General features: G+C 44.7%; 43 protein-coding genes and 3 pseudogenes. 37 read left to right on the top strand and 9 right to left on the bottom strand.

Features of this window, described 5'->3' with window-relative positions; translation table 11 throughout:
- Positions 1-1,351: pseudogene (locus GWD08_RS08910) on the bottom strand (fibrinogen-binding adhesin SdrG C-terminal domain-containing protein); the annotation flags it as partial.
- A gap of 102 nt (positions 1,352-1,453) precedes the next feature.
- Positions 1,454-2,428, bottom strand: a pseudogene (locus GWD08_RS08905) (accessory Sec-dependent serine-rich glycoprotein adhesin); the annotation flags it as partial.
- Between the two features lie 413 nt (positions 2,429-2,841).
- Between GWD08_RS08905 and GWD08_RS04420 the strand changes: the two are divergent.
- The 3 genes from GWD08_RS04420 (at position 2,842) to GWD08_RS04410 (ending at position 5,943) form a co-directional block, all read left to right on the top strand.
- Positions 2,842-4,377 carry a M protein trans-acting positive regulator PRD domain-containing protein gene (locus GWD08_RS04420; protein WP_159564436.1) on the top strand — a complete coding sequence of 512 codons (1,536 nt, stop codon included), beginning with the start codon at positions 2,842-2,844 and terminating at the stop codon, positions 4,375-4,377.
- Between the two features lie 370 nt (positions 4,378-4,747).
- The gene (locus GWD08_RS04415) at positions 4,748-5,275 is read left to right on the top strand and encodes a 5-formyltetrahydrofolate cyclo-ligase (RefSeq protein ID WP_159564434.1); all 528 of its coding nucleotides are present in this window, start codon (positions 4,748-4,750) and stop codon (positions 5,273-5,275) included.
- A complete protein-coding gene (locus tag GWD08_RS04410; RefSeq protein WP_159564432.1) occupies positions 5,272-5,943 on the top strand; it encodes a rhomboid family intramembrane serine protease in 672 nt (223 codons plus the stop codon). The genes GWD08_RS04415 and GWD08_RS04410 overlap by 4 nt, the downstream gene beginning before the upstream one ends.
- 131 nt (positions 5,944-6,074) lie before the next feature.
- On the opposite strand, the gene galU is transcribed toward GWD08_RS04410, so the two are convergent.
- Positions 6,075-6,980: a UTP--glucose-1-phosphate uridylyltransferase GalU gene (galU, locus tag GWD08_RS04405; RefSeq protein WP_159548476.1), complete on the bottom strand. Its 906-nt coding sequence runs from the start codon at positions 6,978-6,980 to the stop codon at positions 6,075-6,077.
- Positions 6,981-7,003: 23 nt separating this feature from the next.
- A complete protein-coding gene (locus GWD08_RS04400) occupies positions 7,004-8,020 on the bottom strand; it encodes an NAD(P)H-dependent glycerol-3-phosphate dehydrogenase (RefSeq protein ID WP_159564430.1) in 1,017 nt (338 codons plus the stop codon).
- A gap of 195 nt (positions 8,021-8,215) precedes the next feature.
- Here GWD08_RS04400 and GWD08_RS04395 point away from each other — a divergent pair, with 195 nt between their 5' ends.
- The 16 genes and pseudogenes from GWD08_RS04395 to jag all read left to right on the top strand — a co-directional run bounded on the left by GWD08_RS04395 (position 8,216) and on the right by jag (position 25,920).
- A complete protein-coding gene (locus tag GWD08_RS04395) occupies positions 8,216-8,665 on the top strand; it encodes a MarR family winged helix-turn-helix transcriptional regulator (protein ID WP_159564428.1) in 450 nt (149 codons plus the stop codon).
- Positions 8,658-10,370, top strand: a complete 1,713-nt coding sequence (locus GWD08_RS04390; protein ID WP_159564426.1) for an ABC transporter ATP-binding protein — start codon at positions 8,658-8,660, stop codon at positions 10,368-10,370. The genes GWD08_RS04395 and GWD08_RS04390 overlap by 8 nt, the downstream gene beginning before the upstream one ends.
- Positions 10,370-12,154 carry an ABC transporter ATP-binding protein gene (locus GWD08_RS04385; RefSeq protein WP_159564424.1) on the top strand — a complete coding sequence of 595 codons (1,785 nt, stop codon included), beginning with the start codon at positions 10,370-10,372 and terminating at the stop codon, positions 12,152-12,154. Before GWD08_RS04390 ends, GWD08_RS04385 begins: the two co-directional genes overlap by 1 nt.
- A gap of 272 nt (positions 12,155-12,426) precedes the next feature.
- Entirely contained in the window at positions 12,427-13,197 is a 771-nt protein-coding gene (locus tag GWD08_RS04380; RefSeq protein ID WP_159543312.1) for an epoxyqueuosine reductase QueH, read from the top strand.
- Between the two features lie 73 nt (positions 13,198-13,270).
- Positions 13,271-13,652 (top strand): annotated as a pseudogene (locus tag GWD08_RS04375) (YbaN family protein).
- A 316-nt stretch (positions 13,653-13,968) separates the two neighbouring features.
- The gene (locus GWD08_RS04370) at positions 13,969-14,415 is read left to right on the top strand and encodes a dUTP diphosphatase (RefSeq protein WP_159543308.1); all 447 of its coding nucleotides are present in this window, start codon (positions 13,969-13,971) and stop codon (positions 14,413-14,415) included.
- Positions 14,416-14,490: 75 nt separating this feature from the next.
- The gene (gene radA / locus GWD08_RS04365; RefSeq protein WP_159564422.1) at positions 14,491-15,852 is read left to right on the top strand and encodes a DNA repair protein RadA; all 1,362 of its coding nucleotides are present in this window, start codon (positions 14,491-14,493) and stop codon (positions 15,850-15,852) included.
- 207 nt (positions 15,853-16,059) lie between these two features.
- Complete coding sequence (locus tag GWD08_RS04360) at positions 16,060-16,554, top strand: beta-class carbonic anhydrase (RefSeq protein ID WP_159548491.1); 495 nt, start codon at positions 16,060-16,062, stop codon at positions 16,552-16,554.
- Between the two features lie 130 nt (positions 16,555-16,684).
- Positions 16,685-17,176, top strand: a complete 492-nt coding sequence (locus tag GWD08_RS04355) for an LURP-one-related/scramblase family protein (protein WP_159564420.1) — start codon at positions 16,685-16,687, stop codon at positions 17,174-17,176.
- Between the two features lie 479 nt (positions 17,177-17,655).
- On the top strand, positions 17,656-19,101 hold the full coding sequence (gltX, locus tag GWD08_RS04350; RefSeq protein ID WP_159564418.1) for a glutamate--tRNA ligase: 1,446 nt from the start codon (positions 17,656-17,658) through the stop codon (positions 19,099-19,101).
- Between the two features lie 983 nt (positions 19,102-20,084).
- The gene (locus tag GWD08_RS04345; protein ID WP_159564416.1) at positions 20,085-21,434 is read left to right on the top strand and encodes a GHKL domain-containing protein; all 1,350 of its coding nucleotides are present in this window, start codon (positions 20,085-20,087) and stop codon (positions 21,432-21,434) included.
- Entirely contained in the window at positions 21,421-22,725 is a 1,305-nt protein-coding gene (locus tag GWD08_RS04340; RefSeq protein WP_159564414.1) for a GHKL domain-containing protein, read from the top strand. Before GWD08_RS04345 ends, GWD08_RS04340 begins: the two co-directional genes overlap by 14 nt.
- Positions 22,726-22,728: 3 nt before the next feature.
- Positions 22,729-23,466 carry a response regulator transcription factor gene (locus tag GWD08_RS04335; RefSeq protein WP_159548506.1) on the top strand — a complete coding sequence of 246 codons (738 nt, stop codon included), beginning with the start codon at positions 22,729-22,731 and terminating at the stop codon, positions 23,464-23,466.
- Positions 23,467-23,866: 400 nt separating this feature from the next.
- Positions 23,867-24,205, top strand: coding sequence for a ribonuclease P protein component (gene rnpA, locus GWD08_RS04330; protein WP_159543500.1), 339 nt, complete (start codon positions 23,867-23,869; stop codon positions 24,203-24,205).
- Positions 24,192-25,025: a YidC/Oxa1 family membrane protein insertase gene (locus GWD08_RS04325; RefSeq protein WP_159564412.1), complete on the top strand. Its 834-nt coding sequence runs from the start codon at positions 24,192-24,194 to the stop codon at positions 25,023-25,025. Before rnpA ends, GWD08_RS04325 begins: the two co-directional genes overlap by 14 nt.
- A 10-nt stretch (positions 25,026-25,035) precedes the next feature.
- Positions 25,036-25,920 carry an RNA-binding cell elongation regulator Jag/EloR gene (gene jag, locus GWD08_RS04320; protein WP_159564410.1) on the top strand — a complete coding sequence of 295 codons (885 nt, stop codon included), beginning with the start codon at positions 25,036-25,038 and terminating at the stop codon, positions 25,918-25,920.
- A gap of 212 nt (positions 25,921-26,132) precedes the next feature.
- Here jag and GWD08_RS04315 read toward each other — a convergent pair whose 3' ends face one another.
- Positions 26,133-27,464, bottom strand: a complete 1,332-nt coding sequence (locus tag GWD08_RS04315) for an Nramp family divalent metal transporter (RefSeq protein WP_159543288.1) — start codon at positions 27,462-27,464, stop codon at positions 26,133-26,135.
- A gap of 418 nt (positions 27,465-27,882) precedes the next feature.
- Here GWD08_RS04315 and rpmH point away from each other — a divergent pair, with 418 nt between their 5' ends.
- Complete coding sequence (gene rpmH / locus GWD08_RS04310; RefSeq protein WP_000831903.1) at positions 27,883-28,017, top strand: 50S ribosomal protein L34; 135 nt, start codon at positions 27,883-27,885, stop codon at positions 28,015-28,017.
- A 567-nt stretch (positions 28,018-28,584) separates the two neighbouring features.
- Here rpmH and GWD08_RS04305 read toward each other — a convergent pair.
- Positions 28,585-29,028, bottom strand: a complete 444-nt coding sequence (locus GWD08_RS04305; protein ID WP_159543286.1) for a MarR family winged helix-turn-helix transcriptional regulator — start codon at positions 29,026-29,028, stop codon at positions 28,585-28,587.
- A 144-nt stretch (positions 29,029-29,172) separates the two neighbouring features.
- Between GWD08_RS04305 and GWD08_RS04300 the strand changes: the two genes are divergently transcribed.
- A complete protein-coding gene (locus tag GWD08_RS04300; RefSeq protein ID WP_159564408.1) occupies positions 29,173-30,816 on the top strand; it encodes an alpha-keto acid decarboxylase family protein in 1,644 nt (547 codons plus the stop codon).
- Between the two features lie 356 nt (positions 30,817-31,172).
- Here the strand turns inward: GWD08_RS04300 and GWD08_RS08770 are convergent, their stop codons facing one another.
- Complete coding sequence (locus tag GWD08_RS08770; protein WP_244295480.1) at positions 31,173-32,825, bottom strand: helix-turn-helix domain-containing protein; 1,653 nt, start codon at positions 32,823-32,825, stop codon at positions 31,173-31,175.
- A 119-nt stretch (positions 32,826-32,944) separates the two neighbouring features.
- Between GWD08_RS08770 and argF the strand changes: the two genes are divergently transcribed.
- The 8 genes from argF (at position 32,945) to GWD08_RS08840 (ending at position 41,844) form a co-directional block, all read left to right on the top strand.
- Positions 32,945-33,883, top strand: coding sequence for an ornithine carbamoyltransferase (gene argF / locus GWD08_RS04285; protein WP_159543282.1), 939 nt, complete (start codon positions 32,945-32,947; stop codon positions 33,881-33,883).
- Between the two features lie 43 nt (positions 33,884-33,926).
- Positions 33,927-35,432: a YfcC family protein gene (locus GWD08_RS04280; RefSeq protein WP_159543280.1), complete on the top strand. Its 1,506-nt coding sequence runs from the start codon at positions 33,927-33,929 to the stop codon at positions 35,430-35,432.
- A gap of 12 nt (positions 35,433-35,444) precedes the next feature.
- Entirely contained in the window at positions 35,445-36,305 is an 861-nt protein-coding gene (locus GWD08_RS04275) for a dimethylarginine dimethylaminohydrolase family protein (protein WP_159543496.1), read from the top strand.
- 17 nt (positions 36,306-36,322) lie between these two features.
- Positions 36,323-37,303, top strand: coding sequence for an NAD(P)-dependent oxidoreductase (locus GWD08_RS04270; protein WP_159564406.1), 981 nt, complete (start codon positions 36,323-36,325; stop codon positions 37,301-37,303).
- A 241-nt stretch (positions 37,304-37,544) separates the two neighbouring features.
- Entirely contained in the window at positions 37,545-38,318 is a 774-nt protein-coding gene (locus GWD08_RS04265; RefSeq protein WP_159548592.1) for a TatD family hydrolase, read from the top strand.
- Positions 38,311-38,880, top strand: a complete 570-nt coding sequence (gene rnmV, locus GWD08_RS04260) for a ribonuclease M5 (protein ID WP_159564404.1) — start codon at positions 38,311-38,313, stop codon at positions 38,878-38,880. The genes GWD08_RS04265 and rnmV overlap by 8 nt, the downstream gene beginning before the upstream one ends.
- 280 nt (positions 38,881-39,160) lie before the next feature.
- Positions 39,161-40,033: a 16S rRNA (adenine(1518)-N(6)/adenine(1519)-N(6))-dimethyltransferase RsmA gene (rsmA, locus tag GWD08_RS04255; RefSeq protein WP_159564402.1), complete on the top strand. Its 873-nt coding sequence runs from the start codon at positions 39,161-39,163 to the stop codon at positions 40,031-40,033.
- 404 nt (positions 40,034-40,437) lie between these two features.
- Positions 40,438-41,844, top strand: coding sequence for an LPXTG cell wall anchor domain-containing protein (locus GWD08_RS08840; protein ID WP_280114350.1), 1,407 nt, complete (start codon positions 40,438-40,440; stop codon positions 41,842-41,844).
- Positions 41,845-41,966: 122 nt separating this feature from the next.
- Here GWD08_RS08840 and GWD08_RS04245 read toward each other — a convergent pair whose 3' ends face one another.
- Together GWD08_RS04245 and GWD08_RS04240 are read right to left on the bottom strand one after the other, a co-directional pair.
- Positions 41,967-42,686: a DUF4811 domain-containing protein gene (locus tag GWD08_RS04245; protein WP_159564400.1), complete on the bottom strand. Its 720-nt coding sequence runs from the start codon at positions 42,684-42,686 to the stop codon at positions 41,967-41,969.
- A gap of 1 nt (position 42,687) precedes the next feature.
- On the bottom strand, positions 42,688-44,187 hold the full coding sequence (locus GWD08_RS04240) for an MDR family MFS transporter (RefSeq protein ID WP_159564398.1): 1,500 nt from the start codon (positions 44,185-44,187) through the stop codon (positions 42,688-42,690).
- Positions 44,188-44,392: 205 nt separating this feature from the next.
- Between GWD08_RS04240 and GWD08_RS04235 the strand changes: the two genes are divergently transcribed.
- The 8 genes from GWD08_RS04235 (at position 44,393) to GWD08_RS04200 (ending at position 52,975) form a co-directional block, all read left to right on the top strand.
- Positions 44,393-44,788, top strand: a complete 396-nt coding sequence (locus GWD08_RS04235; protein ID WP_159564396.1) for a hypothetical protein — start codon at positions 44,393-44,395, stop codon at positions 44,786-44,788.
- Positions 44,789-45,004: 216 nt separating this feature from the next.
- Positions 45,005-45,877, top strand: coding sequence for a ribosome small subunit-dependent GTPase A (gene rsgA / locus GWD08_RS04230; protein WP_159564394.1), 873 nt, complete (start codon positions 45,005-45,007; stop codon positions 45,875-45,877).
- A gap of 8 nt (positions 45,878-45,885) precedes the next feature.
- A complete protein-coding gene (gene rpe / locus GWD08_RS04225; RefSeq protein ID WP_159564392.1) occupies positions 45,886-46,548 on the top strand; it encodes a ribulose-phosphate 3-epimerase in 663 nt (220 codons plus the stop codon).
- Complete coding sequence (locus GWD08_RS04220; protein WP_159564390.1) at positions 46,541-47,173, top strand: thiamine diphosphokinase; 633 nt, start codon at positions 46,541-46,543, stop codon at positions 47,171-47,173. Before rpe ends, GWD08_RS04220 begins: the two co-directional genes overlap by 8 nt.
- A 1-nt stretch (position 47,174) precedes the next feature.
- Complete coding sequence (locus GWD08_RS04215) at positions 47,175-48,446, top strand: DNA recombination protein RmuC (protein WP_159564388.1); 1,272 nt, start codon at positions 47,175-47,177, stop codon at positions 48,444-48,446.
- Positions 48,436-49,374, top strand: coding sequence for a 3'-5' exoribonuclease YhaM family protein (locus tag GWD08_RS04210; protein WP_159564386.1), 939 nt, complete (start codon positions 48,436-48,438; stop codon positions 49,372-49,374). Before GWD08_RS04215 ends, GWD08_RS04210 begins: the two co-directional genes overlap by 11 nt.
- Positions 49,375-49,484: 110 nt before the next feature.
- Positions 49,485-50,297, top strand: coding sequence for a pur operon repressor (purR, locus tag GWD08_RS04205; RefSeq protein ID WP_159564384.1), 813 nt, complete (start codon positions 49,485-49,487; stop codon positions 50,295-50,297).
- Positions 50,298-50,320: 23 nt separating this feature from the next.
- Complete coding sequence (locus GWD08_RS04200) at positions 50,321-52,975, top strand: SEC10/PgrA surface exclusion domain-containing protein (protein ID WP_159564382.1); 2,655 nt, start codon at positions 50,321-50,323, stop codon at positions 52,973-52,975.
- The last annotated feature ends 179 nt before the right edge of the window (positions 52,976-53,154 follow it).

The raw sequence follows: 53,154 nt of genomic DNA, 5'->3' as shown, positions 1-53,154 counted from the left end.
CAGAAGCCGATAGGCTAGCGCTAGTAGAAGCGCTCAAACTGCTTGATGTTGAAGCGGATTCGGAAGCTGATAGGCTGGCACTAGTAGACGCACTTAGGCTGCTTGATGTCGAAGCGGATTCGGAAGCAGACGTGCTAGCGCTGGTAGACGCACTTAGACTGCTTGATGTCGAAGCGGATTCGGAAGCTGATAGGCTAGCGCTAGTAGACGCACTTAAACTGCTAGACGTAGACGCCGACTCGGAAGCCGATAGGCTGGCACTAGTAGACGCACTTAGGCTGCTAGACGTAGACGCCGACTCAGAAGCCGATAGGCTAGCGCTAGTAGAAGCGCTCAAACTGCTTGATGTTGAAGCGGATTCGGAAGCTGATAGGCTGGCACTAGTAGACGCACTTAGGCTGCTTGATGTCGAAGCGGATTCGGAAGCGGATGTGCTAGCACTGGTAGAAGCACTTAAACTGCTAGAAGCCGATGCCGACTCAGAAGCAGAAGTGCTAGCGCTGGTAGACGCGCTTAAACTGCTAGATGTCGAAGCGGATTCGGAAGCCGATAGGCTAGCGCTGGTAGACGCACTTAAACTGCTAGACGTAGACGCCGACTCAGAAGCGGACGTGCTAGCACTTGTTGACGCACTCAAGCTGCTAGACGTAGACGCCGACTCAGAAGCGGATGTGCTAGCGCTAGTAGACGCACTTAAACTGCTAGATGTCGAAGCTGACTCAGAAGCTGATAGGCTGGCACTAGTAGACGCGCTTAGGCTGCTAGAAGTAGACGCAGACTCAGACATCCGGGTACTAGTTGAAGCGCTCAAACTGCTAGATGTTGATGCCGATTGAGAAGCCGACGTGCTTTGTGATACCGACGTTGCATCAGCCTCACCATGACCGGAATTACCATGTAGAGCAACTCCTGCAGTATAGGTCACGCCTTGAAAAGAACCTCCCAAAGGTTTTAAGCTAGTTGATAGTTTAAGGTTCTCACTCGTTTTTTCACCTTGACCGTCTACAACAATTACGTACGTATTGAACATATTATGTGTAGCCCAATCGATACGTATTTCTTGACTATTTTTTGAAACATTAAAGGAGCTTGTGACGTCTTCAAATTTGCTTGGATTAGTATAATCATCATCCATACTCTCCCAAGGGGATTGTCGATCTTGGACTTTATAAATCTTGTGATTTGTGTTAGAAAGGTTTACACGACTACTTGTATCAGCGTTCTGAATCACACTAATTAATTGATGCGTTGGATTATAGGTTGAAATAGTATTCCCTAGAGGATTAACTTGGGAGACATACTTAAAGTTAAGATTATCAAAATCAAGTTTGACAACACGTGACTTAATATTGTATTGACCCAATTGGTAAGGAGGCCCATAAACTACATTAACATTCTTATCATCTTTATTATTACCTAAACTAACAGATATAGCAATAGCTTTCTTGGTATTCGGAGTTACCTTATCATCAATGAATAGACTTAGGCTCACTGACGCTGTAACCGTTGAACCCGGGTCAATATTAGTAAACTTATAGGTAATACGATGTGTGTCTTTATCATAAGTCCCTGTTGCTATAGGTTTATGCTGGTCATTATATATAGGAAAGTCAAATTCATTGGAGGTTATACCGTTGGGATCCATGGTCTCTGACAGTTGCAGTGTAAAGGTATCGCCAGGGGATACACCGGGAGCTTTAAATGATATGCTTGCACCAAGACTCTCTCCTGCATCCATATTGACAGTTCCAGGTGTTGCACTTCTCTCTTGAAGCGTAATATGAACGTTCTCTAACTGATTAGTCACATCTCTCCCAGTTTCCGCCACCAAAGCCTCAGGTTTTGCCGGCTCTGCCATTTCTGCCACTGGTATCGGCTCCATGCCCGAATTCTCACTAACCGACCGCACGGCTCTGGGCCGGGCAACGGCCTTGTCATTTGCTGCGCTTTCTGAGGCCAGGGCAGCCTGAGAGGCCGAGGTGCTCTCGCTACTTGATAGGGATTGGGACTGGCTTAGTGAGCTTGACTCAGACAGTTCGCTGCTGACCTGGGTGGTGGGCTCAGCAGTTTTTGCTGCAAGTGTGCTTTGATCAGCCCCTGTCTCCATCGTCAGGGTATCTGTTGTTGCTAAAGGCTGCACGGACTCTTGTGTGACCTCTTCGGCCAGGACCTGATCGCTCATGACCAGCGCCCCGCCAAGCATGGCGCCACTTGCGGCTATTCCCTTTAGCAGGCTAATCGCTGGTGAGTGGGAGGCTAACTCAGTTTCCACTTCTTGGATGCGAACGTCTGTTGGTGAAGCACCCTTGAAAAAACGTAAGAGCCCGATATTTGAGATGACCGTCCGGACCCAGTGCTTACCAGACTTGTGCATCTTGACCCGCGTTTTGCGCGAGGCTTCTTGGTAGTGATAGTTTTTCTTTAACATGATCTCTCTCCATAACATGTAACGCATCAATCGTAGTAATGTCTTATTTTACTACTAGCTTTTAGTAAAATTAAAAGACTCTGCCTTTTATATCCTGCTGTGCTTCATGGGATATAAAAAATGGGAGTCAAGCTGGTTTTCAGGCCTTTTGGTACCTTCTGGTGTTGACAAAACAATTAATCGGCTGAAATGAGCATACGTATCACAATTTAGCATAGTAATGCTGAGATTGCTATAGTCAAAACAGCATCTTTTTCTCAATTTTTTCTCCTTTTGAATCAATTGGTGAGAAAAATTTTTGGAATAATTAAAATCAACAGAATATTACCCATTGTTAGAGGTGAAGTTGTTTGTTTTTTGCATTTTTACTGCTATACTAAGGTAATACATTATCTATAAGGAAGGAGAGACCCTTGTTAGAAAATCGTTATATTGAACAAACCATTCGTGATAAAGCCCATCTAGTGATGCTCTTTTTTAATAGACCAAGCATTTCCCTGCAGGAGGTCAAAGAGATTGTCGGCTTAACTTCCTTGCAGGTAAGGCAATATTGTAAAGAGTTAGATTTGCTTTATAGCGGCAGGCTAAACATCACCCTTACAAAAGGTCATATCCAAGCGGACCTTACCGAGCCAGCTGCCTTAGAAACGTTTTTATACCCCTTGTACCGCCAGTCGGGGATCTTGCAGTTGCTTCGTTTTTTTATCATTAATCCAATCAAAAACGGTAAGTCTCTGGCGCACTTTGCCAAGGAGCAGTTTATCTCGACAGCTTCTGCTTATCGGCTAAGAGAAGCGATAGTGCCCTATATTGAGGAGATCGGCCTAAGGCTTGTGAAAAACAGCATTGTCGGTGAGGAGTATCGGATTCGCTACCTCATTGCCTTTTTACAGACCAAGTTTGGAATTGACATTTACGAGTTAACCCCAAAAGACCAGCTTATTACGCGCCATTTTCTCTTTGATAGTGCCAGCCATCTCAGACCTTCTCATCTATTGTCAGAGTCGTTTATTTTTTACAATGTTCTTTTGTCCCTATCATGGAAGCGCCATGATAAAAGCGTCCGGCTTCCTGAATCAGCGATTTTTAACAAATTGACTCGGATCTTTATCTATGAGAAACTGGCCAAGAGCATTGAAGAGATCCTCCAGCCGCAGACCGGCCTGACATTTCAAAAAGATGACTTGGATTACCTTTTTTTAATCTATCTGACTGCTAGTAATTCCTTTGCTAGCCAAAAGTGGTCCAAAGAGCATATCCAGCAAGTCAGAGCCATCTTTGAGGCTGATCCTGCTTTTTCACAATTACTCCGGGCCATCCAGCAGCTCTCGCCCTTGTTTTTGGATAAGAACGATGATTTAGTGCACATCCTGATTTACTTTTACTTGTATTTCCTTTTTGACTTGCAAGACCTCATTCCTGAGCAAGTGCGCTGTTCCTCTAGGACCTATCAGGGACATGCTGGCTTTTTCCAAGCGGTTAATCAGGTCGTTAACCAATGGCTACGTGCGATTGGGGCCAAGGGCCCTCACTGCCAGCATCTCTTTTTACTGTGCAATCACTTGGAGCAGTTGCTCAGAAATTGCCAGCCTCCAATCAAGCTGGTGTGTATCGCGGCTAATGCTGTCAATGCACGCTTGCTCAAGGATGCTATTTCTGCTTTGTTTTCCCCAAAAAGCGTTGCTGTTCATTCCTTTTACCTCTTGATTGATGATATTTACAACATCAGTGATTTAGAGCCTGACCTAGTAATCACGCATCAAAAGCTCATCCCTTTTGTCAAGAAGGAATTAACGCCAAATGTGGCTACCCTAGACTTTTCTTCTCCTGATTTCAATGGTCGGGTCTCGCAGCTGCAAAAACGCATCTTGGACCTCAAGGAAGAAAAGTACGAGAAAATCATGACTGAGCAGTTTGCCACTTCTGCCACTCAGGAGCCTGATGTTTAGGCTAACACAAAGAGGATGCTTTTTGGCACCCTCTTTTGGAGATTTATGAAAAGGGAAAATAGCAATTGACTACCTTCCATGGTTCTTAGGAACCATCATTTAGGATAGTTTTAGTATAGCTGAGTTACCTTAAAGGATTCTTAAGTTTGTTTTTGGAAAAAGTATAAAAAAGTGAGCCGCTAGTTTTGGCAGGTGTGCGGCGGCGTGTGCGCTGTGGGCTGTGCCTCTGGTCCTTGGCCGTGAACTCATCGTTATGGTTTTTTAGGAAGCGTGCTTGGAGCAAGTCTCGTTGAGTCTTCGCTGGATTGGTACTTGCCCTGCTGGGCTTTACCTTGGGACAAATGCAGAAACTTCGTGTTATGATAGAAGCATGACAAAAAAAGCACTGAGACAACAAACACTAGCGGGCCTACGGGCTATGCAGCCGACTGAGAAAAAGGCGCTTGATCTTGAGCTCTTGGCTGCTTTGCTTGCCAGTACGGCCTATCAAAAAGCACAGGTCATTGCCACCTATCTAGCGATGCCGCATGAGTTTAACACGCATCTCGTCATTGAGCAGGCCTTGTTAGATGGCAAAGAAATCCTGGTTCCTAAGGTTGTGGGCAAAGGACAAATGGTCTTTTTGCCCTACCAGCCTAATGCCTTAGAGGTTTCTGGCTATGGCCTTTTGGAGCCTAAGGGAAAGCAAGCTGTTGCTAAAGGAGCGATTGATCTGATCCATGTGCCGGGGGTAGTTTTTAATGCTGCTGGTTATCGGATTGGCTATGGTGGCGGCTATTATGACCGCTACCTAGCTGATTTTAAGGGCCAGACGATTAGTACGATTTACGCGCAGCAATTGGCAGAGTTCTCTGCTGAAGCCCATGATATTGCTGTTTTGGAGGTATTGAGCAGATGAATTATACGCTTAGACGCCATCGCGTGACCTTGTTGCTGCTAGCGGTAACACTGGTCGTTTTTGTTGCGATGCAGATCTTATATGGACCCCAGGCGACACGACCCCAGGTCATTTATCAGTTTGGCGGGATGTTTGGCTTGGCCGTTCGCGCCATGCCTAGCCAACTGTGGCGCTTAGTGACCCCCATCTTTGTTCATATCGGCTGGGAGCACCTGCTGGTGAATGGGTTGACCCTCTATTTTGTCGGGCAATTGGCCGAACGCATCTGGGGCTCGGCTAACTTCTTTTTACTATACCTGCTGGCTGGCATGATGGGAAATGCCTTTACCCTGGCTTTGAGTCCAGCAGCAGTAGCTGCAGGGGCTTCCACCTCCTTATTTGGCGTATTTGCGGCGATTATGGTTCTTGGTCTTCAGACCAAAAATCCCCTGCTGCGCTCACTAGGGCGCTCCTACCTCTCACTGATTGTGGTGAATCTTGTGCTCAATCTCTTTATGCCCAATGTCGGGATTGCTGGCCATCTAGGCGGCGCTATTGGTGGGGCACTGGCGGCGCTTTTTCTACCTAATCAAATAGGCGAGCAGCCACTGACTAAGAGCCGCAGCTGGTTAGCGGCGCTAGGCTTTTTGGTCCTCTTTTTCGGACTTGTGGCCTATAGTTTTGCTTGAAGTAAGCGAAAGCTTATAGTTATAAAAAAGGGCCCAGCAAGCCGACTTGCTGGGCCCATAGAAAAACTGCAGGGCGTTTTCCCTTCTTAAAAGAAGCGACGTTCCCTGCAGTTTTTTGTTTTGGTTCGTTTTTAGTCTTTGCTCTCAGTGGCAGCTAATTCTTGGCCAAGCTTGATAATATAAGCTTTTAAATCATCCTTGATTTGCGGGTGCTTGAGAGCGTAGTCAATCGAGGTTTTCATAAAACCAAACTTATCACCGACATCATAGCGCTTGCCAGTGAACTGCCGAGCAAACACGCGCTGGGTCTTGTTGAGCGTGTCAATGGCATCGGTTAGCTGGATTTCATTGCCAGCACCAGGTGCTTGCTTTTCTAGAATTCCAAAGATTTCTGGGGTTAGGAGGTAGCGGCCGATAATCGCCAGGTCACTGGGTGCCTCTTCTGGTGTTGGTTTTTCGACAAAAGTATCCACGCTATAGAGGCCATTGACCGTCTCACCCTGCGGGGCAATCACCCCATAAGACGAGACGTCTTGGTGCGGCACTTGCATAACGGCGATCGTCGAGGCGTGAGTGGTTTCGTAGTCATCCATGAGTTGCTTTGTTAGGGGAATAGCGGAGCTGTCCGTTATATCCATCAGGTCATCACCAAGCATGACGATGAAAGGCTCGTTGCCAACAAAAGCTTTCGCTTGCAAAACAGCGTCACCCAGACCACGGGGGTGGCTTTGCCGGATAAAGTGCAAGTTAATCGCTGTCGTCTCATCGACCAGTTTGAGCAATTCTGTCTTGCCTTTGACTTCAAGGTTGTATTCTAATTCAAAGTTGGAATCAAAGTGGTCTTCAATGGACCGTTTGGCCTTACCAGTAACGACAAGGATTTCTTCAATGCCTGATTTTAAGGCTTCTTCAACGATAAATTGGATGGTTGGTTTATCAACAATTGGTAACATTTCCTTAGCTAAGGCTTTGGTCGCTGGTAAAAAACGGGTACCAAGCCCAGCAGCGGGGATAATCGCTTTTCTAACTTTTTTCATGGTATCTCCTTTTTGCAGGATGCTTAGTGCCATTCGTTTTCCGAACGGAATTCATTGGACATCATACCTAAGATGCTTTCTTTGATGCCGGCACCCTCATAGATGGATTTGTAAATGGCAGTGGTGATGGGCATGTAGACGCCTAATTCTTGGGCAATTTCGTAGGCTACCTTGGTTGTGGAGATGCCTTCAATGACCATGCCCATGTTGCGTTCAATGTCTTCTAGTTTTTCGCCCCGTCCTAGGGCGTCCCCTGCGCGCCAGTTGCGGGAATGCACAGAGGTTCCTGTGACAATAAGGTCGCCCACACCAGAAAGTCCGCTGTAGGTCAAGGGATCGGCCCCTAATTTTACCCCAAGGCGGGTAATCTCAGCCAGACCGCGCGTGATGACGGCTGCTTTAGTATTGTCGCCATAACCTAGACCGTGTAAGGCACCTGCTCCTACTGCTATGATATTTTTCAGAGCGCCAGCCGTTTCAACACCGATGACGTCGGGGTTGGTATAAAGGCGAAAATAGTGGTTGCTAAAGAGCGACTGGGCGTACTTGGCAGCTGCTAGATCCTTGGAGGCGGCGGTGATTAGGGTAATATCGCGGACAATAGTTTCTTCGGCGTGGCTAGGGCCTGAGACGACCACGACTTCGCTACGCAGCTGAGTGGGTACCTCTTCGCTAATCACGGTGGAGAGGCGTTCGTGGGTGCCAGGCTCAAGTCCCTTGGACGCATGCATCATGATGACTTTGTGGTCTAGGGTCTTGGCCACTTGCTGGGCAACGAGGCGGGTGACTTTGGTTGGGACGACAAAGAGCACCGCATCGGTATCAGCTAAGGCCTCTTTTAGGTCGGTCGTCGCGTGGATGCCTTCGTCTAAGACAATATCCTTGAAATAATGGGTATTGGTGTGGTGGGTCTTAATTTCGTCGATTTGGGCAGCGTGGTTCCCCCAAAGGCACACTTGGTGGCCGTTGTCATTGAGCACTTGGGCAAGTGCGGTGCCCCAAGATCCAGGTCCTAAGACGGCTACTTTTTGTTTTGTCATATCTTTCTCCTTGATGCTTGATGCGCTAATCACTTCATTATAACATAAATCACGCACCTCCTCTATTAGAAAACGTCCCTGATACCACGCCTAGGGTGAGATGGCGCTGCTTTTTACAAAGAAACAAGCAGAATGATTGACAATAGTTCCTAGGCGAACTAAAATAGGGGCTATTCTAATCGAAGGAGGCACCAGATGACGCGAATTATTGGTCAATTGCGTGATATTGCCCATCAGCTTGAGCGAGTGTGTGAACAGATTGCAAAGGAACATGGGATTGAGCAGTTGGCGGGTCCACAGGGCCATGTCTTAGTCTTTTTAGAGCAACAAGCTCATCAAGAAGTATTTGTAAAAGACATTGAGAAGCGTTTACAGATCTCAAAATCAGTTTCAAGCAGTCTGGTCAAGCGCATGGCCCGCAATGGCTTTATTGAAGTGCTTCCTGCTCAGACGGATAAACGCTATAAACAAGTTGTTTTAACAGAGAAAGGCAGGGCCTGCTTACCTCAGTTGCAGGCCTGTCGCAAGGCCATTGAAGATTGCTTTTTTCAAAAAATTAGCAAAGAAGACTTTGCCACCGTTGAGAAAGTTATTAATCAACTCAAGCAAAACGTGTTAGAAGGAGAGAAAAACAAAGATGCTTAAAGAAACGTTACTGCGCTATAAGTGGTATGCTTTAGGATCATTTCTGATGGTTATTGCGGTCGTGGCAAGCACCTTGTTACAACCGCATTATTTACAAGATGTCCTAACGGCAGTATTAAAAAATGACCAGCAAACCATTAAGGACTTTGGTTCTATGCTAGTTATCATTGCCCTTGTCGGATTAATCGCAGGGGCAGTTAATACAGTCTTAGCAGCAAAGATTGCCCAAGGGGTTTCAGCGGATATTCGAGAAGCCACTTTCCGCAAGATTCAGAGCTTTTCTTATGCCAATATTGAGGATTTTAATGCGGGAAATCTAGTGGTGCGGATGACCAATGACATTACTCAGATTCAAAATCTGATGATGATGGTTTTTCAAGTCTTGCTACGAGTGCCGATTTTATTTGTTGGAGCCTTTATCATGGCCATTCAGACACTACCAAAACTATGGTGGGTGATTATCTTAATGGTTTTATTGATTGCTCTGATCATGGGATTGGTCATGAGTCAGATGGGACCGCGTTTTGGTCAATTTCAAAGTTTGATGGATCGGATTAACCAGATTGCTAAGGAAAACTTACGCGGGGTTCGCGTGGTTAAATCCTTTGTACAGGAGCGCCAGCAATATGAAAAATTTAAAGAAACATCTAATCAGCTGCTGGATTTGAATCTCTTTATTGGTTATGGCTTTTCCATCATGCAACCGGCCCTAAGCTTGGTTTCTTATCTAGCCATTTACATCTCCATTTTGTTGGTTTCTGGAATGGTTAAAACAGAACCGACAGTGGTTGGTAGTATTGCTTCTTTTATGACCTATATGATGCAAATCATGTTTTCCATCATTATGGTCGGCTTTATGGGGATGCAAGCTAGCCGGGCCTTTATTTCCATCGGCCGTATCAAAGAAATTTTAAACACCCAACCGGCAATGACCTTTACGAGCACTGACCTTGAAGATTTAAATGGGGATTTAGTTTTTGACCACGTCAGTTTCACCTATCCAAACGAAGAGAAGCCTATGCTTAAAGATATTTCCTTTCAGATTGCTGCCGGGCAGATGGTCGGTGTAGTTGGGGCGACTGGTGCTGGCAAATCAACGCTTGCGCAGCTGATTCCGCGTTTGTTTGACCCGCAAGAAGGGCAGATTACCATCGGTGGCAAGGATTTAAAGAGTCTAAGTCAAGCCACCTTGCGCCAAACAGTGGCCATTGTCCTTCAAAAGGCCATCCTCTTTTCGGGAACGATTGCCGATAATTTACGGCAAGGCAATGCTCACGCTGATCACTACACTATGCGTGCCGCAGCCAGGATTGCCCAGGCCAGCGAATTTATTGATCGCATGGAGCAAGGCTATGATAGTCATGTTGAGGAGCGCGGCAATAACTTTTCTGGAGGACAAAAACAACGCATGTCCATTGCGCGCGGTGTGATCGGACAGCCCAAAATCCTTGTTTTAGACGACTCCACATCAGCTTTAGATGCCAAATCAGAAAAGCTGGTACAAGAAGCACTCAATAAGGATCTAAAGGGCACAACAACTATTATTATTGCTCAAAAAATTTCCTCGGTGGTTAAAGCGGACAAGATTTTGGTGCTTGATGACGGGCAGTTGATTGCCCAAGGGACCCACAGTGACTTAGTGGCTAACAATGCTGTTTATCGGGAAATCTATGAAACGCAAAAAGGCAAGGAGGAAGAGGATTAATGAAAACTGCACGCTTTTTTTGGTTTTATTTTAAACGCTACAAAGGGTCGTTTGCTGTGATTATCTTGGCGATTATTGCGGCAACCTATTTACAGGTCAAAGCACCAGTTTTTCTTGGCCAGTCTTTGACAGAATTGGGGAAAATCGGCCAAGCCTATTATGGGGCTAAGATGGCTGGTAAACCTGATTTTGAGCCAGACCAGACCGCTTTTATGACCGTCATGTGGAAGCTTTTACTGACCTATATCTTTACCGCGCTAGCTAATTTGATTTATAGTCTCTTGTTCACGCGAATGGTCTCGCATTCGACTAACCGGATGCGTAAAGGCCTCTTTGGCAAGCTTGAGCGGCTAACGGTGGCTTTCTTTGACAAACATCACGATGGAGATATCCTATCACGTTTTACCAGCGATTTGGACAATATTCAAAACACCCTCAATCAGTCGCTTGTTCAGGTGGCCACCAATGTGGCGCTTTATATTGGCTTAGTCTGGATGATGCTAAAACAAGATAGTCGCTTAGCACTTTTAACGATGGCGACAACGCCTCTTGCCTTGCTTTTTTTAGTCTTTATTGTACGAATGGCACGTAAATACACGACTATTCAGCAAACAGAAGTCTCAGCCTTAAATGCCTACATGGATGAAAAAATTTCGGGTCAAAAAGCGATTATCGTTCAAGGTTTGCAAGAAGAAACCATTGGAGAATTTATCAGCCATAATGAAAAGGTAAGGCAAGCAACCTTTAAAGGCCGCCTCTTTTCAGGTTTGTTATTTCCGGTCATGAATGGGATGAGTCTTTTAAATACAGCCTTGGTGATTTTTATTGGCTCTGGCATTGTTTTAAATGATAAATCCATCTCAATGGCAGCTGGTCTTGGCTTAGTAGTTATGTTTGTCCAATACTCGCAGCAATATTATCAACCCATTATGCAGATTGCCTCTTCTTGGGGCGAATTACAGCTGGCCTTTACCGGTGCTGGCCGGATTCAGGAAATGTTTGATGAGCAAGAAGAAATCCGCCCGCAAACTGCGCCAAAATTTCAGGAATTAAAAGAAGGCGTGGCTATCAACCATGTGGATTTTGGTTACCGACCAGATCAAAAGGTACTAAAGGACGTGTCCATCGAGGCCCCAAAAGGCAAGATGGTCGCAGTGGTTGGGCCTACAGGCTCTGGGAAAACAACTATTATGAACCTACTCAATCGTTTCTACGATGTAGATAGTGGTTCGATTACCTTTGATGGAATCGACATTCGCGACTATGATCTTGATAGTTTACGGAAAAACGTGGGAATTGTTTTGCAAGAGTCAGTCCTCTTTTCAGGGACCATTGCTGATAATATTCGCTTTGGTGATGATACAGTCAGTCAAGAAATGGTTGAGACCGCTGCTTACGCCACTCATATTCATGAGTTTATTATGAGCCTACCTGAGGGGTACCAAACGCAGGTATCAGATGACGACAATGTCTTTTCAACTGGCCAAAAACAATTGATTTCCATTGCGCGTACCCTCTTGACAGATCCACAGGTCCTCATCTTAGACGAAGCGACATCTAATGTTGATACCGTGACAGAAAGTAAGATTCAAAAAGCCATGGAAGCAATCGTTGCCGGCCGCACCAGCTTTGTCATTGCCCACCGTTTAAAAACGATCTTAAATGCTGATGAAATCATCGTTTTAAAAGATGGTCAAGTCATCGAGCGTGGTAACCACCACCAGTTATTGAAGGAAAAGGGCTTTTACTCAGAGCTCTATCACAATCAATTTGTCTTTGAATAGGCCCTGCTGCACAGCCGTAAGAGATTTAGACCCAGCACGCCTCGTTAACAGCAAGTTATTTTCTAAAAGGCCCTTTTTTCTACTGGGCTGAGCCCTAAGGCTAGCTCTAAAGCCTGGGGGCTTTTTTGCTGCACAGCAAAGCTGTTGGCTTTTAGTCGTTTACTCTTTGCCAAATGCTAAGAATCAGGTATACTAGTAGCGACAGCTCGTTTTGCCGTTTGAGCCTTGCGTAAAAAGGCGCAGCTGCTAGTGTAGTGGAAGGATTTGATATAATGATTGATATGACAGAGTTGCTGACCAAGCAGGCTGCAGACCAAAAAGTGAACTACGATCGACTATTGCAAAAGATGATTGCTGTGTGGGAAAAAGCAGACCGCAGGCCCAGCATTTTGATGCATGTGTGCTGCGCCCCTTGTTCGACCTATGCTTTAGAGTACCTCTGTCAATATGCTGATATTACCGTCTATTTTGCCAATTCAAATATCCACCCTAAAGCTGAGTATCAACGCCGAGCTTATGAAACACAGGCCTTTGTTTCAGCCTTTAATGCTAAGACAGGCCATGAGGTTTCCTTTATCGAAGAAGCCTACCAACCTAATGAATATAAACAAAAGGTACGTGGGTTAGAAAAAGAACCTGAAGGAGGCGATCGCTGCCGGGTTTGCTTTGACTACCGACTGGATAAAACAGCCCAAAAAGCTTTGGATCTTGCTTTTGATTACTTTGCCAGTGCGCTGACCATTAGCCCTCATAAGAATGCTCAGGTGATTAATACGGTCGGACTGGAAGTTCAAAAATTGTATGATACGCATTATCTGCCCAGCGATTTCAAAAAAAATAACGGCTACCGCCGATCAGTCGAAATGTGTGACGAATATGATATTTACCGACAATGCTATTGCGGATGTGTCTATGCGGCCAAAGCCCAAGGGATTGATCTGGTCCAGATAAAAAAAGAAGCAGAACAAGCCATGCAAGGTAAAGACGGCCAAAAGGACTATCCCCACATCCGTTTTTCCTATAATGGTCAAACACTTTCTTAGGTGACAAATAAGGTTATGCGCACAGTAAGCACAGGGCTTGCTCTGATGGCTAGTAAAGAAGTAGAGGACAGTGATGAAAAAGATTGTTTACATAACGATAGGTTGTGTGAGTTTTGCTTTAGGGCTTTTAGGCATTCCCTTGCCCATTCTACCCACGACGCCATTTTTGCTTTTGGCGGGCTTTTTTTTGCTTTTCGCGCAGTTCAGACCGTTTTAATCACTGGCTTAGACAAACCAAGGTTTATCGTTACTATGTCGGTGACTACCTGGAGACTCGGGTTATTGCGCGTGACCGCAAGAAGAAAATCCTTGTTCAGGTTTGGCTGTTAATGGGGATTTCCATTATTTTTGTACCTCTTGTCTTTTTGAAGGTAGGCTTTTTTGTGATGACTAGCTGCATGTCCTGGATCTTGTGGCGGTTTGTCCCGGAAACGCTCACAGAAAAAGACAAGTAGTCCGCTTGGCACTTGGTTCTCAGCGTTCGCTGTTTGCTGGCCTGGGTTGGGGTGAGACGAAGAGCTTGAGTTTACGTGCTTTAGGCTTAAAGCCTTGCCTGAACCTGGCCTGGAACAGCTCCAGAAATTTTTAGGTGCTTGGTAAGCAAAGCGCAGCGGCTAATTTCAAGGCCGATGCTAAACCAATCGTGAGTTGAGATGCTGATTTGTCATCAGGATTTTGACTCTTTTTTTGCTAATGGCTACTATTTTGCTATTCTTTTTCGAATACATTATAATAGAGGGGCTATCTTTATAGAAAAGGAACAAAAATACAATGAAGCAGCGCGGTTTTGAACTTATCAGAGATTATGCCAATCAGGCTCAGCTATTACCCCAAAGAGCAACGGCTCATGCCGCTGGTTATGACCTAAAGGTTGCTCAGGCCACAAGGATTGAGCCCGGTGAGATAAAGCTAGTGCCGACCGGCGTCAAGGCTTATATGCAGGCTAATGAAGTGCTCTACCTTTATGATCGCTCTTCTAATCCCCGCAAAAAAGGCCTCATCTTGATTAATTCTGTTGGCGTGATTGATGGAGACTACTATAATAACGCTGCTAATGAGGGGCATATTTTTGCTCAGATGCAAAATATCACAGACCAGCCGGTCCATTTAGCGGTGGGTGATCGCATTGTACAGGCCGTCTTTGCACCTTATTTGCTAGCAGATGGGGATGAGGCCGTTGGGCTTCGCACAGGAGGTTTTGGCAGCACTGGTAAGTAAGACCGCTCTTTTGATTGGCAAGACCTATGTCTGATCCGCTGTTTGGAGCAGTTTATAGAAAAAAAGGAAAGCAAATTGGCGAAAAAGAAAGCAACTTATGTTTGTCAGGAATGTGGTTACCGTTCCCCTAAATATTTGGGGCGTTGCCCCAATTGTTCCGCTTGGTCTTCTTTTGTAGAAGAGGTCGAGGTTAAGGAAGTCAAAAATGCCCGAGTTAGCCTAAGTGGGGAAAAAAGCAAGCCCGTTAAGCTCAAGGATGTCGAAAATATCCATTATGCCAGGACCAAGACCGACATGGAGGAATTTAACCGGGTCTTAGGTGGCGGTGTGGTACCAGGCAGCTTAGTCTTGATTGGAGGCGATCCAGGTATTGGCAAGTCAACCTTGCTGCTGCAAGTGTCCACTCAGCTAGCAGATAAGGGGACCGTTCTGTATGTTTCAGGCGAAGAATCAGCAGAGCAGATCAAACTACGGAGCGACCGTTTGGGCAATCGCGACAATGCTTTTTACCTCTATGCAGAAACCAATATGCAAGAGATTCGAGCAGAGATAGCCACGATCCAACCTGATTTTTTAATCGTTGACTCTATCCAAACCATGATGAGTCCAGAACTAACCGGTGTGCAAGGCTCAGTCAGTCAAGTCCGAGAAGTGACTGCAGAGTTAATGCAGCTGGCAAAAACAAACCAGATAGCGACCTTCATTGTAGGGCATGTCACCAAGGAAGGGACCCTTGCTGGACCGCGGATGTTAGAGCATATGGTGGATACTGTGCTTTATTTTGAGGGCGAGCGCCATCATACTTTTCGTATCTTGCGGGCTGTCAAGAACCGTTTTGGTTCGACCAATGAAATTGGAATTTTTGAGATGCAATCAGGCGGCCTGGTTGAAGTGCTCAATCCCAGTCAGGTTTTTTTGGAGGAGCGCTTGGCTGATGCGACAGGCTCAGCCGTTGTGGTCACGCTAGAAGGCAGTCGGCCTATTCTTGCAGAGGTGCAAGCCCTGGTCACCCCGACCGTATTTGGTAATGCGCGGCGCACAACCACTGGCTTAGACTTCAACCGAGTTAGTCTGATTATGGCGGTACTTGAAAAACGCTGTGGTCTCTTGCTACAAAATCAAGACGCTTATTTGAAGGCGGCTGGTGGAGTTAAGCTAGATGAGCCAGCCATTGATCTAGCAGTAGCGGTAGCGATTGCCTCTAGCTATAAGGACCGTCCTACCGACCCGCAGACTGCCTTTTTGGGCGAGATTGGCTTGACTGGGGAGTTGCGGCGGGTGACGCGGATTGAGCAGCGGATCAAAGAGGCTGCTAAACTTGGTTTTACACAGATTTATGTGCCAAAAACTGCCCTGCATGGTCTTGATTTGCCTACTGGGATTCAGGTGCATGGCGCAGCCACCGTGGGCCAAGTCCTAAAGGCTATCTTCAAGTAAAAAAGCACCAAAACCTAGTTGCCAGAGTTAGCTGCTTACGCATCAGTCAGCCCTGTAAGCACGGTGGTTTGGGAGCGACCTCTTTCTTTTGCTTTATCTGGGTTGTTAGTTTGCGGATTAGCAGAGAATCAAGCAAGACACTACCTATTAGGTGGGTGGTCGTGTTATGATAAAAGAAAATCAGTAGAGAAGGTGAAGGAAAAGAGATTGTCTTATTTTGAACATTTTTTAGCAGCCAATCAAGCCTATGTGGAGCTACATGGTACGGCGCTGCTCCCTGCTAAGCCAAAGATGCGTGTGGCTATTGTCACCTGTATGGATTCGCGTTTGCATGTGGCGCAAGCCCTGGGCTTGGCCTTAGGCGATGCCCATATCCTGCGCAATGCCGGTGGTCGGGTGACAGATGATATGATTCGCTCCCTAGTGATCTCGCAGCAGCAAATGGGCACACGTGAGATTGTGGTTTTGCACCACACGGATTGTGGGGCTCAGACCTTTACCAATGCTAGCTTTACAGAGCAGATTCAGCATCAGCTGGGCCTTGATGTATCAGGTTGTGATTTTCTGCCCTTTACCGATGTCATCCAAAGTGTCAAAGATGACATGGCTATTCTAAAAGGCTCACCCTTGATTCCAGCTGATGTGGTCATTAATGGCGCGGTTTATGACGTGACGACGGGCCAGATGACCGCGGTCGACTAGCGCTTAGCCGTTTGCCTGATAGAAGCCTGCGCCCTAAGCCTTGACAAGCTCATCAGCGCGTGTTATCATTATTGTATTAATTCTTTGATACAAAATCGCTGCGCAAGCAGTCAGCTGGGAGGTAGGCAAGATGAGAAAGTTTACAATTAAACAAAAGCTTTGGTCTGTTGCGGGCCAATTTGACATAAATGATGAGACAGGCCAGCTGGCCTATCACGTTCAGGGCGCCCTCTTTAAATTCCCAAAAGAATTTACAATAACGGATCAAGAAGGGCGCTTTGTTAGCCGTATCAAGCACCGCTTTAACTGGTTTTTGCCTATTTTTACAGTCACCCTGGCCGATGGTCAAGTCATTCGGATTCGCAAAAAATTCACCTGGATAGGAGCCAACTATACGATTTCCGATTTTGGTTTAGAGGTAGAGGGTGATTTTTGGAACATGAACTTTAGCTTGCTTGATGAAGGGCGTGAGGCAGCTAGGATTCATCAACGTTGGCTGCACCTGCCATCAACCTATGATTTGGAACTCTATGATGACGCCTTGGCGGATCTTGCTATCTCATTGGTCGTTGCTATTGATTATGTGAAAGCCATCGAGGCAAGCAGCGCTTCGACCGGCTAAAAAGCTTTGCTATTTTCCCTCAAAAACTCAGCTTTTTTCTGGGCTGCGCTGCTAGGATCGGTGTGTAGGGCAGAGCCTGGCTGCTTGCTTTTGGACTAGGTAACGTTTTTGAAACAAATAATGGACACAGCCGTAAGTGGGATTGAGCAAATCCCACTGTTTTTTAGTATGGTTTAGGATCATTTTGAGCAAGCTTGTTAGGAAGGGTGTACCCCGGTAATGGGCGAGTTTATCTGAGTAGGAAACTTGAAAACGCTTTAAACCAAGTGATTTACGTGAAACTACCCCGCTAAAGCCCATCAAGGGTTAGCTAGACCAGTGCCCAAGGCATTTTGCGTGGATTTTTTTGCGCCTAGCTCGCTAAGGTATGCTATAATAAAATAGATTACTATCTTATTCAGCAGATAGCGAAATGGTTGATTTTACCAGCTTACCCGAGAAAATCAACGATTACCAAGTAATGAAACAGGAGAAATGTCATGACTCAACCCATTCGTGTGCGTTATGCACCAAGTCCAACAGGCTTGCTACACATTGGCAATGCGCGTACTGCTCTTTTTAATTATCTTTATGCTCGTCATCATGGTGGCGATTTTATCATCCGGATTGAAGACACAGACCGCAAGCGCCATGTGGAAGATGGCGAACGCTCGCAGCTGGAAAATCTGCGCTGGCTAGGGATTGATTGGGATGAAAGTCCAGAAACGCATGCTCGTTACCGTCAATCAGAACGCCTTGATCTATATCAAAAATACATCGACCAATTATTGGCCGAGGGCAAGGCCTACAAGTCCTACGTTACAGAGGAAGAATTAGCAGCCGAACGTGAGCGCCAGGAGGTAGCCGGTGAAACGCCACGCTATATCAATGAATTTCTTGGCATGTCACAAGAGCAAAAAGCTGCTTATATCGCTGAGCGTGAAGCAGCAGGGATTATTCCAACAGTGCGTCTTGCGGTTAATGAAACAGCTATTTACAAATGGACTGATCTGGTCAAAGGTGAGATTGAATTTGAAGGTGGCAACATCGGTGGCGACTGGGTTATTCAAAAAAAAGACGGTTATCCCACTTATAACTTTGCCGTAGTGATTGATGACCATGATATGCAGATTTCACACGTGATTCGTGGTGATGACCATATTGCCAATACCCCAAAACAGCTGATGGTTTATGAGGCCCTTGGCTGGCCAGCGCCAGAATTTGGCCATATGACGCTGATTATCAATTCAGAAACGGGTAAGAAATTATCCAAACGTGATACCAACACCTTACAGTTTATCGAAGACTATCGCAAAAAGGGCTACCTGCCAGAAGCAGTGTTTAACTTTATTGCTTTACTTGGTTGGAATCCAGGTGGTGAAGACGAAATCTTTAGCCGTGACCAATTGATTCAGCTCTTTGATGAAAATCGCCTTAGCAAATCACCAGCAGCCTTTGACCAAAAGAAAATGGATTGGATGAGCAATGAGTACCTAAAACATGCGGATTTTGCAACAGTTTATGCACTGTGTAAGCCCTTTTTAGAAAAAGCAGGGCGCCTAACAAAGAAAGCTGAAAAGTTGGTTGAGCTCTACCAGCCCCAGTTAACATCAGCTGACGAGATTATTCCATTAACCGATCTCTTCTTTACTGATTTTCCCGAATTGACAGCTGCCGAAAAAGAAATCATGGCTGGTGAGACAGTGCCAATTGTCCTCAAAGCCTTCAAAGAAAAGCTAGAGGCGATGTCGGACCACGATTTTCAACCTGAAAATATCTTCCCACAAATCAAAGCTGTGCAAAAAGAAACAGGCATAAAAGGGAAAAATCTCTTTATGCCAATTCGAATCGCTGTTTCTGGAGAAATGCACGGACCAGACTTGCCTAATACCATCTATTTATTAGGCCGTGAGAAATCCATCGCGCATTTAGCGAACATGCTATAAGAAAAAACCTGCTATGTTCATTTAGCAGGATCAGATTGGAGAAAAAGTCCACTTTGGACAATTTTCTTCAATCTTTTTTTCTGTGAAGTTCATTAATAACTCTCAGAAACATTGCCAGATTAACGTTTCTAAGAGTTTAATAATGTAACAGCCACCCACTTAGGCTAAGTCAAATGATGCCATTCTATAGGAGTTTGTCGACGGTTTGAAACCTGCTATGTTCATTTAGCCGGTTTTTTAAACTGATGGGTGCAAATGCTCGCCATTTTTTGTTAGCTCTAAACGACCTTGACTAAGAAGAAGGAGAAGGGTAAGAAATATACAGCTCACCAAACTGACCAAGGGCTCTTTCTGCTGAAGTTACCATAAAGCTCGCTGGTTTTTGATGTCATATATGCTAAGACCAATGTGCGAGTGCCTTCTTCCTTAGCCGTGAGCCCTTTATTTTCTAATGTGTTAACATGGCTGACTTTCCAGCAGTGGTACTCCGTTATCATGGCTACTAAGGGTTATCCCGTCAATGTTTGGTCATTCTTGTCGTGTGATGCTGTCTGCGAGTGTAGGTATTGCCTTTTGAGCTTGTTTGAAGTTGTGTTTGGTTAACCACCATATTATTCATTTTGGTGCTGAGCTGCTGTAAATAGTCAGAAAAAAAGATAAAAATGAGATAAAAATAATAAAATAACAAGCACTGTATTAGAGCAAAGTCGGATTTCATGTTATAATGGTGGGACCCAGACTAGCAAGCCAGTGGTCTTATGCTCAGCGTTTTCTTATCTTAAGCCTTTTAACCTTTATCACTAATGAAAATATTTTGAGCTGATTATAATCAAAGACTCTGATACTATTAAAGTTGAATAAGAAAGAGATGAGATAATAGGGTGGTAAGAGTGTTGTTTTATCTTTTTGGAGTATGACAGGGCTTTGCTGCTTTGGGGTAGCTTAATCGTTAAGGAAAAAGAAAGTGATGGTTATCTAGCCATATGTTCTATTTGATTGTTTCAATTATGATTTACTATACCACAGAGATCGCCATTTTTTCTTCGCTTTCAGGGGTCTCTTTTCCCATTTGGAAAAAAGGCTTTATTTTAGCCTTAGCCTTTTTTATGAACCAAAACAGGCTTTTGTCACCTTTGCTGCTTGATCCTTTGATTTTTCTAGTGGTATTAGCAATGGCAAAGCAGCCTTTATGGCGTTTGAAAAGCTTTTTTCTGGCTTTCTTTCCGGCATTTTTTAGTGATTTGACATCGCGGTTTATGATTGCGGTGGTTATTCCTTATTTTTGCTCAGACTGCATGAAGATGATTGAAAGTGGGCTCATGACAATGATAGCTTATGCTTTAGTCTATCCAAGTTTTTTATTGACCAACTATTTTATTGGGAAAGACTACCAAACGATTGTCCAGTCTGAAAATGGTCAGAAGTCACAGCAATTTTACATGGTGTATCTGATTTGTATCCTTGTTTATTATATTGATATTCTGGTGGTACTGGGCTTTGCGGATCCGTTTATGCGGTTTTCACATCTGATGGTTGTGTTTCCATCTTATAAAATGCTCTTTTTGATTTTTATGTTGCTTTTTGCTTTGCTCTTTTCCTATTTTAACCGAGCGGCGCGCCACATTTTAGAAGAAAAATTATTGACCGAACAGGTTACTTATATTGGTAATTTAGAAAGCTATGGCGTTGAACTGGAAAAACTCTATAAAGATATTGAAAATTTTAAAAAATCCTACCTCAGTCGCTTAGATCAACTGGGTGCAACCATTGCTTGTGGATCAATTGAGGAGATTCAAGCCCTCTATTATGATTCGGTAGGCAATGCAGCTGAATATTGGGATAATAAGCATTATAATCTAGCCAAGCTCAGTAACGTTCACCTGTCATCTATCAAAAGTATCTTGTCTGCCAAGATCATCGAAGCTGAAAAAGCTGGCATCTCTGTGCATTTGGAAGTGCCTGACATCATTACTCATACGTCCATTGCGCCTTTGGACCTGGTGTTGTTGATTGCGATTTTTTGTGATAATGCCATTGAAGCTGCTGTTTTGAGTGAGGCGCGTGAGCTATCAATTGCTTATTTTAACAATGCTGAGGTGCAAATGCTGGTGGTGGCTAATAGCATCAAAGAAGAACGTGTCAATATTGTGGAGATTTTTAAAGAGGGCTATTCCTCAAAGGGAAAGGTCCGTGGTATTGGCTTAGCCAATGTCCAAGCCATTTTGAAGAAGTATCCCAGACTTTCCTTAAGCACCAAGAGTGCTTGCTATGAATTTCGCCAAACACTAGTCATTGGACCAGAAGTGGAAGGAGAGTCCCGTGCATTCCATTAGTCAACTATTATTTTATCTCATTCTTTTTGGGGATACCTGGTACTTTTTTGCTAAAAGTTCAGGGATTAATTGGCGCTTTCGGCGCATTGCTGTGACTGGACTGGTATTTGTCCTGATCAATGTGCTCTTTAATGGCAATTTACTAATCAATCAGGGATTTTTTATCATGCTTGGATTAGTGAACCTGCCCCAAAAAAGCCTATCAGAAACCCTTTTTTATGGTTTGTTTGCTAATATTTTTGTTGAGATTATCTTTCGAACGCTTGTTTTTTTGTTTTTGCCAATTCTTAAGGGCTCCCCACTTTTGGCACACGTTTCGCAGCTGCAGCTCGTGCTCCTTTCTTACAGCTTTGTCTTGCCCAGCTATGCTATCTTCAAATACCTCTTTAGTATTGATATTTCACTGATTCGCTTTATTAGTGAGAAGCGTTTGACAAGTAGAGTTAATGTAATGAACCTGGTCATGGTTGCTTATTTTTTCCTGATGGAGTGGTGGAGTGCAGGCGATAAAACGCCCTCGGTTTTCTATCTAGAGAGTCGTCCTTACATTTTTTTGGTCTACCTGGCCCTGATTGTTGCTTTTATTTTTCGGTTGGATCGCTTTGCTAAGGACGAATTAGAGAAAAAATTAGCTAGCGCTCAGGCAGAACGCATCACCAATCTGGAAAAATACAATGCTTACATTGAAAGTCTGTACCGGAATATTCGCACGATTAAGCATGATTCAGAGAATATTTTGATTAGCCTGAAAGAAAGTATTGATAGTGGGGATTTGACCTTGATAAATCAAGTCTACCAGCAGGTGATTAAGGAGGCAAGAGAATCTCTCTTACACACAACATTTGAATTTACCGATTTGGAAAATGTCCAGGAATCGGTCATCAGAAGCCTTTTGAATGCTAAATGCCATGAGGCCCAAAGCCAGGGAATTGAGCTTTATGTGGACATTCCAGCTTCCATTGAAGGCAATACCATAAAATTAATGGACTTAGTGGTTTTGTTGGGCATTGTCTTGGACACTGCGATTGAGACGACCAAGGGCAGTCAGCGCCCCTTTATTTCCCTTGCTTACTTTAGTCAAGATGCCAAGCAGTTTTTCATCGTTGAAAATAGCATTAGAAGTAAGCAAATTCAGATGGCTCACTTTTTTGAGAATAAAAAACAGCAAGAAGGCAGTCAAAAAGAGCATCATTTTTCGCGCTTTTTTGACATTATTGATGCTTACCCTGCGGCCATCTTTTCGACAAAAAGCCAGCATTATCGCTTACGTCAAATCTTAGAAATGAGGTAATAGATGAATATATTTGTTCTAGAAGATGACTTTGCGCAACAAACGCGCATTGAAACCGTGATTGAAGATATAATTGCTGAGCAGCGCATCCAGTATTATCAGTTAAATATCTTCTCTAGCTCAAAAAAACTCTATGACAGTATCCAAGAAAAAGGGGCGCATCAGCTGTTCTTTTTAGATATTGAAATCAAGCACGAAGCCAAAAAAGGTTTAGAGCTAGCAGCTGAGATCAGAAAGAAAGATCCCTATGCGGTTATTGTATTTGTCACCACGCATTCAGAGTTTGCACCTATTTCCTTTCGCTATAAGGTCTCTGCTTTAGATTTTATTGATAAGGCTGTGGATCAAGACCAGTTTAAAGAACAGATCGAAGAATGCATCAAATACACCCAAGGCTTGATGTCAAATCATATCACTGAAGATATGTTTCAGTTTGAAACGCCTCAAACACGGATTAGACTACCCTACAAGGATATTTTATACTTTGCAACCTCAACCACACCGCATAAGGTCTGCTTATGGACAAAGACGGAACGGCTAGAACTCTATGGCAAATTGTCTGACATTAGGAATGCCTTTCCCCGTTTGTTTATGTGCCACCGCTCTTATCTGGTTAATCTTGAAAATATTGTGCGCATTGATAAAACCAAGCAGCTGGCCTATTTTGCAAATGGTGACTTTTGTATGGTTTCCCGTTTGAAAATGAAAGCTTTGGTCGAAACGTGGCAGCATTTACCTTAAAAAGAGGCTTTCTACCCACTATTTTTGACATTTTAGGACGAAAACCCGACATTTCAGGAGAAATACGATTATTTAGCTAAAAAGGAGCTATAATAACTACTATAAATAAAGACTAACCAATCTTCAGCTGGCTGAGAGGTATCCCTGATGCAATCAAAATATTGTTTCTCTCTCTCCATAACTAAATGATATTTTTGATGCGACTTTTTAGTCTTTGGCTGTTGATGACATCAGTTGTCTTTGTTTGGATAACACAATGCTGGTTTTATAGTTATAAAGATTTAGCCTGACTTAATCTTAATGTTAAATTTAGCATGGGTGGGCCTCAATTCTAATCGAGTTGAGGCTTTTTGTGAATTTATGGTATAATGATACTAATTTAGTGAGATGGAGTTACATTTTGAAAAAATCCTATCGTGTCAAGCGTGAGAAAGATTTTAAGGTCATATTTGATCACGGGTACAGTACTGCTAATCGCAAATTTGTAATCTATCATTTACAAACCCAGCAGGATCATTTTCGAGTGGGGATTTCCGTCGGTAAAAGACTAGGAAATGCCGTTACCCGAAACCGCATTAAACGAAAAATCAGACACGTTCTATTAGAATTTAAAGACAGGCTCAAATCTGAAGATTTCGTCGTCATTGCGCGAAAAGGCGTTCAAGATTTAGATTATCAAGCTGTCAAAGCGAATTTAGAGCATGTTTTGATACTAGCGCACTTACTTGAGGAAGGTTAAGAAGGTGAAAAAAACATTTAAACTGGCAAGTTTGCTACCCCTGTCTTTACTTCTAGTTGCTTGTAGCAATGGAGAAGTATCTGCCCGTTCGACCAATGGCTGGGATCAGCTGGTCTACTTTTTTGCTCAGGCAATTGAATGGTTGTCCTTTAATCATTCCATTGGTATTGGGATTATTCTCTTTACAATCATTATCCGGATTATTCTAATGCCGCTTTTTAATATTCAAATGAAATCCAGCCAAAAAATGCAGGATTTGCAACCTGAATTAAAAGCCCTCCAAAAAAAATACCCTGGCAAAGACGCAGATAGTCGTATGGCGCTGGCCGAAGAGAGTCAAGCCCTCTATAAAAAATACGGTGTCAATCCTTATACCAGTCTCTTTCCCCTACTCATCCAAATGCCGGTCATGTTTGCCCTTTTCCAAGCCCTAAGTCGAGTTCCTTCCTTAAAAACGGGTACCTTCTTATGGGTCGAATTGTCACACCATGATCACTGGTATATTTTACCTATCTTAGCCGCTGCCTTTACTTTTTTATCAACCTGGCTAACCAATCTGGCAGCCAAAGAAAAGAACACTTCGATGACGATTATGACTTATGTCATGCCGCTAATGATTTTCTTCATGGGTTTTCGCCTAGCCAGTGGGGTTGTCTTGTATTGGGTAGTATCAAATGCCTTCCAAGTCTTGCAAGTCTTATTGCTAAATAACCCCTTTACGATTATCGCAGAGCGTCAGCGATTACTAGAAGAAGAAAAAGCACGCCGAAAGCGTGAACTCAGAGCCCGGAAAAAAGCAGCAAGTAAACGTCATAAATAGGAGTTAAAAAATGGGAATTTATACAGGCAAAACGGTTGAAGCAGCAATTGAAGCAGGCCTAAAAGACCTGCAATTGCCCCGCTTAAAAGCACACATTAAAGTAATTTCAAAAGAAAAAAAAGGTTTTTTAGGTTTTGGCAAACGGCTGGCGCAGGTTCAAGTAGAAGATATTTCAAAAGCCCAGGCAGCACAAACAGCGCAGTCAGAACCGACAGTTACGAAGCCTTCTGAACCAACAGAGTCAAACCAAGCAGCTAGCGCGCCCCAATCCGCCGCATCAGCAACCCTTGTTACGCCCGAACCAGAATTGACAACAGCTGAGGCTAAAGCTCAGATGGGTGAGACACAAAGGCAGCCGGCTCAGTCAGAGAAAGACCTAGCTCAGGCAGATAGCCTTTTAGATCAAGTCTCAGTACAAATGGCTCCTGCCCTTAGCGATGATATTGACCAAGCCACCGCAGAAGTGGCCGACTATGTGACCAAGGTCATCTATGAAATGGACATTGAAGCGAGTATTGACACCAGTCATAACCGCCGCCAAATCAACCTACAAATTGAAACGCCAGATGCCGGCCGAGTCATTGGCTATCATGGCAAGGTCTTAAAATCCTTGCAATTACTGGCTCAGAACTTTTTACATGACCGTTACTCTAAATCATTTTCAGTGGTTTTAAATGTCCATGACTATGTGGAGCATCGAACAGAAACCTTGATTGATTTTACCCAAAAGGTGGCTACGCGCGTCTTGGAAACGGGTAAGGACTATACTATGGATCCGATGAGTAACAGTGAACGAAAGATTGTTCATAAAACCATCTCAGCAATCGAAGGCGTGACTAGCTTTTCAGAAGGCAATGACCCCAATCGTTTTGTTGTTGTAAGTTTGCAAAAATGAGGTTGAGGTTAGCTCTGGATTTAAAAACCGAACTTCAAAAAGCCTTTGCACTCTCTGTCAAAGTGACAGAAAGTGCAAGGGCTTTTTAGGTTGTAGTGTCACCTGCTGGCCTCTTAGCCAGACAAACGCCTGTCTTTACAGACTTACTAAGGCAAGGAGCCAAGAGGAGCATTTTTAGCTAACAGCCCCCTACTGGCTAGCAGGCGATAGTGTTAAAAGAGGCTTAAGATTAATTGCAAGTTTAAGAAGGTCAGGATCAGGGCAACACCATAGGCTAACACAGTATTGATTTTGTGGTTGGCAAATTCGCCCATGAGCTCCTTTTTGGAGGTAAAATAGACCAAAGGAAAGATAGCAAAGGGCAGGGCAATGGATAAAAAGATTTGGGAATAAATCAGTAAGTGATCCAGTACAGGCTCTTGGTCTCCAAATATGAAGGCCACCACCAGGACAGGTAGGAGGGCGACTAAGCGCGTGACTAACCGCAGTAGCCATGCAGGAAGTTTGATGTGCAAAAAGCCTTTCATCACAATTTCGCTGCAAAGGGTCCCTGTAATTGTAGAATTTTGCCCACTAGCCAAAAGCGCCACAGCAAAAAGGGTAGATAAAAGCGGACTAGCAATCGGGCCAGCAATAGCCGGATTGCTAAGTGCCTGATACATTTCAGAAAAGGCGCTAATGTCATTTGCATGACCGTAAAAGAGCGCCGCTCCTAAGATCAATAATAAGGAGTTGACCACAAAGGCAATCGACAATTGGATATTAGAATCCCAGGTCATAAAGCGCACAGCTTCTTTGACATGCTTACGCGAGCTATAATCTATTTTTCGGGTTTGCGACAAAGAAGAATGCAAGAATAAATTGTGAGGCATAACGGTCGCACCGACAATGCCTAAGCCCAGTGTTAAGACAGAATCTTGCCCTGCTTTTGGTGCTTGCCAAAGCGCCGGCTGAATCAGGTAGCCCTTCAAAAGAAGGTTAAGGTCTGGCTGAGCGAGCCAAACCATATAAAGAAAGATGCCCAGGATGCTTAAAATCAGGGTTCCCACGATGGCTTCAATCTTGCGAAAACCAAGCTTCATCAGCAATAATAGTAAGAAGACATCTGTAATGGTTAACACAATGGAAAACAAGATAGACCAGCCAAAGAGCAGGTGAAGCGCAATCCCAGCCCCAATAACCTCCGCTAAATCAGTGGCCATTAAGGCGAGTTCCGTAATGATAAAAAAGAAATAACGCAGTGGTTTAGAACATTTCTCGGCAATCATTTGCGACAAGTCCCGCTGGGTGACAATGCCAAGTTTTCCGGACATTTGTTGTAGTTGCATGGCAATCACCGAAGAAAGCAAGATTGCCACTAAGAGGATGTATTTATAGCTGGCGCCTGCAACGACACTGGTAATCCAGTTGCCTGGATCCATGTAGCCAACTGCTACCAGCATGCCTGGCCCGGTAAAAGCGAGCAGGAGCCGGCCAAAGGAGGCTCCTGACTGAACCGGGATTTTTTGAGGCGTATCAAGCAATTGAGAGTTTTCAGTAGACATATGATTTCTCCGCTAAGTGGTGTTTAATTAAATATTAAGTTTACTTAATAATTCATTATACCACAAAATGAGCTAAGCGGCTTTTTCTGCCTCGCTTTTATAGGAAGTGGCCATTTATCCCTTATCCAAAAGGGTAACCAAAAGCCCAGGAACTGCCAACAAAAGGTGAGATCTCGCTCTCAAGGGTCTAGTCAACAAGGCTCAGTCCCTCTCTTAGAAAAAATGCTGCTAGTAAGCAGGAAGTGGTTTTATATCACTAGTCAGAAAAAATGCTTTTTGGAAGAGGGGATTTATCCCTTGCAGATATGAAATAATTCTTGACAAGGCCTAGGATATAGTATAGACTAATATAGTATGTTTAGTAACTGATCACAATAGCCGGCTAAACGAATACAAAATCTATGAGGAGGTATTCACTGTGAAACGTACTTATCAACCAAGTAAGATCCGTCGTCAACGTAAGCACGGATTCCGTCATCGTATGTCAACTAAAAACGGCCGTCGCGTACTTGCTAGCCGTCGCCGCAAAGGACGTAAAGTCTTATCAGCTTAATGATAAGAAAAAAGAACCTAACAAAGCCAAGAGTGCTCGAGACTTTTGGTTTTTTTGTGCATTGTCAACCTTTGCCAAATGTGCTTGAGCCCAAAAAAGCCCAAGCCAAGGGTGGGTCAGTTTGCTTTACGACCCTTTTTTGAGCTAGAAATCATCATTAGAGTGTGACCAGCGAAGCTTTCTTACGACCTAAGTCCCAAAAACTGACTTCTTCGTAGGGCTAAAAGGCCCTCGCCCTCAAGCAGCTAGCAAAGCAAAAAAGGTGCTCTTTTTCTACCATTTGTCAAGTATATTCAGCGTTAAGATACAAAACACCTTCAAGATATGTGGCAATGATAGATGGTTGCCTTATATTTAAAGCCTGGTAAATTATAAAAGTGCATGCAAAAACAACACCTTATTTTTTGTCAACTCAGCTAAGCCAGCCCACAGATGAGATGCTACCATTTCACGGCAAGACTGTTTGTATCATCAGGGTTTGTCGCTGCTCTTTGCCCAGTAAGCTTTTGACTGGTACTTAACGGCAAGACCGATTATAGTATCAGGGCTTTGCCCCAACAGCTAAATTCACCGGTCTTTTTTTAGTGCTTCAGCCAGGTAGTAACCAGCTCGCGGCCGCGCTAGCTCTTCCATTACTGCTGTCCACTTATCGCCTTCTTTCTGGATGGCGTTTTTTAGTAGTGCTTTTTGCGCTTGATTTAAAATAGCAATCAGCTCCAAGCCTTTATCAGTGGGAAAGAGTTGCTTATGACGGCGATCAAAGTCGGCGCTTTCTTCATAAATCAACTGTTTTTCTTTAAGGGTTTTTAAGGTTTTGTGGGAACCTTGCTTGGAAATTTCAAGAATAGTTAGCAATTCACTCACGGTGCTACCTGGTTTTTGACAGATAAAAAATAAAAAACGGTGATGCTGCCGATTGAGTTGGTGCTGCTTGATCAAATCATCAGCGGTTTTGATAAAGGTTTGGTAAGCAAAATAAAATAGCATGTGTTCGTAATCATCGTGGGCCATAAATGTCTCTCCTTCATTTTCCTTTTCTTATTATACTAAATTATATTATCGGTGAGAATTGCTCAGCTAAAAAGGTCAATAATATTGACTTATTTTTCCAAGAGGTTTATGATAAGTACTATAGTAAGAAAAAGGAGTGATAAGATGAAAAAACGTGTCGGACAGTATTTGCTTGATTGTTTACGGGTCAATGGCCTTGAGCGTATTTTTGGGGTCCCTGGGGATTTTAACCTAGCCTTCTTAGATGACATCATCGCAGATAAACAGATAGAGTGGGTCGGTAATACCAACGAACTCAATGCCAGTTACGCAGCTGATGGTTATGCCCGTTTGCATGGCCTGGCAGCTATGGTTACTACCTTTGGTGTTGGGGAACTAAGTGCGGTTAATGGTATTGCAGGAAGCTATGCTGAGCGAGTACCTGTTGTGGAAATTACAGGTGCGCCTACACGGCAAGCAGAAGCGCAAAAGCGCTATGTTCACCATTCTCTTGGCGAAGGTCATTTTGATAATTACCAAAAGATTTATGAGCACATTACGGCAACCACTGCCTATATCACCACTGACAATGCCCAAGACGAAATTCCCAGAGTCATTAATACCGCCCTTAGAGAACGCCGGCCGGTGCATATTCATTTACCGATTGATGTAGCGATGAGCACGATTGAAATTAAAAGAGCACCAGTAGCTTATCAACATCAAAGCCAGCCTGTGACTGCTTATCTTGACGCGATTCAACAAGCTTTAGCTACAGCTAAGCGTCCAGTTATTATAGCTGGCCATGAAATTACTGCCTACCAGCTACAGGAGCAACTCGAAGCCTTTGTTAATAAAACAAAAATTCCTCTTGCTCAGCTCTCTTTAGGGAAATCAGCATTCAATGAGGAAAATCCCTACTATATAGGAATTTATGATGGGCGAGTTGCTGAAGATAGCATTCGCAACTATGTGGATGGTTCTGATTGTATCCTTAACATAGGAGCCAAATTAACCGACTCAGCTACTACGGGCTTTTCCTATCAGTTTGATTTAAATGACCTTATTTTAATCAATCAAAGAGACTTTAAAGCCGGAGATTTGGTCTCGCATGATGTTAGCTTGGTCGATTTGATGGATGGTCTTTTGACGATTGATTATGAAAACCAAGCCGCCTTTCCAGCAATCAAACCGGCAGCAAGTCCAATCGTAGAACTTAGTGATCAACCCTTGACACAAAAAGACTATTTTAAGCTCATGCAAAACTTCCTCCAAGCAGGCGATGTGCTCTTGGCCGAGCAGGGGACTTCCTTTTTTGGTGCCTATGATCTGCGCTTACCAAAAGGCAGTCGCTTTGTCGGGCAACCCTTATGGGGCTCTATTGGCTATACCTTACCATCGCTTCTTGGGACCCAGGTGGCTGATCCAAAGCGCCGCAATATATTGCTGATTGGCGATGGTTCACTACAGCTAACTGTTCAAGAAATGGCGACAATGATCCGTCTAAAGCTCAATCCTATTATTTTTATGATTAATAATGATGGCTACACTGTGGAGCGCCTAATTCATGGCATGCAAGCCCCTTATAACGATATTTTCATGTGGGACTACAAAGCCTTGCCAAAAGCATTTGGAGATAAAGGGCACGTTATCACCTATGATGTGACCACTAGCCGAGAGCTTCAAACTGTGATGGATCAGGTAACAGCCGACCCAGCCCATATGCATTTCATTGAAGTGCATATGGACCGTAACGATTCGCCAGAAAAATTAATAGCCATGGCAGAAATGTTTGCTCAGGCGAACCAATAATGCCTTTAACTGAGTACAAGCTAGAAAAAGTGCAGCTGCTAGTAGCATTAGCTTAGTCTGGACTTGCTAGGCAGAGCTTTTAGACCTTATAAAACTTTACCAGCTCTACAAAGCTAACAGCTAGCTCTAGCTAGTGCTTAGTCTGCTAGTTATTCGCGTAATGACCAGCTAGCATTGGCAGCCAAAGCATCACTATAAAAAGCTAAACCCAATTAAACTCCTTTTTCACTGACAAGTAATAGTGACACGACAAGGTTCACTAAAACGTTAAAGAGGAGTTTTTCAGTGTGGTTTAGCTTTTTTTGTGTTTGGGGAGCTTGCTGCCATGTTGATGGGGTGCTCTTTTGCTCGCTAGCTTAGTTTTGACTTGTGGTATGGAGGAGTTGGTGTTGATAAAGGCGCAGCGCCAGGTGTAAATTCATCAATTGATCAGTGTTTTTGAGACTAATGGCCAAAATAGATTCGACTTTGGCTAGGCGAGCTCGCAAGGTATTTACATGGATATAAAGTTTTTGACTGGTCTTAGTGTAGGAAAAATGATTATCAAAAAAGACTGTTACAGTAGGATAGAGCTGGGTATGATTTTTTTGGTCATATTGGAGGAGGGGGTGGAGGAACTGCTCGAATAATTCAGCTACAAAGAGATGGTTGACTGCCCCATAATCATCCGTCAACAGTTTTAAAATGCCAATATCCTGGTAAAACTGAAGATGATGTGATTGTTGGTTAGATTTGGAAAAGCGAATGGCCTGCTTGGCTTCGTCTAAGGCCCGCCGTAATTGCCAATAAGGCTTGACTGAGCTAATGCCCAGATAAAAATGGTGGTGACCAAGGAAAGTTCGCATCAAGCGTGTCCACTCATCTAGGTGAGAAAGGAGATCAGCATCTGGGCCAAATAGGACAATCAGCTGCTGATTGCGGGAGAAGAAATGCAGATTATGAGTGGCTAAAGAGGAGGCCTGAAGGTAGTTAACCAAGTCATTAAAAAGGGTTTCAAAGGCTAGCACATCAGAGTTTTCTAACAAATCTGACACCAGAAGGATCTGTAAGTCCTGCTGTATATTTTTGCCAAGGCTCAAGCTATATTTGCTTAAACTATTCAGATTAGGTTTGGTCATTTTAAGCATGTCATCAAAGATGATGTTTTTAAAATAGTTAGTATTCTTTTGAAATTCCGTCTCTAAAACAGCTTTTAATAGATAGATGGATTGAATATTTGCTAACTTTGACAATACAGTCGCCTCCAGCCACTCTGTCTTAGCATCTGTCCGTAGCACCAGGTAAAACTGTAAATGATTTTGCTGGTAACAAGGGAGAAAAAAGAGGTGGCAATTGAGCTTGGTAAGAAAGAGACTGCGATAACAAAAACCCTCAATAGTCTGTTGGTTTAGGTCAACACCAATGGGTGAGAAGCGCCCGATATTGTCAGGACTGAACTGCTCAAAATAAGCTTCCCACGACCAGTCATCACTAGCATCAATCAATGCCATTTGCTTGCTTAAGATGGCTGTTGATAAATTAGTGGTCTCATAAACAATCTGACAGAGGTTGTTAATACTATGGGTATCCGAAAAATAATGAATGACCTGCTTAATAAAGTGCTCGGATTCAATCAAACTTTTGGTGCTATGAGCAATTTCAGCCTCCTGAAAGGCAATAATGACATCACTCCAGGAATGATGGTTATCAATCAAAAACAGCGGGATCTGATAATAGCGAAGAAGATCAATCTTGTCATCAGATAGATAAGGTCGGTATTTCTTTTTAGAAACAATGGCCCCAACGCGGTGGTGCTTTAAAGATTCGATGAAGGTTTTGGTGAAATGACTGGTCATAAATTTACCAATGATTAAGAGCTCTGCCCCCATTAGCCAATTGTCAATGTCTGAGACATCCATAATATTAACTGATTGCAACTCATTTTCGAGCCCTTCTGGCGTGGTAAAATGAGTGGCTTGCTGAAAAATGGGCAAGGCTAAAAGAGAAGCAACTCTGATCTTTGTACTCATGTGTGTCTCCTTTGTATGAACTGATGATTAAAGCGCTTTACTTTTATATGATAACACAATTCCCTTTCTCTGGTTGCCTAAGCTATAATAAAGCCATCATAAAAAAAGGAGATCCGCAGATGAGAAATCGTTTTAAAGGAAAAGATTATTTAGCCTTCAAGGATATGACCCGTGAAGAAATTGAATTTATCACGGACCTAGGCTTGGATTTCAAGAGAAAATGGACGATGAAAGAACCGCATGAATATTTGAAGGGCCAAGTCTGGGCAGCCTTATTTGAAAAGAACAGCACCCGCACCCGCAATGCCTTTGAACGGGCTGCAGCTGATTTAGGGGTCAAAGTTGTTTATCTTCGGCCAGACGAAATGCAGATGACCCGTGGTGAACCTTTAAAAGATACTGCGCGTATCTTAGACCGCTATTTTGACGGTCTCTTTATCCGCACCTTCGGACATGAAATCGTTGAAGAATGCGCTGCGTGGATGCAAAACCCTGTTATCAATGGCTTAACAGCCTTGGAACACCCAACCCAAGGCATTGCAGACTTAATGACGATCAAAGAAAAGAAAGGGCACTACCAGGGGCTTAAAATGTGTTATTCCGGCAATCTGTACAATGTTGCCTATACAACCATGCTGTTTTGTGCCACCCTGGGAATGGACCTGTCAATTGCTTGCCCAGAAGGTATCGAACCGGACCAGACCATCCTAGCAGAAACCAAAAGACGCGCCAAAGAAAGCGGAGCAACCATTGAATTTACCCAAGATTTTGATGCCGCTTTGCACGGTGCAGATATTGTCTATGGTATGTCGCAATATAGCATGGGGCAAAGTGATGAAGAGATTGCTTTTCTCAAAAAGATCTTTAAACCCTACCAAATTACTATGGATGCTATGAAAAAGGCCAAGCCTGATGCCATCTTTATGCACTGTTTACCGGCTCATAGAGGAGAAGAAGTGACCGATGAGGTCATGGAATGTGCGCAATCAGTGATTTTTGATGAGGGCGAAAATCGCATGCATTCAATCAAGGCCATCTTGGCGGCTGTAGCCAACTAGGCTTGATTAATGGGAATGAGATACCGACTGAGGTGGAAAATATATGGAAGTGCAAGAAAAGAAAAAATTTAAGTCGCCCAATACTTACGTCATCATTTTCTTTGTATTACTCTTTGTTGCCCTGTTGACATGGATCATACCAGGTGGCAAGTACACCTATGACCAATCTGGCAAGGCCATTGCCAATTCGTATCACCAAATCGCAGCCAACCGTCAGGGTTTGTGGGATGTGATCATGGCGCCGATTATTGGGATGATTGGTAATGATAAGGTTTCTGGAGCCATCACGATTTCCTTAAATGTCATGCTCTTTGGAAGTTTTTTGGAGATGATGGATGCCACAGGAGCCATTACAATTGCCCTTAAAAATATCGCCAAAAAGTACCAGAGTAATTACTATACCTTAATTACCGTCTTGACCTTTTTGATGGGGATTTTTGGAACCGTACAAGGCGCCTACGAAGAAGGCTTTGTTTACCTCTTGATGTTTTTGCCGATTATTCTATCGCTAGGTCTAGACACCATTGTCGCTTTAATGATTGTCATTTTTGGGACCCAGGCCGGTTGTGCCGCTTCCATTGTCAACCCGTTCTCCACTGGGATTGCCTCAGGAATTGCCGGTATTAGTCCAGGTGAGGGTATCCTTTTTCGGGCCTTTACCTTCATTATCTTATTATCAGCTTGCTCGGCTATGATTTGCCTTTATGCTAAACAAGTCAAAGCACATCCACAAAAGTCTGTTCAATATTTCAGACATCAAAAAGACCTAGAGGAATTTACAGCCCTTGATAACCAAGATAAGCAGCTAGATAGCAAACAAAAAAAGGTTTTTACGATTTTTATTTTGACCTTTGTGATTATGATTTTGTCCTTGGTGCCTTGGACCTCGCTCAATCCCCATTGGACTTTCTTTGAGAGCATTACTAAATGGGCTAACCATAATAGCTTACTAAGTACAGTGCTTGGATCGAACTTGGTTCCATTTGGAAAGTGGTACTTTAATGAAATTAATGGCTTATTAATAGTGATGACCATATTGACCGGTTTCATCATGGGTTATTCTATTGATAAAACCATCACTATCTTTATCAAAGGAGCAGCCGCCTTGGTTTCTACAGCCTTTATTGTCCCCTTGGCTAGAGGAATTCAAGTGCTCATGACCAATGGTAGCATCACCGCCACTGTGCTCAATGCGACCGAAAAAACCTTAGGGTCTTTACCACCCCTAGTCTTTGTCCTTGTGTGCTTTCTTGTCTATATTATCCTAGCGACCTTTATTCCAAGCTCAACAGGCTTAGCTGCAGCGACTATTTCAATTATGGCACCGCTTGGCCTTTTTGCCGGGGTTTCAGAAGCCACCATGGTTGTGATTTATAATTTTGCGCTAGGTTTTGTGAAATTGCTTGCGCCCACATCGATTATCGTGATGACCTGTACACAAGCAGTCCATGTTGGTTACGGGTCTTGGCTAAAAGCTATTTGGAAATATGCCTTAGCCTATCTTTTGGTTTTAACGGCACTCTTAGCCATAGCTGTCTTTATCATGTAAAAGGAGATTAAAATGAGTGAAACTGTCTACGTTCGTAATGCTACCAACACCCTAAAAAAAGTCATCGTCTGTTCGCCTAAATACTATAAATTCAATGCCATCAATGAAATCACCAAAAGCTGGATGGAAAAAGGCGAAACCGAACAAAACGACCTCATGGTTAAAGAGTGGCAGACTTTAATTGATGCTTATAAAGCCAATGGTGTTGAGGTCATTGAGATGGAACCAGAAGCTGAATTAGAAGTGCAAACCTTTGCCCGTGACTTTGGTGCCATGGTCAAAGAAGGTGCCATCATTGGGCGCTTTCGCCATCCAGCCCGGCAAAAAGAAACCCAAAGGTACGAAGCCAAACTAAAGGAACTAGGTGTGCCAATTATTGCTCGCTGCAATGCTGGCTGCTTTGAGGGTGGCGATTTTTGGATGCTTGATGAACACACCCTAGCCTTTGGTCAAGTTGACCGTACCGACCAAGCTGGTGTCGATAATCTGCGCGAGCAATTGCAAAAATTTGGTTACACCGTGGTCGGAGTACCAGTCGCTCCAGAACATTTGCATCTGGATATGTGCTTTAATATTGTAGCTCCAAAGATCTGTATCGCCGCTACCAGTGTTTTGCCTTTTTGGTTTATTAATATGCTAAAACGGCGGGATTTCACGATTATTGATGTACCAGCAGCCCTGATTGAAAAGCATGGCTGTAATGTTCAGGCCCTAGGCAATCATAAGGTCTTAGGCATTGCCAATAATCAATCGGTCAATGAAGCAATGGAAGCAGCTGGCGTAGAAGTCATCAAACTGCCTTTGCAACAAATCTTAAAAGCTGGAGGCGGACCTCACTGCATGACCTATCCTGTTGAACGTAGCAATGAATAGATAAAGGTTGTGACCATATGAAAGTTGTTATTGCTGATTACCCTGATTCCATGATGCCTAATCACGACTATGAAAGAGAGATCTTAACCAAGGGCCTAGGAGCAAATACAGAGATTGTGGTTTATCCCTACCATGATGACAAAGAGGAGTTTTATGAGGTTATCAAGGATGCCCAGGCCATCTTAACCGCCTTTACCCCCATTGATGCTGAGACGCTGGATCATGCCTTGCAATTGCAGGTGGTTTCAATCAATGCGACTGGTTATGATAATGTAGACTTAGCAGCAGCCAATGCGCGCCATATTGGTGTCTGTCCTGTTGGTGAGTACTGTACCAAAGATGTAGCTGAATTTACCATTGCAACTATGATGGCTTTGGTGAAGAATCTTAAAAGCTACCAGACAGCGATTGATTGCCATTATCACTGGTCTTATGACTATGCTAAGCCCAATCAACGTCTCTCGGACATGACCCTTGGTATTTGTGGCCTAGGAAAGATTGGTAAAACCGTAGCCCGCAAGGCTTTAGGTTTGGGACTCAAGGTGCTTGCTTGTGATCCCTTCACCCACCTACCAGCAGATCTGGCTGTGACGATGGTTAGTAAGGAAGCCCTTTTTGCCCAGGCAGATATTATTACTAATCATATGAACCTCAATGAGACTAATTATGGTTATTTTGATCAAAAAGCCTTTAAACAGATGCTCAAGCAACCTTATTTTATCAATATGGGACGAGGCGCCTGTGTGGTAGAGGCTGATGTGATTGCTGCTTTGGACCAGGGGCGCTTAAAGGGGGCCGCTTTGGATGTCTTAAAGGATGAGACGCCTGATTTGGCTCAGCATCCCTTGGTCGGCCGTGAAAATGTCTTAATTACACCCCATGCTGCCTTTTACTCCACCTCATCCTTGCGGGATCTGCAACGGATTTCCACTGAGAATATAGTGCATTACCTCACAGGGCGCAAAGACCGCGTCTTTAAATTAGTCAGTGATTATTAGCTGACCTTAAACCTCTAAGCTGGGCGTTTTCTTTAGCTTTTTGGCTGCCTTGTGGTGTCGTCTTTGTCAGATGTGGCTTTATTTGGAGCGCTCTTAGTGAGATAAACTAGGGAGACACTCAGCTTGCTTTTGCCGCTACTAGTGGCCGAGGTTTAGCTCAGCTGATTGTCCTAAAAGCCCAGGGCCGAATTTGACTGTTTGTGGTATAATGAACTAAGATGGCCCACAGCAAGGAGACAAAATCATGCAAATCTTTGATACGCATACCCACTTAAATACAGAACCCTTTATTGGAAACACCGAGCAGGAGCTGGCCCTAGCCAAAGAAATGGCGGTCACCCGCCATAATGTGGTTGGCTTTGATCACGCCACGATTGAGCAGGCCCTAAGCCTGGCTAAGCACTACCCAGAAATCTACGCCACCATTGGCTGGCATCCCACGGAAGCCGGCTCTTACACCCAAGCCGTTGAAGACCAGATTGTTGCGCATCTAAATGAGGACAAGGTCATCGCCCTTGGCGAGATTGGCCTGGATTACCATTGGATGACCGAGCCAAAAGCCGTGCAAATCGCGGTCTTTAAGCGGCAAATCCAGCTGGCCAAGGACCATCACCTGCCCTTTGTTGTGCACACGCGCGATGCCCTAGCTGATACCTATCAGGTGTTAAAGGAAGTCGGTGTCGGACCTGAAGGAGGCATCATGCATTCTTACTCAGGACCACTGGATATGGCTGTCAAACTAGCAGAGCTTGGCATGTTAATCTCTTTTTCTGGCGTGGTCACCTTCAAAAAAGCAACAGATGTCCAAGAAACCGCCAAGCACCTGCCATTAGATAAGGTCTTGGTCGAAACGGACGCGCCCTACCTTGCTCCTGTTCCGATGCGGGGCCGTACAAATCGCACAGCCTATAGCCGGTATGTTGTAGAAAAGATTGCTGAGCTGCGAGGACTACCAGACGAAGTCGTGGCTGACGCGACCTATCACAATGCCATGAGGGTATTTCAACTTGACTGATAAAATCAAAATCCAAGAAGTCCTTGTCGTTGAAGGCAAAGACGACACCGCAAATTTACGCCGTTATTTTGAAGTGGATACTTACGAAACCCGCGGTTCAGCCATCACCGACACTGATCTGGAGCGGATTGCGCGCCTTAATCAGCTGCGCGGGGTGATTGTCTTTACCGACCCTGACTATAATGGTGAGCGTATTCGTAAAATCATCATGGCTGCTGTACCCACAGCTCGCCATGCTTTCTTAAGCCGTGACGAAGCCGCGCCTGCTTCTAAAACCAAAGGACGTTCCTTAGGCGTTGAGCATGCGAGCTTTGCGGATCTCAATAAGGCCCTGACCAAGGCCACTCGCTCCTATGCTGACCAAAACGACTTTGACATTACCAAGGCTGACTTGATTAGATACGGGCTTTTGCTAGGTTCTGACAGCAGACAGCGCCGTGAGTATCTCGGTCAAGCCCTGCGCATTGGTTATTGCAATGGCAAGCAGCTGCTCAAACGCCTGGAGCTATTTGGCATCAGTCAGGCTCAACTAGCAGCAGCCATGGCTGATTATCCCACTTAGAGTCTAAAGAAAAAGCATACCGTTACCTTGGCTGTAGACATGCCCCCCTTTTACTGAACTAATCCAGTGAAAGGGGTTTTTGTATGAAACTAACAAAGGCCCCCATACCTTTTTATATAAGTTGTCTATATATTTTTGTTTCCAGTAAAACGAAAACTGTCAAATAGAGGACGCTTCGAATTATAACTAAGGACAAGTGGCATAAGATTATTAGTAATCATCAAAATATAGGCGTCATTTTATGCTACAATAGAGAAAACAAAAAAGTAGGACAAGATACATGAGAATAGCTGACGCTAAGGTAACCCGTGCCATCCTTGACCGGCACGGCTTTACCTTTAAGAAATCCTTTGGTCAAAATTTTTTAACCGATACTAATATTTTGCAAAAAATTGTCGATACCGCTCAGATTACCCCAGCAGTCAATGTCATTGAAATTGGTCCTGGGATTGGCGCTCTAACCGAGTTTTTAGCAGAAAAAGCAGCTGAGGTCATGGCCTTTGAGATTGATGAGCGATTAGTTCCGATTTTGGCGGATACCTTGCGGGATTTTGAGAATGTTCAGGTCATTAACCAGGACATCTTAAAAGCCGACCTGCACCAGCAGATCCAGCAATTTAAAAACCCTGACCTGCCGATCAAGGTAGTAGCCAATCTCCCCTACTATATCACCACGCCCATCCTCATGCATCTGATTGAAAGCAAAATCCCTTTTCAAGAGTTTGTAGTTATGATGCAACGCGAAGTCGCAGATAGAATCTCGGCCAAGCCTAATACCAAGGCCTATGGCAGCCTCTCTATTGCTGTTCAGTATTATATGGAAGCCAAGGTTGCCTTTATTGTCCCACGGACTGTTTTTGTCCCGGCCCCGAATGTTGATTCGGCTATCTTAAAGATGACACGTCGAAAAGAGCCCTTAGTATCAGTGCAAGACGAAGACTTCTTATTTCGAGTGAGTAAGGCTAGCTTTGCCTATCGGCGCAAAACCCTCTGGAACAATCTCATCAGTCATTTTGGCAAGACAGCAGTTACCAAACAGCGCTTGACCCAGGCTTTAGAAACCGCCCAGATTAGCCCGACCATCCGTGGCGAAGCATTAAGCCTGGCTGATTTTGCCCGCTTGGCGGATGCCTTAAAGCAGCAAGGCCTCTAGGTGTGGGCTAGTTGCTTTGCTGCTAGTGCTTTAGCTGTGTCACGGAAATACAAATCACCAAAAAACCGACCTGAAAAATCAGTCAGGTCGCCCGCTAGTCTGACCAAAAACGGCTGAAAAGCTTGCCAAGCCTAGCGCCAGCAAGCCCTAATGCCCAGCCCAAAAAGCAAGGCCGACTTGCAAAGCCGACCTTTAAAACCTCTCCAAAACTCTTTATACTATTTGGCGTAGAAATGCCTTAGTGATTATCGTTTATTTCTAATTATAAGGAAAAGAAAGAGAGAAAAAATCGTGAAAAAGATACGCACCAAGCGTCTCAACCGGCTGGTTTGCCGTTATGGCTTAACCTCAGCCGCCCTTTTGTTGACCCTCGGGGGGGTAGTGTAAAGGCAGATTCAGCTACCTTGACTCAGCAAGTGCAAGAGGTTTCCTATCAAAAAAATAAATTTCCTGAGCATGTGCTTATATTAAAATCTAACCAGGATAGAAGCTCTTATACTGCGGAAAGTATTGCCGATTATTTTGGGCAGCTTCGACAATTTTTTTATGGATACTTTGATCAAACAAATAAATTACACAAGGTAATTGATGAAGAGTTCCAAACTGTAGAATCAAAGCCTGGCCCAAGAGGCGAAGCCGGTCCTCCGGGCCCCGCTGGTCCCATGGGACCACGAGGTCTACCAGGTGAACGTGGCCCCGCTGGAGCTACTGGTCCCCGTGGTGAAAAAGGACCTCAGGGCCCAGCCGGTAAAGATGGTCAACAAGGCCCGCGTGGCGAGCGCGGCTTAACTGGTGCAGCAGGTGCTAAAGGCGAACGTGGTCCTCAAGGTGAACAAGGTAAGCCAGGTGCAACTGGTGCTCGCGGCGAACGCGGTGCGACAGGTCTTCAAGGTCCTCGCGGTGAAAAAGGCGAACCGGGCGAACGCGGTTTACAAGGACCTCGCGGTGAGCAAGGTATAGCTGGCCCTCAAGGTCCTGCTGGTCCTGCTGGCCATGACGGCAAAGACGGAGCCCAAGGTCCAAAAGGCGACAAGGGCGACACTGGTTTACAAGGTCCTCGCGGTGAGCAAGGTATAGCTGGCCCCCAAGGTCCCGCCGGTCATGATGGCCATGACGGCAAAGACGGTGTTCAAGGCCCGCGTGGCGAAAAAGGCGACAAGGGTGACACTGGTTTACAAGGGCCTCGCGGTGAACAAGGTATAGCTGGCCCACAAGGTCCCGCCGGTCATGATGGCCATGATGGTAAAGACGGCCACGACGGCGCTCAAGGCCCGCGTGGCGAAAAAGGTGAGCAAGGCGAACGCGGCGAGGCCGGCCCACGTGGTGAGCAAGGGCCGCAAGCTACTCCTCAGGCTCCAGCCCCACATCAGCCAGAGGTGACACCAGAAAAGCCAGACCTGCCTGAGCAACCAGACCAACCACAACAACCAGAGGTGCAACCACAACCTCAACGTCCGGAACAAGGACGCAAGGAAGACCAGGCTGCTCCTAAGCACACACCGCAAGTGGCGCCACAACGTCCGCAGCAACCAGGTCAAGCACCACAAGCCCCACGCGGCTCGCAGCATGCTGGTATGGCCCCACAAAGAAAACAAGCTGACCACAAGGTGGTCATCCCGAGCCGGACGCCGCAAGCCGCACCAGCTGGCAACCTAGCTCAGCTGCCTGCACGCGCCAACACGAGCCAGCAGCTCCCAGCTACCGGTGAAGCGCACAACCCGTTCTTCACAGCGGCTGCGCTCACGATCATGACAACCGCAGGTGTGCTGGCTTACAGAACTAAAAAAGAAACAAACGACATCCTATTTTAAGACAAGCGACTACTGACACAAGGTCTGTGTCTAATCGCAAACAAGAGGGTCACCAACTGGTGACCCTCTTGTTTTTAGGATTGGTGTTTTTTGCATCAGAGCTGCTGCCTCATCTCAAGCTTTTAATCCGTGTGAATACCTAAAACGTCTCGGATTTTTTGCACCTGGAGTTCAGCCAGCTTGTCCGGCTCTTTTGCGGCTAGTTCCTGCAGCTTCATCGCAAATCGCGGATCCAGCTTAGCTTGTTTGGCCAGGTTGGCCTTCAGTTGCGGCAAGGCAGCTTGCAATTGCTTGGCTTGGTCCTTGCTTAAGACCAACCAGGTTTTCTTTGGGAGCGTGACCACATATTTGGTGCTGACCAATTGCCCGTCCTCTCCACCAAAACCATAGAGCCACTTAGCCCAGTCAGAGTCAAAGCGATAGCGCTTGGTCCGTGTCGTGAGCATGGCGTCTTTAGTATCGCCATACCGATAGGTGGCTTCTTGTTTAGCAGCTTGGTTGATTTTCTTTTTATTAGGAATAAAGTGCGCACGCGGAGCTTTATCAGTTGGCTGATCTCGGTAAACCATCACATGGTGTTTGGACTTGGTGCCGATAGGCTCTTGGATGACCACGCCGAAGTTAGCCTTGGGATCAGCTGCGCTATAAATGGGCTTGTGGGTCTGGGTCGTTTGCACCCTCATGCCAGTGTGATTGACAAAATGGTCCGTCAACAGATAGACACTAAAGGCTAAGAAGGCTAGAGAGAAAATCCCCAAGGGGTAGCGTAACGCTGGCTTATCCAGCAACATCCAGGTGACAAACGTTAGAATAGTTGCTAAGGCAATAATCACAATAATCATATTAGAGCTCCTTTTCGACTTCAATAACCTTGCCTTTTCGTAATAAAAGGGCAATAACAAAACCAATGATTGCAAAGCCAAGTCCAAGGGCAAAGGAGGTGTGAAAACCCATCAGGCTGGCATCCAGCATTTTTTGGGCATAGCTAAGCGGATTAGTAGTTAGAAGTGCCTTAGCAGGCTTATGATTGGTGATAATATTTTGGGTGACACTAGAGAGCAAGGCCACCACAATTGCTGAGGCAATTTGCCGCGCCGTATTATTGGCGGCCGTACCATGGGCGGCTTCGTGTGGTGGCAGAGCACTCATGGCCGAAGCAGTGAGTGGCATCATAATCATAGCAATTCCAAACATCCGCACCGCATATAACAAGGTGATGAAATGGTCTGGGGTTGTCGCTGTCAGGTAGATAAAGGGTACCGTACCGATGCCTAAGACTAAAAAGCCGATAAGAGCCATGCGTCTAGCACCGACGCGGTCATAAACACGGCCAGCAATAGGGCTAATAATCCCCATCATTAAAGCACCTGGCAAGAGTACAAGGCCAGAATCAAGGGCAGATAGGCCATGGACATTTTGCAGATACAGTGGCAGCATCATTTCCACCCCCATCATGGCCATCATCGATAGGGCAATAGCAGCAGTGGTGACAGAGAACTGCTTGACCTTAAAGACCCGCACATCCAAAAACGGTGTTTCCAGCCGGAGTTGCCGCCAGATGAATAAAGCAATCACTACTATGCCAATCAAGATAGGAAAAATAACCGTTTCCCAATTGCCCCAGCCATCGCTAGCAACATTGGTGAAGCCCCACAAAAAGCTACCAAAACCAATGATCGAAAGGATGAGAGATAACACATCTAGGCTCATCGGATGATTAGGCACCACATCTTTAACAATAAAAGGTGATGCTAAAAAGGCTAAGATAAGAATGATTAAGGGCATAATAAAAATGGCACGCCAAGTCAGATCATAGCCCCATAAGTGGAAGTCTTGCTTTAAAATCCAACCGGCAAAGGTTGGACCAATAGCTGGCGCAAGCCCTACGACAAGGCCATTTAGCCCCATGGCTGCACCGCGTTGCTCGGCAGGGAAAATATTGACCATAACCACCTGCATTAAGGGCATGGTTATCCCGACCGCACAAGCCTGAATAATCCGGCCAATTAAGAAGATATTCCAATTGTCCCTGGGTGTAAAGGTGGTCATTAAAAGCCCTGCAATTAAAATAGCATAGGCTGATACATATAACCATTTGGTCGAAAAACGAGTGGTTAAGTAAGCAGAGACAGGAATCATAATCCCGTTGGCTAGTAAAAACCAGGTTGTGGCTTGTTGTGCTGTAGCAAGGTTAATATCAAAACTCTTCATGAGCGTAGGGATAGCTGTCCCTAAACTGGTTTGATTTAACACGCCAGCGAAAGTTGCAATTAAGAGCAACATCACCATGGCACTACGATTGTATGGTCTACCGTGAATATCAATAGTTTTTGTAGTACTCATATCGACCCTCCATTCTAAATGATACTTGCTATATTTTAGCTCTTTTTAGAAGAAAGTCAATGATAAAGTTTCAGAAAATATCATAAAAGTTCCAATGAACTGCTGAGTCAGCACCTCTTGCTAAGTTGTGGTCTTGCGAAGATGAACGGTTTATAATATAATAAGATAAATATTAGAAAAACATATGTGAGATTTGGAGATAGCGATGGTACATAAGAAACGTTCACTGCTGATTGTAGCAGGCTCTTTAGTAATCACGGCCCTCTTAGGCTTGTTTTTTCGGCTGCATTTCTGGCAAGAGGCCGTTATGGTAATGCTCACAGCCCTGCTGTATCTGATCGTTTATCTGCTGATGAGCAAAAATGCACAGCGGTCCTTGACTTGGTCGCAGATTTTACAGGAGTGGAAAGGGCAGATGGAGAGGCGCGGCAATCTCATTGTATTTGCGATTATCCTGATCATAACGGCCTTTGATCGACTGGTGACTAAGACGCCGCTTTTTGATACCTTTTTCAATAGCAATTTACTGGTGGTTATTGCCACAGTCAAGCTACTGTATGTGATCAATAGTACAGCTGCTCGCAAAAAAGCCGATCAGTAGGTGCTTGGCACGAGCCAGCTCAAAAAAGTAAGCCAGTAAGTGCCAGACTTTGGCACCACAAAAGCAAGCAAAGAAGCCTGCGGCTTTAACACAAGCTGCTGCTCGACTTGGCTTGCTTTTTTTGCTTAAAATGCTAAGCTCGCAGCCGCTAAAAGTCCAAACATGCCCGGACATGTGATATAATAAAGATAATTTCATGTGTGTAGAGGAGTTCATTTGCAAGGGAGAATTATCAAAGCCTTGGCAGGCTTTTATTATGTAGAGGCTAAGGGTCAGCTCTATCAGACCAGAGCACGGGGCAATTTTCGAAAGAAAGGCCAGACGCCCTATGTTGGGGATTGGGTTGATTTTTCAGCTAAGGAGCAGTCAGAAGGCTATATTTTAGCTATTCATGAGCGCAAAAACAGTCTGGTCCGACCGCCAATTGTCAATATTGATCAGGCTGTCGTTATCATGTCAGCCAAAGAACCGGATTTTAGTAGCAACCTTTTGGATCGTTTCTTGGTGTTGCTGGAGCATAAGCAGATGCGGCCGGTCATTTATATCTCTAAGATGGATCTCTTGGAGGATCAGGCAGAAATGCTCAAGCTTGCAAAAGTATACCAGGCTATTGGCTATCCCTTTATCATGAATTTGGAGGAGCTACTGCCATTGCTTAAGGACCAAATCACTGTTTTTATGGGGCAAACCGGAGTAGGGAAATCAACCCTGCTTAATCAAATTTTGCCAGAACTAGACCTGGCAACAGCGGAGATTTCTGATAGCCTTGGCCGGGGCAAGCACACGACACGAGTCGTCAGCTTTTACGATGCCTATGAGGGTAAAATCGCTGATACGCCGGGCTTTTCTTCCATTGACTATGAGGTTGATAATGCCAAGGACCTAAGCGAAGCCTTTCCTGAGATTCAAAACTATAGTCATGGGTGTAAATTCCGTACCTGTACACATACACATGAGCCGGCCTGCGCGGTTAAAGACGCAGTCCAAGCCGGCCAGATTTGGGCTGAACGTTTCGATCATTACTTGCAGTTTTTAAGTGAGATCGAAAATCGCCGGGAAACTTATAAAAAAGTCATCAAAAGAAAGTAGGTTGAAACATGAGCACACTAAAAATCGCCCCATCCATCTTGGCTGCTGACTATGCTAATTTTGCCACGGAGCTAAAGCGCATTGAAAAGACCAGTGCCGAGTATGTTCATATTGACATTATGGATGGCCAGTTTGTGCCAAATATTAGTTTTGGAGCTGACGTTGTAGCTAGTATGCGTAAGCATAGTAAGCTGGTCTTTGATTGCCATTTAATGGTGGTTAATCCCGAACGTTATGTGTCTGCTTTTGCCCAAGCAGGCGCTGATATGATGACAATTCACCTAGAAAGCACTCAGCACATCCACGGTGCGCTACAAAAGATTAAGGCCGCCGGCATGAAAGCTGGGATCGTAATCAATCCAGGAACACCAGCTAGTGCCTTGGAGCCCTTGCTAGATTTGGTGGATCAGGTCTTGATTATGACGGTTAATCCAGGCTTTGGCGGCCAAGCCTTTATTGCATCTTGTTTGGACAAGGTCCGAAAGGTTGCGGCCTGGCGTGAGCAAAAGAACTTGGATTTTGATATTGAAGTAGATGGTGGGATTGATAATCAGACCATAGTTGCCTGTGCCCAAGCTGGCGCCAATGTCTTTGTCGCGGGATCTTATTTGTTTAAAGCCCAAGACTTAGTGGCCCAAGTTGAAACCTTGCGGGATGCCCTTCATGACTAAGGTGGCCCTATTTGCTGGCGGTGAGCTCTCCTACTATGATCGCAAGCATGATTATTTTGTGGGGATTGATCGTGGCAGCCTCTTTTTGCTGGCCCAAAAGCTGCCGCTGGATTTGGCTGTAGGCGATTTTGACTCTGTCTCAGCGGCAGAATTAGCACTTATTCGATCCCAAGCCCGCGAACTGCTGGTGGCCGCACCAGAAAAAGACGACACAGATACGGAATTAGCTCTCAAGGCGGTTTTTAGCCGCTTCCCCCACTGTCAGGCCACTCTTTATGGTGCTTTTGGTGGGCGGTTTGATCATTTTTTGTCTAATATCTTTTTGCCCAGCCATCCAGAACTTGCGCCCTTTATGCAGCAAATCTGCTTACGGGATGCCAGCAATTTAGTTCGTTACCTGCCAGCTGGAAAGCACCAGATTATAGCGACGCCTGGTTTTGACTATGTGTCTTTTTTGCCAGAAGAAGCTCAGCAATTCAGCATTATTGGGGCCAAATACGAATTAACCAGAGACACTTATTTTAAACGCAAGAATTATTCCAGCAATGCCTTTATAGGCAAACCAATCGAGGTAAGCCTTGAGTCAGGTTACCTGATTGTGATTGAAAGTAAAGATAGGAGCTAATGTGGAGATTATTTTAGTCATCCTTGTCATCGGTTTAGCCCTTGCTCTTGCCTTGCAATATCGTGAGATCAAAGCTTTGCAAGCATCTTTGACAAGTGAGCTCGCCGATTTTAGTGATCGGTTATCTGACCAGTTAACCTATCAAATAGAGAGCATGAGCAAGCAGCAGTTGTTGGACATTTCCCAACAAATCGGCCAGCAGCAGGCAGCCGTTTATCAGCAATTAGACGGTTTAAAGACTGTTTTGAATCACAACTTAAGCGAAAATCGTGAACGAACCGACCAGCGCTTGGACCAAATGAGTCAGCGGCTAGCAGTCTCGGTTAAGGACATGCAGACCTCTAACGAGGTACGCCTAGAGGCCATGCGCCACACCGTTGAAGAAAAGCTCGAAGCAACCTTGAAAAATCGCCTGCATGCCTCTTTTGAGACTGTTTCTAAGCAACTAGAGAGTGTGAACCAGGGCTTGGGTGAAATGCGCAGCGTGGCGCGTGATGTTGGAACCCTTAACAAGGTTCTCTCCAATACCAAGACCCGTGGGATTATGGGTGAATTGCAATTGGGACAAATTCTCGAAGATATTTTGACGGTTAATCAGTATGAAAAAGAGGTGCCAACGATTAAGGGCTCCAGTGAACGCGTTGAATACGCCATCAAGCTGCCCGGTTTGGCTAATGATGAGACCGTCTATCTACCAATTGATTCGAAGTTTCCCTTGCAAGACTATTATCGCTTAGAAGATGCCTATGAATCTGGTGATAAGGAGCAGATCGAGGCCTCTCGCAAGGCCTTGCTCAATGCCATCAAGCGTTTTGCCAAGGATATTCAGACCAAGTACCTCAGACCACCAGAGACTACGAATTTTGGGATCATGTTTCTCCCAACAGAAGGCCTCTATGGCGAGGTTGTCCGTAATCCGGCCTTTTTTGATAGCTTGCGCCGTGATGAGCAAATCGTGGTCGCAGGTCCTGCTACCTTGTCGGCTCTGCTAAATTCTCTATCGGTCGGCTTTAAAACACTAACGATTCAAAAAAATGCAGACGATATTAGCAAGATTTTAGGCAATGTCAAGGTAGAATTTGCAAAATTTGGAGGCATTCTGCTTAAAGCTCAAAAGCAAATCAACACAGCCAATGCTACCTTAGACCAATTAATCGCAACGCGGACCAACGCCATCATTAAGGCTCTAAATACAGTTGAATCATACCAAGATAGTGAGACAGCTTCGCTATTAAATATACCAAAAGAAGGAGGCGAGCCATATGAAGATTAATCAAATGAAAAAGGATCATCCATTTGAGGGCTTTTTTCTCATCAAATCGGCGGAAGTTCGTAAGACCCGGGCAGGCAAAGACTATATTGCCTTTGTTTTTCAGGATGATACAGGAGAAATTTCTGGTAATCTCTGGGACGCTCAAACCTACAATGTCGAGGAATTTACAGCAGGTAAGGTGGTGCATATGAAGGGGCGGCGCGAAGTCTATAATGGAACACCTCAGGTTAATCAGATCACTCTTCGCCATCCCAGACAGGGAGAACCTAACGATCCTAAAGCTTTTAAAGAAAAAGCCCCAGTTTCTGTTACGGAAGTTCGGGACTACCTAGAAGGCATGTTATTCAAAATTGAGAATGCCACCTGGCAACGGATTGTCCGAGCGCTCTATCGTAAATATGACCAGGCTTTTTATTCCTACCCAGCCGCTAAGACCAACCATCATGCTTTTGAGTCTGGCTTAGCCTATCATACTGCGACCATGGTCCGCTTGGCTGATAGCATTGGGGATATTTATCCGGAGTTGGATAAGAGCCTGCTTTATGCTGGGATTATGTTACATGACTTGGCCAAGGTCCTAGAATTAACCGGCCCAGAAAATACAGAGTACACGGTTCGAGGAAACTTGATTGGCCATATTTCCTTGATTAATGAGGAGATTACCAAAGTTATTGCAGAGCTCAACATCAGCGACACCAAAGAAGAAGTCACCGTCCTTCGTCATCTGATCTTGAGTCATCATGGCCAATTAGAATATGGGAGTCCAGTGCGGCCGCGGATTATGGAGGCCGAAATTCTCCATATGATTGATAATATTGATGCCAGTATGATGATGATGACCACGGCCTTAAAACTTGTGGATGAAGGCGAGATGACAAATCGAATATTTGCGATGGATAACCGTTCTTTTTATAAACCCAAATATTAAGATTTTATGTGACTGAAATCTCTCTGTAAACGAACGTTAATTTTCTTAACGTTCGTTTTTTTGCTAAATGTGTGGTATAATGGTAGAAAGACTATAATAATGGGGAAAATATGAAGTTAAGACGCAGCGAACGGATGGTGGTCATCTCAAATTACTTGATTAACAATCCTTATAAATTGACCAGCCTAAATACCTTTGCACAAAAATACGAATCCGCAAAATCATCCATTTCTGAGGATATTGCTATCATCAAAAAAGCCTTTGAAGAAGCAAATATTGGTGAGATTGAAACCTTAACTGGCGCAAGCGGTGGGGTTATTTTTACGCCAACCATTGCTAAAGCAGAAGCAAAAGCCATTGTTGAGGAACTCTGTGAAAGCTTATCACAAAGCAGTCGTATTTTGCCTGGCGGCTACATCTATTTATCAGACTTGCTAAGTACCCCGAAGATCTTACAAAATATCGGCCGCATTATTGCTAACGCCTTTAAGGGTCAAAAAATTGACGCTGTTATGACAGTGGCCACTAAGGGCGTGCCCTTGGCCAATGCGGTTGCCAACATCTTGAATGTCCCTTTTGTGATTGTTCGCCGCGACCTTAAAATCACGGAAGGCTCAACTGTGTCGGTCAACTATGCCAGTGCTTCAAGCGATCGCATTGAAAAAATGTTTTTATCTAAGCGGAGCTTGCGCCCCAATAGCCGGGTCTTGATTGTTGATGACTTTTTAAAGGGCGGCGGCACCATTTCAGGAATGATTAGTCTCCTGGAAGAGTTTGACAGCACCTTAGTTGGTGTGGCTGTCTTTGCCGAAAACAGCCAGGAAGAACGCGAACAAATGACCTATAAATCGTTACTGCGAGTCTCTGAAATAGATGTGAAAAACAGTCACGTTTCAGTCGAAGTCGGCAATATTTTTGATTAGTGAAATTGAATTAAGGAGAAAAAATGGAATTAGAAAACACGAAGTCAAAGCAAGTTAAAACAACACTTGCCTTAACGTCAACCTTAGCTCTTTTGGGCACCACTGTTGGTGTTGAACATGAGGTGAAAGCTGAGGACTTACATACCACAACAAGGGCGACAACGACTGATTCAAGCGCAGCAATGCCAGAAACCCTTGACAAAACTAATCAAGAGATTGCCACAACAGCAAAAAAATTGGAAACGCAAAAAGAAGAGCTCCACAAAGCTAGCAGCGATGTGGAGACAGGTCAAAAAACCGTAGCAGACGCAAAAGCCCTCTTGGCCCAAAAAGATCAGGCGGTAGAAAAAGCTAACGCTAGTCTTCTTACGATTGCCAATGCTAGCGAGCAAGAATATGCAGCCATGGTGGCAAGCGAGCAAGCAAGCTTAGCAAGTACTGAGCAAGACCTACAAGCAACCACAGCGCAGGCAGCAAACTTAGAACAAACAGCTAAAGCCCAAGCTGCTGATTTAGAAACACACAGCGCTAACGCTGAGCGTTTGAGCCAAATGGAGCAAAGCGCCAGCAAGCAAGTTGCAGAACTTGCGACCTTGCTTAATAAACCTGAAGAGTTGACCAAGCAAGCAGCCGCTGCGCAAACAGCAGTAGCAACCATTAACACAAACCTTAATAAAGCTCAAGCAGACCTCGATAAGACCGTAGCAAGCACCACCGTGCAACTTAAAGAAGAGCTTGCTCTTAACAAGCAAACCTTGTCTAGTAAGCAAGCAGAACTGTCTGCCTTAAAAGCCCATGCAACTACTGAGCAGGTCAACGTAGCTGGTAACAATCAGCTGGTGGCACCAAGTTCTTATTCTTTAGCAGATATTCAAAAATTAGCAGCCAGTGGTTACATCGGGACACAAAGCTACCTCAACACCTACAACCAACTTAGCTCCCAACTGATCAATGGCGCTAAGCAAGGCATGACTATTAACCAGTACAAGGACATTGCAAGTGATGTCAACCGGGTGGTTAATCCAGATAATCTAAGCCAAGATGTGCAAAATGAATTGGCCCAATTTGCTGCTGCAATGATCAACCAAGTCCGGACTCAGCTAGGTTTACCGCCAGTTGCTGTCACAGAAGGCTCCCAAGAGTTTGCCCGGAAGTTAACCCAAAACTACAAGGCTACTCACAATAATACCCGTCCCAACTTCCAATATAATGTTGCGGGCATCGCTGGCCACAAAGGGATTGGCCCTCATGATAAGACAATCATCGAAACCTCAGCACAGGCTGTTGGTTTGCGGGCCAATGATGACAACATGTATGAAAGCATCGGTTTCTTCAATGATGTTTACACTGTCAATGGCCTAAAGCGCAGTATTTACAATAGCTTACGCTACATGTTCTTTGAAGACTACACCTATGGCAATACTTTTGGCCATACGGTTAACCTTTTAAGAACGGATAAGGTAAATCCTACCAAACCTATTTACCTTGGTTTTTCCACCGATACAGTACAGGGCTTAAACACCCATTTTCTCTTGATTCCTCAATCAAATATTGAAAATGCCGCTCGCTTTAGCCAAAAAATCGCTGGCGTAGTAGCACCTGTCAACCACTCAGCGCGCATCAATACGCTTAATACGACCATTGCAAGCATCAGCCAAAAGATTAATTCTTTAAATACGCGTCTAGCAAATGTCGCTAAAGAAGCACCAGTCGTTGCCGCTTATCAAGCCATAGCCGGCTTAAAAGCCCAATTACAGACGGCCCAAGGTGAAGCCAGTCATTTGGCAGCCCAGGTTCAACGGCTAGCGCAGTCGCAGGATGTTTCACAAGCTCAGTTAGCTCAAGCACTCCAAAACCAAAAGGCCTACAGAGCGCAACGCGACCAAGAATTAACTTATGTGGCCCAAGCCAAAGCCCAATTAAATAGTACCAATGTCAGCTTGCAAGCAACCTCGGCTGAATTAGCGCGCTTGACTGCTAGACAGCACTATTTAAGCAAGCTCCTAGCAACTCCTAGTCAGGCTGAGCGCAAGCATCTTGCAGCGACTCACTTAGCCACTGCCCAAGCAGAACAATCAGCTGTGCAACGGCAATTGACACAAGCTACAGGAAAATTAGCTAACTTAGTGGCGCACAAAACCAATCTAGCAGCTGCTATTGCGGCCACTGAAAACCATCTTGAGCTCTTAAAAGCCCATGCGCTTACATTACCAAAATTCCAAGCCTTGGCTCTTCCGGCTCCTGGTTTTGCCAAAGGACAGTATCCTAGTGTCACTCCTGCGGCTCTTGCAGCGCTGACACACGCCAAGGTCAGCCATAGCAGTCGCAACGCTTCAACCGCATCTGCGCCAACAGGTACCCAATTGGCTCAGGCCTTGACCAAGGTCGAAGAAACAGCCGCTCAGCTTGCATCTGATGCTGTTCTTAACCAAGTGAGACGGGTGTCTAGAGATATTGTCGCTGCTGCCTCAGCTGCACTTGACGCAGCGCCAAGCGTTGATTCATCAGGACGTAAGGGGTCAATCAGCTCTTATGGTCCAGGTTCAATCTTCCAAGGCAGCCTCATGCCTTCACCAGATGAGAGCACCAAACGAGCTATTAAAGCTGGTCTTGTGATGTTATCTGCTGTTGGACTAGCGGCTTATAGCTTACGCAAAGAGAATGAAAGAAAACTATGAATCATTCCCGTAGTTAGTTATTCCATAGCCATCATAGCTTTTCAAACCCTCAAAAAAGAAAAATCGCCACGTTAAGTAGCGATTTTTCCCTTTTGTGAGCCTCAATGAAACGTCAAAGCGTTATAATAGTTTTAAGCAAAAATCTCTATTAACGAGGTCTCACTATGAAAATTATAACA

It is taken from the genome of Streptococcus halichoeri (genome assembly GCF_009870755.1).
Taxonomy (GTDB): Bacteria; Bacillota; Bacilli; order Lactobacillales; family Streptococcaceae; genus Streptococcus; species Streptococcus halichoeri.
This window is presented reverse-complemented; position numbering and strand designations above follow the sequence as displayed.

Excerpts from the sequence above, each read along its gene's own strand:
- rpe (WP_159564392.1), top strand. The coding sequence starts at position 45,886 with ATGAGCACACTAAAAATCGCCCCATCCATCTTGGCTGCTGACTATGCT.
- GWD08_RS04300 (WP_159564408.1), top strand. The coding sequence starts at position 29,173 with ATGAAAAAACGTGTCGGACAGTATTTGCTTGATTGTTTACGGGTCAAT.
- GWD08_RS04385 (WP_159564424.1), top strand. The coding sequence starts at position 10,370 with ATGAAAACTGCACGCTTTTTTTGGTTTTATTTTAAACGCTACAAAGGG.
- GWD08_RS04400 (WP_159564430.1), bottom strand. The coding sequence starts at position 8,020 with ATGACAAAACAAAAAGTAGCCGTCTTAGGACCTGGATCTTGGGGCACC.
- GWD08_RS04220 (WP_159564390.1), top strand. The coding sequence starts at position 46,541 with ATGACTAAGGTGGCCCTATTTGCTGGCGGTGAGCTCTCCTACTATGAT.
- GWD08_RS04235 (WP_159564396.1), top strand. The coding sequence starts at position 44,393 with ATGGTACATAAGAAACGTTCACTGCTGATTGTAGCAGGCTCTTTAGTA.
- GWD08_RS04210 (WP_159564386.1), top strand. The coding sequence starts at position 48,436 with ATGAAGATTAATCAAATGAAAAAGGATCATCCATTTGAGGGCTTTTTT.
- galU (WP_159548476.1), bottom strand. The coding sequence starts at position 6,980 with ATGAAAAAAGTTAGAAAAGCGATTATCCCCGCTGCTGGGCTTGGTACC.
- gltX (WP_159564418.1), top strand. The coding sequence starts at position 17,656 with ATGACTCAACCCATTCGTGTGCGTTATGCACCAAGTCCAACAGGCTTG.
- GWD08_RS04245 (WP_159564400.1), bottom strand. The coding sequence starts at position 42,686 with ATGATTATTGTGATTATTGCCTTAGCAACTATTCTAACGTTTGTCACC.
- GWD08_RS04355 (WP_159564420.1), top strand. The coding sequence starts at position 16,685 with ATGAGAAAGTTTACAATTAAACAAAAGCTTTGGTCTGTTGCGGGCCAA.
- GWD08_RS04335 (WP_159548506.1), top strand. The coding sequence starts at position 22,729 with ATGAATATATTTGTTCTAGAAGATGACTTTGCGCAACAAACGCGCATT.
- GWD08_RS04410 (WP_159564432.1), top strand. The coding sequence starts at position 5,272 with ATGAATTATACGCTTAGACGCCATCGCGTGACCTTGTTGCTGCTAGCG.
- jag (WP_159564410.1), top strand. The coding sequence starts at position 25,036 with ATGGGAATTTATACAGGCAAAACGGTTGAAGCAGCAATTGAAGCAGGC.
- GWD08_RS04280 (WP_159543280.1), top strand. The coding sequence starts at position 33,927 with ATGGAAGTGCAAGAAAAGAAAAAATTTAAGTCGCCCAATACTTACGTC.
- GWD08_RS04240 (WP_159564398.1), bottom strand. The coding sequence starts at position 44,187 with ATGAGTACTACAAAAACTATTGATATTCACGGTAGACCATACAATCGT.
- GWD08_RS04370 (WP_159543308.1), top strand. The coding sequence starts at position 13,969 with ATGAAGCAGCGCGGTTTTGAACTTATCAGAGATTATGCCAATCAGGCT.
- GWD08_RS04315 (WP_159543288.1), bottom strand. The coding sequence starts at position 27,464 with ATGTCTACTGAAAACTCTCAATTGCTTGATACGCCTCAAAAAATCCCG.
- GWD08_RS04345 (WP_159564416.1), top strand. The coding sequence starts at position 20,085 with ATGTTCTATTTGATTGTTTCAATTATGATTTACTATACCACAGAGATC.
- GWD08_RS04395 (WP_159564428.1), top strand. The coding sequence starts at position 8,216 with ATGACGCGAATTATTGGTCAATTGCGTGATATTGCCCATCAGCTTGAG.
- argF (WP_159543282.1), top strand. The coding sequence starts at position 32,945 with ATGAGAAATCGTTTTAAAGGAAAAGATTATTTAGCCTTCAAGGATATG.
- GWD08_RS08770 (WP_244295480.1), bottom strand. The coding sequence starts at position 32,825 with ATGAGTACAAAGATCAGAGTTGCTTCTCTTTTAGCCTTGCCCATTTTT.
- GWD08_RS04390 (WP_159564426.1), top strand. The coding sequence starts at position 8,658 with ATGCTTAAAGAAACGTTACTGCGCTATAAGTGGTATGCTTTAGGATCA.
- GWD08_RS04270 (WP_159564406.1), top strand. The coding sequence starts at position 36,323 with ATGAAAGTTGTTATTGCTGATTACCCTGATTCCATGATGCCTAATCAC.
- rsmA (WP_159564402.1), top strand. The coding sequence starts at position 39,161 with ATGAGAATAGCTGACGCTAAGGTAACCCGTGCCATCCTTGACCGGCAC.
- GWD08_RS04200 (WP_159564382.1), top strand. The coding sequence starts at position 50,321 with ATGGAATTAGAAAACACGAAGTCAAAGCAAGTTAAAACAACACTTGCC.
- GWD08_RS04380 (WP_159543312.1), top strand. The coding sequence starts at position 12,427 with ATGATTGATATGACAGAGTTGCTGACCAAGCAGGCTGCAGACCAAAAA.
- purR (WP_159564384.1), top strand. The coding sequence starts at position 49,485 with ATGAAGTTAAGACGCAGCGAACGGATGGTGGTCATCTCAAATTACTTG.
- GWD08_RS04305 (WP_159543286.1), bottom strand. The coding sequence starts at position 29,028 with ATGGCCCACGATGATTACGAACACATGCTATTTTATTTTGCTTACCAA.
- GWD08_RS04275 (WP_159543496.1), top strand. The coding sequence starts at position 35,445 with ATGAGTGAAACTGTCTACGTTCGTAATGCTACCAACACCCTAAAAAAA.
- GWD08_RS04415 (WP_159564434.1), top strand. The coding sequence starts at position 4,748 with ATGACAAAAAAAGCACTGAGACAACAAACACTAGCGGGCCTACGGGCT.